Annotated in this window: 39 protein-coding genes and 2 pseudogenes (2 of these 41 running past the window's edge); 20 read left to right on the plus strand and 21 right to left on the minus strand. The window is 74.2% G+C overall.

Annotated elements, in window-relative coordinates; genetic code table 11:
• Positions 1 to 9,509, minus strand: the 5' end (the start) of a protein-coding gene (locus ACGFSC_RS24195; protein WP_359897209.1) for an SDR family NAD(P)-dependent oxidoreductase. The gene continues 13,444 nt to the left of window position 1, outside the view; 9,509 of the gene's 22,953 nt are visible here — the first part of the coding sequence; its start codon is at positions 9,507 to 9,509; the stop codon falls past the left edge of the window.
• Positions 9,510 to 10,365: 856 nt separating this feature from the next.
• Here ACGFSC_RS24195 and ACGFSC_RS24200 point away from each other — a divergent pair.
• The 4 genes and pseudogenes from ACGFSC_RS24200 to ACGFSC_RS24215 form a co-directional block, all read left to right on the plus strand.
• Entirely contained in the window at positions 10,366 to 11,535 is a 1,170-nt protein-coding gene (locus tag ACGFSC_RS24200; protein WP_359897207.1) for a cytochrome P450, read from the plus strand.
• A gap of 280 nt (positions 11,536 to 11,815) precedes the next feature.
• Complete coding sequence (locus tag ACGFSC_RS24205) at positions 11,816 to 12,778, plus strand: hypothetical protein (RefSeq protein WP_359897205.1); 963 nt, start codon at positions 11,816 to 11,818, stop codon at positions 12,776 to 12,778.
• Positions 12,779 to 12,976: 198 nt separating this feature from the next.
• Positions 12,977 to 15,352, plus strand: a pseudogene (locus tag ACGFSC_RS24210) (polysaccharide lyase 8 family protein); the annotation flags it as partial.
• Positions 15,353 to 15,409: 57 nt separating this feature from the next.
• Positions 15,410 to 15,877: pseudogene (locus ACGFSC_RS24215) on the plus strand (DNRLRE domain-containing protein); the annotation flags it as partial.
• A gap of 256 nt (positions 15,878 to 16,133) precedes the next feature.
• Here the strand turns inward: ACGFSC_RS24215 and ACGFSC_RS24220 are convergent.
• From ACGFSC_RS24220 to ACGFSC_RS24235, 4 genes are all read right to left on the minus strand, one after another.
• On the minus strand, positions 16,134 to 16,730 hold the full coding sequence (locus ACGFSC_RS24220; protein ID WP_359897201.1) for a hypothetical protein: 597 nt from the start codon (positions 16,728 to 16,730) through the stop codon (positions 16,134 to 16,136).
• 53 nt (positions 16,731 to 16,783) lie between these two features.
• Complete coding sequence (locus ACGFSC_RS24225; RefSeq protein WP_359897199.1) at positions 16,784 to 17,500, minus strand: flavodoxin family protein; 717 nt, start codon at positions 17,498 to 17,500, stop codon at positions 16,784 to 16,786.
• Positions 17,455 to 18,546 (minus strand): hypothetical protein, encoded by a 1,092-nt coding sequence (locus tag ACGFSC_RS24230; RefSeq protein WP_359897197.1) that lies wholly within the window; start codon positions 18,544 to 18,546, stop codon positions 17,455 to 17,457. The genes ACGFSC_RS24225 and ACGFSC_RS24230 overlap by 46 nt, the downstream gene beginning before the upstream one ends.
• Positions 18,547 to 18,807: 261 nt before the next feature.
• Positions 18,808 to 19,593, minus strand: a complete 786-nt coding sequence (locus tag ACGFSC_RS24235) for a class I SAM-dependent methyltransferase (RefSeq protein ID WP_359897196.1) — start codon at positions 19,591 to 19,593, stop codon at positions 18,808 to 18,810.
• A gap of 198 nt (positions 19,594 to 19,791) precedes the next feature.
• Between ACGFSC_RS24235 and ACGFSC_RS24240 the strand changes: the two genes are divergently transcribed.
• The 3 genes from ACGFSC_RS24240 to ACGFSC_RS24250 all read left to right on the plus strand — a co-directional run bounded on the left by ACGFSC_RS24240 (position 19,792) and on the right by ACGFSC_RS24250 (position 25,689).
• Positions 19,792 to 21,591 carry an RNA ligase family protein gene (locus ACGFSC_RS24240; RefSeq protein WP_359897193.1) on the plus strand — a complete coding sequence of 600 codons (1,800 nt, stop codon included), beginning with the start codon at positions 19,792 to 19,794 and terminating at the stop codon, positions 21,589 to 21,591.
• Complete coding sequence (locus ACGFSC_RS24245; RefSeq protein ID WP_359897192.1) at positions 21,591 to 24,557, plus strand: RNA repair domain-containing protein; 2,967 nt, start codon at positions 21,591 to 21,593, stop codon at positions 24,555 to 24,557. Before ACGFSC_RS24240 ends, ACGFSC_RS24245 begins: the two co-directional genes overlap by 1 nt.
• Positions 24,558 to 24,798: 241 nt before the next feature.
• Positions 24,799 to 25,689 carry a transglutaminase domain-containing protein gene (locus ACGFSC_RS24250; RefSeq protein WP_359897191.1) on the plus strand — a complete coding sequence of 297 codons (891 nt, stop codon included), beginning with the start codon at positions 24,799 to 24,801 and terminating at the stop codon, positions 25,687 to 25,689.
• 43 nt (positions 25,690 to 25,732) lie between these two features.
• Here ACGFSC_RS24250 and ACGFSC_RS24255 read toward each other — a convergent pair whose 3' ends face one another.
• Positions 25,733 to 26,239, minus strand: coding sequence for a winged helix-turn-helix domain-containing protein (locus ACGFSC_RS24255; protein ID WP_359897190.1), 507 nt, complete (start codon positions 26,237 to 26,239; stop codon positions 25,733 to 25,735).
• 58 nt (positions 26,240 to 26,297) lie between these two features.
• On the opposite strand from ACGFSC_RS24255, the gene ACGFSC_RS24260 reads away from it, so the two are divergent.
• From ACGFSC_RS24260 to ACGFSC_RS24270, 3 genes are all read left to right on the plus strand, one after another.
• Positions 26,298 to 27,209, plus strand: coding sequence for a S41 family peptidase (locus tag ACGFSC_RS24260; RefSeq protein WP_359897188.1), 912 nt, complete (start codon positions 26,298 to 26,300; stop codon positions 27,207 to 27,209).
• Positions 27,210 to 27,343: 134 nt separating this feature from the next.
• Complete coding sequence (locus ACGFSC_RS24265; protein ID WP_049652954.1) at positions 27,344 to 27,937, plus strand: helix-turn-helix domain-containing protein; 594 nt, start codon at positions 27,344 to 27,346, stop codon at positions 27,935 to 27,937.
• An 84-nt stretch (positions 27,938 to 28,021) separates the two neighbouring features.
• A complete protein-coding gene (locus ACGFSC_RS24270; RefSeq protein WP_359897187.1) occupies positions 28,022 to 29,338 on the plus strand; it encodes an MFS transporter in 1,317 nt (438 codons plus the stop codon).
• A gap of 49 nt (positions 29,339 to 29,387) precedes the next feature.
• Here ACGFSC_RS24270 and ACGFSC_RS24275 read toward each other — a convergent pair whose 3' ends face one another.
• The 3 genes from ACGFSC_RS24275 to ACGFSC_RS24285 form a co-directional block, all read right to left on the minus strand.
• The gene (locus ACGFSC_RS24275) at positions 29,388 to 30,587 is read right to left on the minus strand and encodes a cytochrome P450 (RefSeq protein WP_359897185.1); all 1,200 of its coding nucleotides are present in this window, start codon (positions 30,585 to 30,587) and stop codon (positions 29,388 to 29,390) included.
• A gap of 102 nt (positions 30,588 to 30,689) precedes the next feature.
• Positions 30,690 to 31,667 (minus strand): pentalenene synthase, encoded by a 978-nt coding sequence (locus ACGFSC_RS24280; protein ID WP_359897184.1) that lies wholly within the window; start codon positions 31,665 to 31,667, stop codon positions 30,690 to 30,692.
• Between the two features lie 57 nt (positions 31,668 to 31,724).
• A complete protein-coding gene (locus ACGFSC_RS24285; RefSeq protein ID WP_359897182.1) occupies positions 31,725 to 33,083 on the minus strand; it encodes a cytochrome P450 in 1,359 nt (452 codons plus the stop codon).
• 273 nt (positions 33,084 to 33,356) lie between these two features.
• Here ACGFSC_RS24285 and ACGFSC_RS24290 point away from each other — a divergent pair, with 273 nt between their 5' ends.
• Positions 33,357 to 34,793, plus strand: a complete 1,437-nt coding sequence (locus ACGFSC_RS24290) for a pyridoxal-dependent decarboxylase (protein ID WP_359897180.1) — start codon at positions 33,357 to 33,359, stop codon at positions 34,791 to 34,793.
• 46 nt (positions 34,794 to 34,839) lie between these two features.
• Here ACGFSC_RS24290 and ACGFSC_RS24295 read toward each other — a convergent pair whose 3' ends face one another.
• Both ACGFSC_RS24295 and ACGFSC_RS24300 read right to left on the minus strand, forming a co-directional pair.
• The gene (locus ACGFSC_RS24295; protein WP_359897177.1) at positions 34,840 to 35,343 is read right to left on the minus strand and encodes a DinB family protein; all 504 of its coding nucleotides are present in this window, start codon (positions 35,341 to 35,343) and stop codon (positions 34,840 to 34,842) included.
• Between the two features lie 66 nt (positions 35,344 to 35,409).
• The gene (locus ACGFSC_RS24300) at positions 35,410 to 35,856 is read right to left on the minus strand and encodes a hypothetical protein (protein ID WP_359897175.1); all 447 of its coding nucleotides are present in this window, start codon (positions 35,854 to 35,856) and stop codon (positions 35,410 to 35,412) included.
• A 303-nt stretch (positions 35,857 to 36,159) separates the two neighbouring features.
• On the opposite strand from ACGFSC_RS24300, the gene ACGFSC_RS24305 reads away from it, so the two are divergent.
• Positions 36,160 to 36,588 (plus strand): PPOX class F420-dependent oxidoreductase, encoded by a 429-nt coding sequence (locus tag ACGFSC_RS24305; RefSeq protein ID WP_359897173.1) that lies wholly within the window; start codon positions 36,160 to 36,162, stop codon positions 36,586 to 36,588.
• Between the two features lie 94 nt (positions 36,589 to 36,682).
• Here the strand turns inward: ACGFSC_RS24305 and ACGFSC_RS24310 are convergent, their stop codons facing one another.
• Entirely contained in the window at positions 36,683 to 37,474 is a 792-nt protein-coding gene (locus ACGFSC_RS24310; RefSeq protein ID WP_359897171.1) for a putative protein N(5)-glutamine methyltransferase, read from the minus strand.
• A 380-nt stretch (positions 37,475 to 37,854) separates the two neighbouring features.
• Between ACGFSC_RS24310 and ACGFSC_RS24315 the strand changes: the two genes are divergently transcribed.
• From ACGFSC_RS24315 to ACGFSC_RS24325, 3 genes are all read left to right on the plus strand, one after another.
• Positions 37,855 to 40,890 (plus strand): hypothetical protein, encoded by a 3,036-nt coding sequence (locus ACGFSC_RS24315; RefSeq protein ID WP_359897169.1) that lies wholly within the window; start codon positions 37,855 to 37,857, stop codon positions 40,888 to 40,890.
• A gap of 216 nt (positions 40,891 to 41,106) precedes the next feature.
• The gene (locus ACGFSC_RS24320; protein WP_359897167.1) at positions 41,107 to 41,595 is read left to right on the plus strand and encodes a GNAT family N-acetyltransferase; all 489 of its coding nucleotides are present in this window, start codon (positions 41,107 to 41,109) and stop codon (positions 41,593 to 41,595) included.
• Positions 41,592 to 42,344: a hypothetical protein gene (locus ACGFSC_RS24325; protein WP_359897166.1), complete on the plus strand. Its 753-nt coding sequence runs from the start codon at positions 41,592 to 41,594 to the stop codon at positions 42,342 to 42,344. The genes ACGFSC_RS24320 and ACGFSC_RS24325 overlap by 4 nt, the downstream gene beginning before the upstream one ends.
• Positions 42,345 to 42,458: 114 nt before the next feature.
• Here the strand turns inward: ACGFSC_RS24325 and ACGFSC_RS24330 are convergent, their stop codons facing one another.
• From ACGFSC_RS24330 to ACGFSC_RS24340, 3 genes are all read right to left on the minus strand, one after another.
• On the minus strand, positions 42,459 to 43,211 hold the full coding sequence (locus ACGFSC_RS24330; RefSeq protein WP_392863902.1) for a TetR family transcriptional regulator: 753 nt from the start codon (positions 43,209 to 43,211) through the stop codon (positions 42,459 to 42,461).
• 126 nt (positions 43,212 to 43,337) lie between these two features.
• The gene (locus ACGFSC_RS24335) at positions 43,338 to 44,207 is read right to left on the minus strand and encodes an AfsR/SARP family transcriptional regulator (RefSeq protein ID WP_359897164.1); all 870 of its coding nucleotides are present in this window, start codon (positions 44,205 to 44,207) and stop codon (positions 43,338 to 43,340) included.
• A gap of 362 nt (positions 44,208 to 44,569) precedes the next feature.
• The gene (locus tag ACGFSC_RS24340; RefSeq protein WP_359897162.1) at positions 44,570 to 45,304 is read right to left on the minus strand and encodes a ScbR family autoregulator-binding transcription factor; all 735 of its coding nucleotides are present in this window, start codon (positions 45,302 to 45,304) and stop codon (positions 44,570 to 44,572) included.
• A gap of 329 nt (positions 45,305 to 45,633) precedes the next feature.
• Between ACGFSC_RS24340 and ACGFSC_RS24345 the strand changes: the two genes are divergently transcribed.
• Complete coding sequence (locus tag ACGFSC_RS24345; RefSeq protein WP_359897160.1) at positions 45,634 to 46,521, plus strand: glycosyltransferase family 2 protein; 888 nt, start codon at positions 45,634 to 45,636, stop codon at positions 46,519 to 46,521.
• A gap of 276 nt (positions 46,522 to 46,797) precedes the next feature.
• Here the strand turns inward: ACGFSC_RS24345 and ACGFSC_RS24350 are convergent, their stop codons facing one another.
• The 4 genes from ACGFSC_RS24350 to ACGFSC_RS24365 form a co-directional block, all read right to left on the minus strand.
• Positions 46,798 to 47,352 carry a hypothetical protein gene (locus tag ACGFSC_RS24350; protein ID WP_359897158.1) on the minus strand — a complete coding sequence of 185 codons (555 nt, stop codon included), beginning with the start codon at positions 47,350 to 47,352 and terminating at the stop codon, positions 46,798 to 46,800.
• 87 nt (positions 47,353 to 47,439) lie between these two features.
• Positions 47,440 to 51,552, minus strand: a complete 4,113-nt coding sequence (locus ACGFSC_RS24355) for an ATP-binding protein (protein WP_359897157.1) — start codon at positions 51,550 to 51,552, stop codon at positions 47,440 to 47,442.
• Positions 51,553 to 51,964: 412 nt separating this feature from the next.
• Positions 51,965 to 53,356, minus strand: a complete 1,392-nt coding sequence (locus tag ACGFSC_RS24360; protein WP_359897156.1) for a M14 family metallopeptidase — start codon at positions 53,354 to 53,356, stop codon at positions 51,965 to 51,967.
• Positions 53,357 to 53,493: 137 nt separating this feature from the next.
• On the minus strand, positions 53,494 to 53,997 hold the full coding sequence (locus ACGFSC_RS24365; protein ID WP_359897154.1) for a CGNR zinc finger domain-containing protein: 504 nt from the start codon (positions 53,995 to 53,997) through the stop codon (positions 53,494 to 53,496).
• Between the two features lie 332 nt (positions 53,998 to 54,329).
• Here ACGFSC_RS24365 and ACGFSC_RS24370 point away from each other — a divergent pair, with 332 nt between their 5' ends.
• Both ACGFSC_RS24370 and ACGFSC_RS24375 read left to right on the plus strand, forming a co-directional pair.
• A complete protein-coding gene (locus tag ACGFSC_RS24370; RefSeq protein ID WP_359897152.1) occupies positions 54,330 to 55,187 on the plus strand; it encodes a DUF4389 domain-containing protein in 858 nt (285 codons plus the stop codon).
• Between the two features lie 109 nt (positions 55,188 to 55,296).
• On the plus strand, positions 55,297 to 55,929 hold the full coding sequence (locus tag ACGFSC_RS24375; protein WP_359897150.1) for a peptidase inhibitor family I36 protein: 633 nt from the start codon (positions 55,297 to 55,299) through the stop codon (positions 55,927 to 55,929).
• Between the two features lie 26 nt (positions 55,930 to 55,955).
• Here the strand turns inward: ACGFSC_RS24375 and ACGFSC_RS24380 are convergent, their stop codons facing one another.
• Positions 55,956 to 56,138: a hypothetical protein gene (locus tag ACGFSC_RS24380; RefSeq protein ID WP_359897148.1), complete on the minus strand. Its 183-nt coding sequence runs from the start codon at positions 56,136 to 56,138 to the stop codon at positions 55,956 to 55,958.
• Between the two features lie 241 nt (positions 56,139 to 56,379).
• Between ACGFSC_RS24380 and ACGFSC_RS24385 the strand changes: the two genes are divergently transcribed.
• Positions 56,380 to 56,739 (plus strand): hypothetical protein, encoded by a 360-nt coding sequence (locus tag ACGFSC_RS24385; RefSeq protein WP_359897146.1) that lies wholly within the window; start codon positions 56,380 to 56,382, stop codon positions 56,737 to 56,739.
• Positions 56,740 to 56,823: 84 nt separating this feature from the next.
• Here ACGFSC_RS24385 and ACGFSC_RS24390 read toward each other — a convergent pair whose 3' ends face one another.
• The gene (locus tag ACGFSC_RS24390) at positions 56,824 to 57,246 is read right to left on the minus strand and encodes a RidA family protein (RefSeq protein WP_359901401.1); all 423 of its coding nucleotides are present in this window, start codon (positions 57,244 to 57,246) and stop codon (positions 56,824 to 56,826) included.
• A 228-nt stretch (positions 57,247 to 57,474) separates the two neighbouring features.
• Here ACGFSC_RS24390 and ACGFSC_RS24395 point away from each other — a divergent pair, with 228 nt between their 5' ends.
• Positions 57,475 to 57,671, plus strand: the start of a protein-coding gene (locus tag ACGFSC_RS24395; protein WP_359901398.1) for a C40 family peptidase. 430 nt of this gene lie beyond the right edge of the window; 197 of the gene's 627 nt are visible here — the first part of the coding sequence; its start codon is at positions 57,475 to 57,477; its stop codon lies off the right edge, out of view.

Consider the following 57,671-nt stretch of genomic DNA (forward strand, 5'->3'; position numbering starts at 1 on the left):
TGCTCGCGGATCGCCTCGACCTGCGCCGAGTGGGCGGCGTAGTCGACGGGGATGGCGCGGGCGCGTATGCCGTCCCTGGCGCAGGCTGCCAGCAGTTCGTCCAGGGCCCCGGGTTCGCCGGACACGACGACGGTCGAGGCGGAGTTGACCACCGCGACGGTGATCCGGTCGTCCCAGGGGCTCAGGTAGCCGGCGGCGTCGTCCGCGGACAGCGCGACCGAGACCATGCCGCCGTGTCCGGCCAGGGCGACCAGGGCCTTGCTGCGCAGGGCGACCACCCTGGCGGCGTCGTCCAACGACAACGCCCCCGCCACGTACGCCGCCGCGATCTCCCCCTGCGAATGCCCCACGACGGCATCAGGCTCCACACCATGGGCACGCCACAACTCCGCCAGCGCCACCATCACCGCGAACAGCGCGGGCTGCACCACATCCACCCGCTCCAGCGAACCACCGCCGGTCAGCACCTCCACCAACGACCAATCCGTGTACGGCGCCAACGCCGCGTCACACGCATCGATCGCCTCCCGGAACACCGGCTCCGAGCCGTACAACTCCCCGCCCATCCCCACCCACTGCGCACCCTGCCCCGGAAACACGAACACCGACCGACCCACCGGGCGGGCGGTCCCGGTGACCAGACCCGGCGCCGTGCCGCCCTCGGCCAGGGCGTCCAGGGCCGCGGCGGTGCCCACCACCACGGCCCGGTGCTCGAACACGGTGCGGGCGGCCAGAGCGCCCCCGACCGCCGCCGGGCTCACCTCGGGATGCGCGGCGGTGAAGGCGCCCAGCCGGCGCGCCTGCTCCCGCAACGCCGCCTCGGACCGGGCCGACAGCGGCCAGAGGACCTGGTCGTCCGCGCGGCCCCGGGGGGAGGGTGCGGCGGAGTCGGCCTCGGCGGGCTGTTCGGGGATGCTCTGCTCGATAATGACGTGGGCGTTGGTGCCGCTGATGCCGAAGGCGGAGACGGCGGCCCGCCGTGGCCGCCCGGTCCCGGGCCAGACGACCGGTTCGGTGAGCAGCCGGACCGCGCCGGAGGCCCAGTCGACGTGCGGGGTGGGCGCGTCCACGTGGAGGGTCCGAGGCAGTTCGCCGTGCCGCATCGCCATGACCATCTTGATCAGGCCGGCCGCGCCGGCCGCCGCCTGGGTGTGGCCGATGTTCGACTTCACCGACCCCAGCCACAACGGCTCGTCCCGGTCCCGGCCGTACGTCGCCAGCAGCGCCTGCGCCTCGATGGGATCGCCGAGCGTCGTCCCCGTACCGTGGGCCTCCACCGCGTCCACCTCGGACGGCTCCAACCCGGCATTGGCGAGGGCCTGACGGATCACCCGCTCCTGGGAGGGGCCGTTCGGCGCGGTCAGGCCGTTGGAGGCGCCGTCCTGGTTGGTGGCAGAGCCCCGGACGACCGCCAGCACCTCGTGGCCGTTGCGGCGGGCGTCGGACAGGCGTTCCAGCAGCAGCAGGCCCGCGCCCTCGGCCCAGCCCGCCCCGTCGGCCGCGGCGGCGAAGGACTTGCTGCGGCCGTCGGGCGCGCTCGCCCCCTGCCGGGACATCTCGGTGAACAGCGTGGGTGCCGCGTTGACGGTGACGCCGCCGGCCAGGGCCAAGGAGCATTCTCCCGAGCGCAGCGCCTGGGCGGCCAGGTGCAGGGCCACCAGGGACGACGAGCAGCCGGTGTCCAGGGACAGTGCCGGGCCGAGCAGGCCCAGCTGGTACGCCAGCCGGCCGGACCCCACGCTCGACGCGGTGCCGGTGACCTGGTAGCCCTCCAAGTCGTCGGGGACCGGCCCGGCGGCGTAGCCGGTGGACCACATGCCGGTGAACACGCCGGTGGGTGTGCCCTCCAGCGCGGTCGGGTCGATACCGGCGTACTCGATGGTCTCCCACGCGGTCTCCAGCAGGATGCGCTGCTGCGGGTCCATGGCGAGCGCCTCGCGGGGCGATATCCCGAAGAACGCCGCGTCGAAGTCTCCGGCGGCGTCGAGGAAGCCGCCCTGGGACGTGCTCGACGTGCGGGGGCGGCTTCCCGTCGGGTCGTACAGGCGGTCGATGTCCCATCCCCGGTCGGCCGGGAAGTCGCCGACCGCGTCCACGCCATCCGCGACCAGCCGCCACAGGTCCTCGGGGGTACCGACGCCTCCGGGGTAGCGGCAGCCCATGCCGATGACCGCGATCGGCTCGTCCGTCGCGGCCGGGGCCGGGGCCCGCGGCGCGTCCTGCTCGCCGGACCCGCCGGACAGGTGGGCGGCCAGCCGCGCCGGGGTGGGGTGGTCGAAGACGAGGGTGGCGGGCAGCTGCGTCCCGAGCGCGGCGGTCAGGCGGTTGCGCAGTTCCACCGCGGTCAGTGAGTCGAAGCCCAGGTCCTTGAACGCCCGCCGGGGGTCGAGCCGCTCGGGGGTGGCGTGTCCCAGCACCCCGGCGACGTGGGTGGTGATCAGCTCCAGCAGGTCGGTGCCGCCGGCGGGGGGCACGGGTCGGGGGGCCTGCGGCCGGCTGTGGGCCTCGGGCAGGTCCCGCAGCAGCCGGCTCGGCCGCGCGTGGGTGTAGGCGCGGGCGAACTGTTCCCAGTCGGCCTCGGTGACGACCGCGAGGGCCTCGTCGTGGTCGAGGACGTCCTGCAGCGCGTCGAGTGCCCGGCCCGGGTCCAGTTCGCCGAGGCCGAGCAGGGCGCGCTGGTGCCGCACGGGCTCCAGGTCCGCCATGCCGCCTTCGGCCCAGATGCCCCACGCGACGGAGGTCGTGGCGCGGCCCTGGGCCCGGTGCTGTGCGGCCAGGGCGTCGAGGAAGGCGTTGCCGGCGGCGTAGGCCGCGCCGTGGCCGTCGCCCCACACGCCCACGGTGGAGGAGAACAGGACGAAGGCGTCGAGGTCGGGCAGGAGTTCCGCCAGGTTCGCCGCCCCGGCGACCTTGGCCGTGACGACCTCGGCGAACTCCGCCGGTGTCGTGTCGGCCAGCCTGGTCGCCCTGATCACGCCGGCGGTGTGGAAGACCGCGCGGATGCCGCCGACGCGCGCGACGAGGTCCCGCAGGGCGTCCCGGTCGGCCACGTCGCACGCCGCCACGGTCACCCGCGCCCCGGCTGCCTCCAGTTCGTCGCGCAGGCCGGCCGCGCCGGGTGCGTCGGGGCCGCGGCGGGAGGCCAGCACGATGTGCTCCGCGCCCTGCCGCGCGAGGCGGCGGGCCAGATGACCGCCGAGCGCGCCGGTGCCGCCGGTGACCAGCACCGTGCCCCGCGGCCGCCAGGGCCGCGCGGCCGGGCCCGATGAGGCCTTGCGGCGCAGCCGCTTGGCGAAGCGCCGGGTGCCGCGGATCGCCACCTGGTCCTCGCCCGTGCCGGCGAGCACGACGAGCAGCGCGTTCACGCTCTCCTCGTCGGGCACGGCGGGAAGGTCGACCAGGCCGCCCCAGCCGTGCGGGAACTCCAGCGCCGCGGACGCGCCGGTGCCCCACGCCAGGGCCTGGGCCGGGCTGGTGACCGGGTCGGTGCCCGAGGTGCTCACGGCGCCGCTGGTCGCGCACCACAGCGGGACGGCCGCCGTCCTCACCGGGTCCGGGCTGCGCACCGGACCCAGGGTGCGGACCAGGTCCAGGGTGCGGACCAGGCCCGCCGGGAGCACCGGGTGGTCGGGGTGCGGCTCCTCGTCCAGCGCCAGCAGCGACAGCACACCGTCCGGCCCGGGCCGGGCGTCCCCGGTGCCGGCCACGTCCCAGGTGTCGGCCGCATCCCAGGTGTCGGCCACCGCGAAGCCCCGTTCGCGCAGGGCCTCGGCCCACGGGTGCCCGGTCGTGGCCAGGACGAGCCAGCGATCCGGGTCCACCGGGGCCGCGGTACCGCTCGTCGGCGTCCATGCCACCTCGTACCGCCAGTCGTCACGGGGCACCGGCGGGGTCGCGGTCACCCAGTAGGGCTCGCGCTGGAAGGCGTACGTGGGCAGGTCCGCCCCGGGTGCGGTGCGGGGCAGCACCGGCTTCCAGTCGACGTCGGCTCCGGCGGCGTAGAGGCGTCCCGCCGCGGCGAGGAACTCGGTGAGGCCGCCGTGGTCACGGCGCAGTGTTCCGGTGGCGGCGACATCCAGCGCGGGCACCAGCACGGGGTGCGGGCTGACCTCCAGGAACAGGTCGTGGCCGTCGGCGGTGAGCCGGGCGGTGGCCAGGTCGAACCGTACGGGTTCGCGGAGGTTGCGGTACCAGTAGCCGGCGTCGAGGGCGGAGGTGTCGACCGGTTCCGCGGTGACGGTGGAGTAGAAGGGGACGTCCGCGGTTCTCGGCTCGATCCCGGCCAGTTCGGTGAGCAGTTGCTCGCGGATCGCCTCGACCTGGACGGAGTGGGCGGCGTAGTCGACGGGCAGGCGGCGGGCGCGGATGCCGTCGGCCTCGCAGGCGGCCAGCAGTTCGTCCAGCACGTCGAGGCCGCCGGACACCACGACCGCCGCGGGTCCGTTCACCACGGCGGTGGTCAGCCGCTCGCCCCAGCGGGCCAGGTAGCCGGCGGCCTGTTCGACGGACAGCGCGAGGGACACCATGCCGCCCCGGCCGGCGATGACGGCCAGCGCCCTGGACCGCAACGCCACGACCTTGGCGGCGTCGCCCAGCGACAGCGCGCCGGCGACGTACGCGGCGGCGATCTCCGCCTGGGAGTGGCCGACCACGGCGTCCGGCCGCACGCCGTAGGACCGCCACAGGTCGGCCAGCGCCACCATGACGGCGAACAGGGCCGGCTGCACCACGTCGACGCGGTCCAGCGAGCCGTGGCGCAGTTCGTCGACCAGCGACCAGTCGGTGTACGGGGCCAGGGCGGCGGCGCAGGCGTCGATGCCGGCGCGGAAGACCTCGGACTGCTCGTACAGGTCACGGCCCATGCCCGCCCACTGCGCCCCCTGTCCGGGGAAGACGAACACGGTCCCGCCGGTACGGGCAGGCAGGCCAGGCACGCCCAGCAGTCCCGGCAGTCCCGGCGGGAGCGCGGCCAGGCCGGACAGCAGGTCGTCCCGGTCGGCGCCGACCACCGCGGCCCGGTGCTCGAACCGGGTGCGGGCGGCCAGTGCGCGGCTGATCGCGGCGGCCGGGACGTCGGGGTGGGCGGTCGCGTACGCGTACAGCCGCTCGGCCTGGGCGCGCAGCGCGGCGTCGGTCTTCGCGGACAGCAGCCAGGCGGTGGGGGCGGCCCGGTCGGCGGCTTCGGGAAGGGGGCCGGGGTCCGGGTCGGAGGACTGCTCGATGCTGCTCTGCTCGACAATGAGGTGGGCGTTGGTGCCGCTGATGCCGAAGGCCGAGATGCCCGCGCGGCGCGGGTGCTCGTGCTCCGGCCACGGCCGGGCCTCGGTCAGCAGCCGGACGCCGCCGGAGGCCCAGTCGACGTGCGGGGAGGGGGCGTCCACGTGCAGGGTCCGAGGCAGTTCGCCGTGCCGCATCGCCATGACCATCTTGATCAGGCCCGCGACGCCGGCGGCGGCCTGGGTGTGGCCGATGTTCGACTTCACCGACCCCAGCCACAACGGCTCCACCCGCCCCTGACCGTACGTCGCCAGCAGCGCCTGCGCCTCGATGGGATCGCCGAGGGCGGTGCCGGTGCCGTGGGCCTCCACCGCGTCCACCTCGGAGGGCTCCAACCCGGCGTTCGCCAACGCCTGACGGATCACCCGCTCCTGCGACGGACCGTTCGGCGCGGTCAACCCGTTGGACGCGCCGTCCTGGTTCACCGCCGAGCCCCGGACGACCGCCAGCACCCGGTGGCCGTTGCGGCGGGCGTCCGACAGACGTTCCAGCAGCACGACACCCGCGCCCTCGGCCCAGCTGGTGCCGTCGGCCGCGGCGGCGAAGGGCTTGCTGCGGCCGTCCGCCGCGAGGCCGTGCTGGCGGGAGAACTCGGTGAAGCCCAGCGGTGTCGCCATGATCGTGACGCCGCCGGCGAGCGCCAGCGAGCACTCGCCCGCGCGCAGGGCCTGGGCGGCCAGGTGGACAGCGACCAGGGAGGACGAGCAGGCGGTGTCCACGGACAGCGCCGGACCGCGCAGCCCGAGGTGGTAGGCGACCCGGCCGGACGTGACGCTGGTCGCGACGCCGGTGAACAGGTAGCCCTCCAGGTCCTCCGGCAGGCCCGGCCCGGTCGCGTAGCCGGACGACCAGACGCCGGTGAACACGCCGGTGTGGCCGCCGCGCAGCGAGGCCGGGTCGATTCCGGCGTGCTCGAACGTCTCCCAGGCCGTCTCCAGCACGAGCCGCTGCTGCGGGTCCATGGCGAGCGCCTCGCGGGGCGAGATGCCGAAGAACGGAGCGTCGAAGCCGGCCACCGCGTCCAGGAACCCGCCCCGGTTGGTGTACGTGGTGCCCGGGCCGCGCAGGTCCGGGTCGTACAGGCCGCCCAGGTCCCAGCCGCGGTCGTCCGGGAAGTCGCCGATCGCGTCCACGCCCTCAGCGACGAGCCGCCACAGGTCGTCCGGCGAGGCCACCCCGCCGGGGAGGCGGCAGCCCATCCCCACGATGACGACCGGGTCGTCGTGGGCGGCCGCGGCAGCGGGGGCGGCTTGGGCGGCGGAGGCCGGCCGGTCGCCGGGGCCGGTGCGCAGCCAGTCGATCAGCTCCGCGGGCGTCGGGTGGTCGAAGACGAGACCGGAGGGCAGTTGCCGGTCCAGGGCGCCGGCCAGGCGGTTGCGCAGTTCGAGCCCGGTGACCGAGTCGAAGCCGAGGTCCTTGAAGGTGAGCGCGGGATCGATGTCCGCGGGGTTCTCGTGGCCCAGCACGAGCGCGATCTGCGCGGTGACCACGGCAGCCGCGTCGACCGTGCTGCCCGACTCGGGGTCGCCGGTGTCCGTGCCGCCCGTGTCCGTGCCGCCCGCCCCGGTGTCGCGGGTCTCCGGGCCGCCGTCCGGCCGGCCGGGCGCGGCGGTCTCCGCGGCGTGCGTCCCCGGGGCGGCCGGGGTCCGTCCGCTCTGCCCGGCTGTCGCTTCGGGCAGCCAGTACGAACGGCGTTGGAAGGCGTACGTGGGCAGGTCGACCGGCGCGGTCCCGGCGACGGCCGGGGACCAGTCGACCGGCACGCCGGCCACGAACAGCCGGGACAGCGCGGTCAGGAAGACGTCCGGCCCGCCCCGGTCACGGCCCAGCGTGCCGGTGGCGACGCCGGGCACGCCGGTCCGCTCGCGGGCCTGTTCCAGGGTCTGTTCGAGGGCGGGCAGCAGCACCGGGTGCGGGCTGACCTCGACCACGACGTCGTGCCCGTCCGCCAGCAGTGCGGCGGTGGCCAGGTCGAAGCGGACCGGCTCGCGCACGTTGCGGTACCAGTAGCCGGCGTCGAGCTCCGTGGTGTCGTCGAGGAGGCCACCGGTGACCGCGGAGTAGTACGGGATGGTGCCCTGCCGCGGCCGCACACCGTCCAGTTCGGTGAGCAGCCGCTCGCGGATCGCCTCGACGTGCGCGGAATGGGAGGCGTAGTCCACCGGGACGACGCGTGCGCGGACACCGTCCGCCGCGCAGGACTCGACCAGTTCGGACAGGGCCTGCGTGTCGCCGGACACCACGACCGAGCCGGTGGCGTTGACCACGGCGACCGTCAGCGCGCCGCCCCAGCGCGACACGTGGTCCTCGGCCCGCTCGGCGGACAGGGCCACGGACACCATGCCGCCCCGGCCGGTCAGCGCCACCAGCGCGCGGCTGCGCAGTGCCACGATCCGGGCCGCGTCGGACAGCGACAGCGCGCCCGCGACGTAGGCCGCGGCGATCTCGCCCTGCGAGTGCCCGACCACCGCGTCGGGCTCGACACCGAAGGAGCGCCACAGTGCCGCCAGGGACACCATCACCGCGAACAGGGCGGGCTGCACGACGTCCACCCGGTCGAGCGGAGCGCCGTCCAGGACATCGGCCAGGGACCAGTCGGTGTACGGGGCCAGGGCCTGGGCGCACTCGTCCATGGCGGCCCGGAAGACGGGGTACGCGGCGTACAGCTCCCGGCCCATGCCGACCCACTGCGCACCCTGGCCGGGGAACACGAAGACGGTACGGCCCGGGGTGCCGGCCCGGCCGGCGGCGGCCTGGACGGAGCCGAGCAGGACCGCGCGGTGCGCGAAGCGGGTTCTGGTGGTGGCCAGCGCGTGCGCGACCTCGGCGCCGGTCAGGTCCGGGTGGCTGCGCACGTGCTCGCGCAGGCGCTCGATCTGCGCTCGCAGCGCCTGCTTGGTCCGCGCCGTGACGATCCACGGCGCCGGCCGGGCCTCGGGGGCGGGCCGCCGGGCCGGCGGCCCGGCCGCATCGGGCGCCTGCTCGACGATCACGTGCGCGTTGGTGCCGCCCATGCCGAACGACGACACGCCGGCGAGCAGGGGCGCGTCCGGCCGCGGCCAGGGGGTCAGAGCGGTCTGGACCCGCAGCGCCAGTGCGTCGAGAGGGATGCCGGGATTGGGGGTTTCGTGGTTCAGGCTCGGCGGCAGTGCGCGGTGGTACACGCTGAGGACGGCCTTGAGCAGACCGACGATGCCCGCGGCGCCTTCCAGGTGGCCGACGTTCGTCTTGGCGGATCCGACCCGCAGGGCGCCGTCGGCGTCGCCGGACCCGGCCGGGTCGCGGTAGGCCGCCGCGAGGGCGGCGGCCTCGACGGGGTCGCCGACAGCGGTGCCGGTGCCGTGCAGCTCCACGTACTGCACATCCGCGGGACGCACGCCGGCGCGGGCCAGTGCCTCGCGGATGACCTGTTCCTGGGCCTGCGCGCTGGGCACGGTCAGGCTCCGTGTGGCGCCGTCGTTGTTGACCGCGCTGCCCCGGACGACACCGTAGACGCGGTCCCCGTCGGCCAGGGCCCGACCCAGCGGTTTCAGGACGAGGAAGGCGCCGCCCTCGCCGCGGACGAAGCCGTTGGCCCGGGCGTCGAAGGTGAAGCAGCGGTCGTCCGGGGACAGGCCGCCGAACTCCGCCGCTCCCTCCTCTCGGGCGGCGGTCAGGTTGAGGTTCACCCCGCCGGCCAGGGCGAGCGCCGACTCGCCGCGGCGCAGGCTCTCGACCGCCAGATGCACCGCGACCAGCGCCGACGACTGGGCCGTGTCGACCGTCATGCTCGGTCCGCGCACACCGAGGAAGTGCGAGACGCGGTTGGCGATGACGCCCCGGCTGGTGCCGGTCAGCGTGTGCGGCGTGATGTGACCGGGGTAGGCCAGCGACGTGTAGTCCTCCCACATCGAGCCGACGAACACCCCCGTCGGACTGCCCGTCAGCGTGCCCGGCACGATCCGGGCGTCCTCCAGGGCCTCCCAGGCGAGTTCGAGCATGAGCCGCTGCTGCGGGTCCATGCCGGCGGCCTCACGGGGGGACACACCGAAGAACGCGGCGTCGAAGCCGTCCACCCGGTCCAGGTAGCCGCCGTGCCGTACGCCCTGCCGGCCCGCGGGCGGCGCGGTGATCGCGTCGGACCCGTCGCACAGCAGTCGCCAGAACGCCTCCGGATCCGGGGCTTTCGGCAGCCTGCCCGCCATTCCGATGACAGCGACACGATCAGCGTCCGAATCCAAGGGGAAACGCATCACATCGACACCTCGTGAGCCGTGGAATGAAGGAAGGCAGGGGGGGTGTTTCCGTAGCAGTCCCGATGGTGCGGCTCCGGCCGCGCCGGCGGCCGGAGCATCGAGCGAGCGGGCAGCCCGGCGGCCCGGTGGTATCCGAACCCGGACTCGACGGCGCTTCGGGCGCCTGGATCAGTGGAGCGGTCCCTCGAAAGCGACAGCGCCGGCGACGCTCTCCGAGGAAGATGCACTGGTGAGCTGAGCGTGGGGGCCGAGGCGATGATCGCCCCGCCGCGCAGACGAGCATGGCAGCAACATCACGCCGTCGCCATAGGCCATGCGGAGGCTGTCTCAAACGAGGCACATCACAACGTCATATGCCTGCACGACCAAGGCGCCGTGGCGAAATCCGTCCCGTGCCCCATGAAACGCGCCGATTCTCAACGACGGCCCGCCGCAGTGTCCGCCGGCGGACCCGCCGGCGAATCTGCCGGTGAACCTGCCGGTTCGGTCACAGTAGTTCGTCCACACCCCGAACCGCCACGACCGGGCCGGGTTCACGGGCACCGTCGACGCCGCCGGTGACAACGCCCTAGAATCCCCTTCGCACTCGCGCAGAAGAACGTCCTCGACCGCCATCCGCCCACGCGGGAAGACCTCCGCACGGCGATCACCACCCGGATCGAGCGAACCGACCACCGGCGCCACCGACGGCTCCGACCGAACCGTTCGACCCCCTCGACGTCGAGACGATCGCGAAGCGCCACCGCCCCCCGGCGGCACACAACCCAGCTGTCACCGATCCGTGCATCGGCCCCGGCCGTTCGCGCCCGGCACCCGGCGCCCGGACCTGGTGACATCCAGTCAGGAGGCAGCGATGCGAGCCACGTTTCCCCTCACCACACCGCACCACCTCGACAACGAGCCCGAAGCCGAGACCCTGCTCGCGAAGGCTCCGGTCGTCCTCGCGTCGATGGGTACGGCGGACGTCTGGCTCGCCCTTTCCTACAAGGCGGTGCGCCAGGTTCTGAGCGACAGCCGGTTCAGCCGGGAGGCGGCCACACTTCCGGGCAACCCGCTGAAACTGTCCGTCGCCGCCGACCCGCTACTGGTCTCCAGCCTGGACGGCGAGCGCCACGCCCGCCTGCGCAAACTGATGTCGCAGGCGTTCAGCCCGCGCATGGTCGATCAGCTCGAACCACGCGTGCAGTCCATCGCGGACTCCCTGCTCGACTCCCTCGATCCAACCGCGGATCTTGTGGCAGGCCTCTGCGCTCCACTGCCGTTGATGGTCATCTGCGAGCTGCTCGGCGTGCCCTACTCCGAGGCGGAGGCCATCCGCAGGTGGACCAGGCGGCTGTTCGTCACGAACATCACTCCGGACGAACTGCGGGCCGCACAGGGCGAGATGCAGGACTGGCTCGCCGATCTGGTGCGTCAGAAGCGGGCGCAGCCGGACAACGGGCTGATCTCGGCGATGGTCGCCGCCAACGACGAGGGCGACCACCTCACCGAACCCGAGCTGCTGGCCAACCTCGAAGGCCTGCTGATCGCCGGCCACGAGACGACCGTCAACCAGCTGGGCAACTCGTTCCTGACCCTGCTGCGCCACCCGGACCAACTCGCGCTGCTGCGGTCGTCACCGGACCTGATCGGACCGGCGGTCGACGAACTACTGCGCTACAGCAGGCTCTTCACCTCGGCCGAGGTCCGCGTCACGACCGAGCCCGTCGATCTGGAGGGCGTCGAACTGGGGGCGGGCGAACCGGTGTTGCCGGTCATCGTCGCGGCCAACCGCGACCCCGGCGTGTACCCGGATCCCGGCCGCTTCGACATCACGCGCGAAGGACCGGCAGCGCACCTCGCCTTCGGGCACGGGCCGCACTTCTGCCTCGGCGCGATACTGGCCCGCCGGGAGATGCGGGTGGCGATCGGCTCCGTGGTGAAACGGTATCCGGGACTGCGCCTCGCCGTTGACGAGTCCGAGCTCGCCTACGTGCCGGAACTGGTCTTCCGCGGCCTGCAGGCGTTGCCGGTCACCTGGTGATCCGCGGACTCTCGTACCGCAGGCGCGGGAACCGGCCGGGGCACGGCAGACCCGACAGCGCTTCCACCACCACCGCACCACCACCACCACCGCACCGCGCCCGCGCCCGTCATCCGCGGCCGGTCAGCGGTGCTCGGGGTTCTCGAAGTCGAAGCGGCGGCCATCGTCTCGGTTGAGCCGGGGCCGGGTGGGTGAGGCCGCGGCGGGCAGCAGTAGGGTGCGGCGCTGACGGATTGATCATGTGTCGGCGGACGGGCACAGCGCGCGTGAGGAACTCGGCGTGAGGTACGGAGATCAGGAGCACCTGCGGCGGGCCCCCTACCGGGAGGGGTCCCACCAACCGCAGCAGCCGGGTGGTGTCCCGCTGTGGCAGCGGTTCCGGGGCGAGGAGTGGCCGACCCTGCGGGAGGTGCTGGCGCCCATGCGGCGGACGGTCGGGGGCTGGGTCCTGGTGCCGCTGATGTTCTGCCTGTGGCCGTTGCTGGTGCTCCTGGGGCTCTACCCGATGGCCAGGACGGCGCGGCGGCAGGCGCGGCGGGTGTTCGCGGTGCCGGGGCCGCCGGGGATCACCGACGAGGCGGTGCTGCGGGTGCAGCGGATCCGGGGGTGGCTGGCGCTCGCGGCGGCGTTCTGGGTCCTCGTGGTGTACGGGTCGGCGGACGACTGGGGCCGGCTCGACGAGCAGTTCGAGGTCCGGCTGGCGGTCACGCCGGTGCTGGTGCTGGTGACCACGCCGGTGGTGGTCGGGGTCCTGTTCCGGCTCGCCGGGCCGGCCGCCCGACCGGCCATGCGGGCGCAGGTGCGGCCTGCGGTGCTGATGGCCCTGAAGTACGTGGGCGCGTGCACGGCGGTTCCGGCTCTGCTGTGGCTGGCCTCGCAGGCGCGGGGGTCGGTCCAGGGCCTGTTCCTCGGGCCGCTGTTCGACCTGCTGGTCATGACGGCGCCGATCTGGGTGCTGATGTTCGTGGCCTTCGCCTCACCGACGGTGGCCCGTACGGCATTCACCATGGACCGGGTGCACGCGACGTTCCCGCCCATCCTCACCGGCATCGTGGTCTGGGAGCTCGCCGGGATCGGGCTGCTGTTCGGCGGCCTGCCGCCCGGCCCGCCGCCCGTCCAGCTGTGCGCCGTGGTCGGCGGACCCGCGACGGTGACGGCGGTGGCCTGGTGGGAGGTGCACCGGCTCCGTACACGCTTCGGGGTCTCCTTGCGCGGGCGGGCGACGGCCGCGAACGGACGGTAGTCCGACCCCGTTCGGGAGGCGTGCCCCTGCCCCAGCCGGCCTCCTCTGCCCGGTAAGCGATCACCGGTCTCCTGCCACGCTCCCTCCCGGTCTCCTCCCCTCCCGTTGACGTCCCTTCGGGAAAGCGCTTACCGTCGTCCCGCCCGGCCCCCACCTCCAGGGAGGACCCCCCTCGTGCCCGCCGCACCGAACCCCGCCCTGCTCTCCCGCCGCCGCCTGCTGCAACTCGCCGCCATCGGTACCACCGCCCTCACGCTCGGCGCCCTCCCCACCCCCGCCACGGCCGCGGCCGACGCCTACGACACCCTCCGCCTCCGCTGGCGCGACCTGCTCACCGGCACCGGCTTCGACCCGGCAACCGCCCCCTACGCCACCACCCTCGCCGCCCTGGGCGACCGGGCCCGCACCCAGCTCCAGGCCATGGCCCCGGCCTCCACCTCCCTCTGGCCGGACCTCCCCCTGGGCACCAACTCGGCGAACGTCACCGCCTCCCACACCCGCCTGCGCACCATGGCCATGGCCTGGGCGCAGCCCGGCACCGGTCTGACCGGTGACCAGACCCTCGCCACCGCGATCACCACCGGCCTGAACCACCTCAACACCACCACCGGCGCCTACACCCCCACGGCCACCGCCTACGGCAACTGGTGGGACTGGCAGATCGGCACCCCGCAGGCCCTCCTCGACATCTGCGTCCTGGTCCACGACCTCCTGACGCCCACCCGGCTCTCCGCCCTGCTCGCCGCCGTGGACCGCCAGGTCCCCGACTCCCAGGTGTCGAGCTACACCGGCACCAGCACGGGCGGCAACCGGGTGGACCTCTGCCGCGTCCTGGCCCTGCGCGGCGTGCTGGGTCGCGCCTCCGCCAAGCTCACCACCGCCACCACCGCGCTCTCCCCGGTCTTCCCGCACGTACTGACCGGCGACGGCCTGTACGCCGACGGCTCCTTCGTGCAGCACACCTGGGTGCCGTACACCGGTTCCTACGGCGAGGTGCTGCTCGGCGGCCTGAGCAGGCTCTTCGCCCTGCTGGCCGGTTCCGCCTGGCAGATCTCCGACCCGTCCCGGCAGAACGTCTTCGACGCCGTCACCGACGCCTACGCGCCCTTCCTCTACAACGGCCTGGTGATGGACTCCGTCAGCGGGCGGGCCGCCAGCCGGGGCCGCCAGAGCGGCGACCAGTTCCAGCTCCAGCAGGACGACCACACCCGGGGCCACACCCTGATCGGCCACATCCTCCGCCTCGCCGACTCCGGTGCCGCCCCGGCCGCCCAGTCCGCCGCCTGGCGCTCCGCCGTGAAGGGCTGGCTCACCCGTGACTACTACCTCCCCTACCTCTCCAACGCCTACCTCGACGTCCCCGAGCTCGCCCGCGCCCAGGCGCTCCTGAACTCCGCCACCGCCGCCTCCCCCGAGCCGCTCGGCGCCCGGGTGTTCGCGATGGACCGCGCCGTGGTCCGCCGCTCCGGCTGGGCCGCCTCGCTCAGCCTCTGCTCCGCCCGCACCACCTTCTACGAGACCGGCAACGGCGAGCACCTGCGCGGCTGGCACACCAACAACGGCATGCTCTCCTGGTGGGGTGCCACCTCCGGCAACGGCCAGTACTCGGACGCCTTCTGGCCCACCGTGGACCCGTACCGCCTCCCCGGCACCACCGTCTCGGCCAAGCCGCTCGCCGACGCCGCCGGCGGCGCCTGGGGCGCACCCCGCCCGGACTCCACCTGGGCCGGCGGCGCCACCGACGGCACCTACGCCGCCGTCGGCCAGGACCTGCGCGGCCTCTCCTCCACCTTGACCGGACGCAAGTCCTGGTTCCTGCTGGACGATTCGGTGGTCTGTCTCGGCGCGGGCATCGGCTGCACCGACGGCACCCCGGTGGAGACCGTCGTCGACAACCGCAACCTCGGCCCCGCAGGCACCCACGCCCTCACCGTGGACGGCGCCGCCCAGCCCACCACCCTCGGCTGGTCCCAGCGCTTCGACGGCGCCCGCGCCGTCGCCGTCGCGGGCTTCGGCGGCTACGTCCTGCCCGCCGGCAACACCCTCCAGGCGAAGCGCGAGGCCCGCACCGGCAGCTGGCACGACATCAACACCAACGGCTCCACCGAGCAGCTCACCCGCCGCTACCTCACCCTCTGGTTCGACCACGGCACCGACCCCACCGACGCCGGGTACGAGTACCAGCTGCTGCCCGGCGCGACCGCCGCGGCCACCGCGGCCCGGGCGGCCGCCCCCACAGTCACCACCCTCGCCAACTCCCGTACGGTCCAGGCGATATCCGACTCCGCCTCGGGTGTGACGGCCGCCAACTTCTTCGCAGCCGGCACGGCCGGGCCGCTCACCGCCTCCGCCCCCTGCTCGGTGCTGGTCCGCGACACCGGCAGCACCCGCACCGTCACCGTCGCCGACCCGTCCCGCCGGGCCGCCACCGTCACGGTCACCCTCGCCGGCACGGGCCGCCCCACCGCGGCCGCCGAAGGCGTCAGCGTGCTCTCCACCGAGGGCACGGTCACCCTCCTGGTGGAACTCGGCGGCACCCAGGGCGCCGGCCGCACCATCACCCTCACCACCGCCTCCGGTGCCCCGGCGACCGCCACCGCGACCCTGCTCGACCCCACTCAGGACAGCTTCGTCCGCGACGGCTCCTACGCCACCACCAACTACGGCACCGCCACCACCCTGACGGTCAAGAACACCGATACCACCGACAGCGGCTTCAGCCGCCGCGCCCTCTTCACGTTCGACACCACCGCCGTCCCCGGCACCGTCCGCCGCGCCGTCCTCTGGGTCCACGGCGCGGTCGCCGACTCCGGCGGCACCCTCGCCACCCTCCAGGCCTTCACCACCGCCCCCACCCCCTGGACCGAACTCGCCGTCACCTGGGCCAACGCCCCCGCCCTGGCCCAACCCCTCGGCACCGGCCGGATCTCCACCACTCCCGACTGGATCCCCCTCGACGTCACCTCCGCCGTCACCCCGGGCAACCCCTCCCTCGCCCTGGCCCTCTTCCAGCCCCTCGCCACCGTCGGCCTCGCCGTCAACCTCGACGCCCGCAGCCACACCGCCTTCCATCCCGTCCTGGAGGTGATCAGCTCCTGACCGGCCACCGCCGCACCGGGAGGTGTCATGAATTCGGTGGCCGCCCCCATCAGGGGAGACACTGAGGAGTTCGCTGCCGGATCACCTGATCGAGCCGGTTCCTGGCGGATCGGTCTCGTCGGGGCCGGGATCGGCCGATGCCTCGGACATGGGTCCGAGGGCGATCCGCGAGAGAGGGCCTGGCGGCAGGCCGGCCCGCAAGTGCGGAGCGGGCGCGGTGCAGGGCGGCCGGTGGTGGCCTGATCGTTCGCCGGTTTCACCGCCGGGCCTCCGGGCTGGTGTGGGCCTCGGCCCGGCCGTCGCCGGGGGTGCCGGTCCGCGGAGTCGGCGCCGGCGCCACCTGCCGTCCGTGCCCCCGGCGCGACCGGCTGCGGGGCCGGTTCCCGGGCCGGTCGGCCGGCCCGGGAAAGCGGTCAGCTCTCGTTGCCCCGTTCGTCCTTGGGCGAGAACCGCAGGCAGGTGGCGGCCGCCGCGCGCCGAGGGCCAGCAGCACGACGGAGATCCACAGGCCGGCCAGGTGGTTGCCGGTGCTCTCCTCGGCCCAGCCCATGTCGTAGGAGCCGACGAAGCCACCGGTGATGCCGGGCAGGAAGTGGACGACGGAGTAGAGCGCCACCTGATGCGTCCAGTTGGCGAAGATCGCGATGGGCATCTGCTTGTCGCGCAGCACCGTCAGCAGGGAACCGCAGCTGGTCCCGGCGGCCTTGGCACCGTCCTGCTCGCGAGTCACCGCCTCGCTGACCAGCGCCGCCTCCTTGGCGGTCGGCCACGGGGCCGTGGCCGGGCCGTCCGGGAGGTACTTGAGGACGACAAAGGCCAGGAAAACGCAGGGAAGGCCCTCGATGACGAACATCCACTGCCGGCCGTGCCAGCCGTGCCAGCCCCCTCACGCGGACGGCCGGCGGCTCAGCGGTGCTCGGGATTCTCGAAGTCGAAGCGGCAGCCGGCGTCCCACTCGGAACGCTGGTTGCCGTGGGCCGGGATGCCGCCGGCATCCTTGAGCATGCGGGCCAGGTGGAGCTGGTTCCAGGTCATGAAGGTGGTGTTGCGGTTGGTGAAGTCGTTCTCCGGGCCACCGGAGCCCTCGTCCAGGTAGGACGGGCCGGGGCCCGCCTCGCCGACCCAGCCGGCGTCGGCCTGGGGCGGGACGGTGTAGCCCAGGTGCTGGAGGCTGTAGAGGACGTTCATCGCGCAGTGCTTGGCGCCGTCCTCGTTGCCGGTGATCAGGCAGCCGCCGACCCGGCCGTAGTAGGCGTACTGGCCCTCGGAGTTGAGGATCGACGAGCAGGCGTAGAGCCGCTCGATCACCTTCTTCATGACGGAGGAGTTGTCGCCCAGCCAGACGGGCCCGGCCAGCGTGAGGATGTCGGCGGCCATCACCTGGGAGTAGATCACCGGCCACTCGTCGGTCTCCCAGCCGTGCTCGGTCATGTCCGGCCAGACGCCCGTGGCGATGTCGATGTCCACCGCCCGCAGGACGTCGACCGCGACGCCCTGGCGTTCCAGGATGCCGGTGCTGACGTCGATCAGGCCCTGGGTGTGGCTGCGTTCGGGGGAGCGCTTGAGGGTGCAGTTGATCACCAGGGCGCGCAGGTCGGTGTACGACGTCGGCGTGTCCGGCACGGGGTCCTCCCTCGGTCCGTCGGGGAGACCGGTCGGGTCGCGGACTCCCGGCACAGCTCACCAGCCCGACGGGGCGGACGCGCGCGCAGTTGGGCCGGTTGCCTGACGACACGCCGACCGGTGCGCCGGGCAGTCGCGGACGAAGCGGGCCTGGCACCCGTGTGCGGCGTCAGTGCCCGGGGTGGCGGCCGCCGTCCGGGAGGCAGAGGTGAACGGTGTGCCGAGGGTCGGTGGGGAACGAGTGGTCGAGCTTCCAGCCCCTGTTCGGCCGCCACCCGCAGGACGGCTGCGGCGCCCGCGCCCCGGTAGTGCCGGGCCCGGACGGCGACCCGGCGCAGGACCCGGCCCGTCCCGTCGAAGCGGTAGTGGTTCCTGCTGCGTTCGCGCGCCAGCTCGGCCCGGAAACGTTTCCGCAGGTGTTTCCGCAGATGGCGCACGTAGGCGTTCGGGCTGCGGCGCAGCTCCAGGAGGCTCACCCTCGGCACGAGCACGAGGGTGAGCAGGGGAACCACCACCCGGCAGCGCATCGGGCCCCACGGTGTTCCGGGCTCGGGCGGTGGTCCGGACGGATCGGGCACACCGGTCGGCACGGGAGGTGGCAGGAGGCGGTAGAAGTGCAGTTGTCCCTGCACCGCCCTGCTCTTCGCCCAGTCCGTCGACCAGTCGTGCCGCCCGGCCAGCTCCTCGACCCGCAGCGGGGTCAGCCCACGGTAGTGGTGGCGTTCGAGACCCGTGACGGCCCGGCGCACGCCGCTTGGCGGCAGCTCGGCCGGTCTCCAGCCGCTGGTCCGCTCGGCGGCGGCGAAACGGTTCCGCAGGAGCTCGTCGGTGAACCGCTCCCACTCCTCGGGCCTGCCGTTCCACTCGACGCGCAGGCGGCGCCAGGAGATCCCGGCTGCCGACAGCCCCGCCAGGGTGTCGGCCAGGTCGGCGGCATCGGGACCGCCGCCGCCGACGGAGCCTCCCCAGAACGCCAGGACCATCCAGCCGATCACGAGCACGAGTCCCAGCGGAAGGTAGAGGAACTGCAGGACGAACTGTGTCACCAGGCCGGCCCGCGACCGGCGCGGCGCCGCCTGCTGGGCGGGGGTCGTCCACGGTCGGACCGGAACGCCGGTCCGCGACGCGCCCGCTCCGTCCGAACCGCTCGACGGCATGGCTGAAGGCATCGGACACCGTCCCCCTCGGTCACGTGCTGCCTGGATCGGCTCTGCCCGCTCCGTGGGGCGCCAACCTCTCTGTGACGCAATCGAGTTCTGGTCACGGCCAGGCGGCCCGCACCCTCGGAGCGCCATCGGAGGCTCGGCTCAGGACCGGGCGGCGCGGCGGATGATGAGCATGTCCTGGGTGTGGCCGATGGCGAAGCCGCCGGCGGGGAGGGCGAAGTGGTCCTGGACGTAGGCGGCCAGGGCCGTGCGGGAGGGGCGGGGGTCGAGGGTGGCCAGGTCGGCGACGTTGATCATGAACTCGGCGACGTCCACGGCCACGGTGAGGTCGGGCGCGCGGTAGTGGAGGTCGAGGGTTTCGAGGGCGTAGCCGTGCTCGGGGTGGAGCTCGCGCAGGCGGTCGGCGAGCGGGCGGAGGTCGTAGCGGGCACCGGTGAAGTGCGCGGCCATCCGCATGCAGGGGCTCTCCGGGTTCTGCAGCACGACCAGGAGGGTGCCGCCGGGGGCCGTCCAGTCCAGGGCGCGGTTGACGGTGCGGAGCCAGTCCGCCTCGGGCACGTAGTAGAGCACGTGGGAGAGGTGGACGAGGTCGGCCCGCTCGGGCGGGTCGGCCCGGTCGAGCGGGTCCGGGAGGACCAGGGCGTCGGGGCAGGCCACGGCGAGCTTCTCGCGCATCGCGGCGCTGGGTTCCACCGCGATCGTGCGGTCGAAGGAGCGGCTCAGGTAGGCGGTGGTGCGGCCGTCGCCCGCGCCGAGGTCGAGCAGGACCCGGCGGTGCGGCAGGGTGGCCACGATCTCGCTCAGCCGGTCGTGGGTGATCGGCTTCTCGTCCGTTCCGGCGAGGAACAGTTCGAACGCCCGGCGGTAGTCGGCGCTCGTCACGTCCAGCACCCGGACCGGGTCCTCGTCCTTCGTCCTCGTCTCCACCGCTCGGCCTCCCCTGTTGACGTTGTGTCGGGTCGCGTCATTGGACCCCGGGGGCGCGGTCCGGTGGTGCAGGGACGTTCCTGCCCGCGTGTCGGCCCAGGTCCTTCGGCACCCGGGGACCGCCGTTTAATCGGTGGCCCGGGCTCGGCGGCGGCTCCTACAGTGTCGGCCGGATCAAGAACGCCCAGGGAGCAGGACATGCGTGTGCACTACCCCCGGACGCCGCATCTGCCCTGGTCACCGGGCGCCGCGGCGGACGACGTACGGACCGGGGACCTGTCCGCGCTGGCCGGCGCCGAGATCGTCGTCACCGAGAAGCTCGACGGCGAGAACACCACGCTCTACCGCGACGGCCTGCACGCCCGCTCGCTGGACTCCGCGCACCACCCCTCCCGCGCCTGGGTGAAGGGCCTCCAGGGCCGGATCGCCCCGCGCATCCCGGAGGGCTGGCGGATCTGCGGCGAGAACCTGTTCGCCCGGCATTCGATCCCGTACACCGACCTGGAGAGCTGGTTCTACGGCTTCTCGGTCTGGACGGGCGGCGAACGCGACGGCAGGAACGACAGCCACGACGACGGCCGGAACGACAGCCGGGACGACGGCCGCGACCACTGCCTGGACTGGGACGACACCGTCCGCTTCCTGCGCCGCCTCGGCGTCCCCGCCCCGCGGGTGCTGTGGCGCGGCCGCTACGACGAACGGGCCCTGCACGCCCTGCGGTTGGACCTCGACCGGCAGGAGGGGTACGTGGTGCGGACGGTCCGGGGCTTCTCCCGGGCCGAGTTCGGCGAGCGGGTCGCCAAGTGGGTCCGCCCGCGGCACGTGCGCACCGACACCCACTGGATGCACGCCGCCGTGGTGGAGAACGGGCTCGGCCCGGGTGCCGCGCTCTGGGCCGTGCGCTCCGGCGCGCTGCCCGAACCGACCGCCCTCGCGGCCGCCCTGGACCTTCCCGAACTCACCTGCCCGCCCGAGGAGTTGGCCGATGTTTCGGCCCGACTGGACGAACTGGGCCGGGGCGGGGACGCCCGGCTGGCCGGTGTTCTCGCCACCGCGCTGCGCACCGCCCGCCGGCAGTCGCTGGCGCCGCGGCTCGCCGGGCCGCTCGGCCTGCCGCTGGCCCGGCGGGTCGCCGACCTGGTCGGGCTGCACCCGGCCCTCCACCAGCCGTACCCGGACGGGGAGCGCCGCGCCGGGCTGGTCCGGCTCTCGGCCGCCGCCGACCTCGGGGTGCTGCACGCCGTCGCCGCGACCGCCGCCCCCGGACGGGCGGAGCGCGAGCAGGTCGCCTGGTCCGCGCTGCACGCCGAGGACGCCGGGCTGCTCGACGGGGCGCCGCTCGCCCGGTTGCGGGCCGGGCTGCGCGAGGCGCTGGCCGGTCTGGACCGCGACGCCGCCGACCGCTGCTGGGCCCAGGCCCGCGAGGCGTACGCCCTCGGCCGGATCGCCACCGCCGAGGAGGCCGTGGCGGCCACCTGGCGCTGGCGCGACGGCCGCTTCCCCCGGCTGGTCCACCTGTGCGGCCCCTCCGGCAGCGGCAAGAGCAGCTTCGCCGCCGGGCTCACCGGCGTGACCGCCCGGATCTCGCTGGACGACCTGCGCGCCGCCCGGGGCTCGCGCGCCGACCAGCGCGACAACGCCGAGGTGCTGCGCGAGGGGCTGGCCCGGCTGGACGCCGCCCTGTGCGCCCCGGGCGACGGCGAGGCGGCCACCGCGGTCTGGGACGCCACCTCGCTCAACCGCCAGCAGCGCTCCCACGTCCACGCCGTCGCCCAGCGCCGCGACGCCCTGATCACCCAGGTGGTCCTGGCGGTCGGCGAGGACGAGCTGGTGCGCCGCAACGCCGTCCGCCCGCACCCGGTGCCCGAAGCGGTGCTCACCGCGCAGCTGCACCGCTTCGGACCGCCCTACCCCGGCCAGGCGCACCGCACCTGGTACGTGGGCCCCGGTGGCATCGTGGAGGACACGGCGGGCACCCTCGACGAGGAGGAGGAGTGATGCGCCCCATCGAACAGGTCTGCCAGCGCATCCGCTGGGACGCCCGCTTCGACCCGGCCCGGTTCACGCTGGGCGTGCGCCAGCGCGACAACCGCACGAAGCGCGTCCCGCTGGAGGCCTTCGCCGCCTCGGGCGAGATCCCCTGGCACCGGGTGCACTGGGTCGAGGCCGACGGCGTACGGGTCTGGGACCGCGCCTCGGGCGTGGACCTGCTCGACTCCACCGAGGCCGGGCACCGCACCGACCCGCCCCTGCTGCCCTCGCCCTTCTTCACCGCGACCGTCCCGCACGCCTGGCATCCGGGCGGCGGCTGGCGGCCCACCGAGGCCGGCCCGGGCACCCGGGTGGCCACCGGCGTCCCGGCGGCCACGGACGTCCCGGCGGCCACCGGCCTGCGCGTGGTCACCTGGAACACCCTGTGGGACCGCTACGACGCCGACCGGATCGCCACCGCCCGCCGCCGCCCCCTGCTGCTCGCCGCCCTGGAGGCCGCCGACGCCGACGTCATCGCCCTCCAGGAGGTCGAGCCCGCCCTGGTCGCCCTGCTGCTGGCCGCCCCCTGGATCCGCGCCGGGTACACCCTGGGCGCCGACCCGCTCGGGCCGGACGTCGACGACCACGGCCTGCTGCTGCTCAGCCGGCTGCCGGTGGCCACGGCCGGGCTGCACGCGCTGGGCCCGCACAAGGCCGTCGCCGCCCTCTCGGTACGGACCGGCGGCACGCCGCTGACCATCGCCGCCGTCCACCTCAGCAGCGACCACTCGCCGGACGGCGCCGCCCGCCGCCAGGCCGAACTCTCCCGACTGGCCGAGGGATTGGCCGGCGTCGAGGGCGAACTGCTGCTGCTCGGGGACTTCAACGACGGCCGCTCCGGCCCGGCCGGCCCCGCCGCCGCGCTCGGCCTGCTGGACGCCTGGACCCAGGTGCACGGACCGGCCGACGACACCCCCACCTTCGACCCGACGGCCAACCCGCTCGCCGCGGTCTCCTCGCTGACCGGCCGCCCGGGCCGCCTGGACCGCGTCCTGCACCGCGCCGACGGCACCCGCGCCACCGCGGCCGTCCTGCTCGGCGACCGTCCGGCCGGGGACGGGCTCCTCCCCTCCGACCACTACGGCGTGGCCGTGGACCTCGCGCTCGACGGCGAGGACCCGGACGACGGCCCGCCGGACGTCCTCGACGCCGCACCCACCGCCCGCACCGCCGTCGCCTGGCTGCCGCCCGAGGAGCTGTGGCCGCCGATCCAGCGCCTGCGCGAGGCCTACGACCCGCAGCTGCGCCGCTGGCCCCCGCACGTCAACCTGCTGTTCGGCTTCGTCCCGGAGTCCGAGTTCGACCGCGCCCTGCCGCTGCTCGGTGCGGCCGCCGCCGAGACGGCACCGTTCACCGCGCGACTGGAGGGCGTGCACACCTTCGGGCACCGCGAGGACGCCACCGTCTGGCTGGACCCGGCCGCCGGCTCCCCCGCGCCCTGGGCGGCACTGCGGCACGCGCTGGAGCGGCGCTTCCCGCGGTGCCGCGGCCGGGCGGAGGGCTTCACCCCGCACCTGACCCTCGGGCGCAGCGACGACCCCCAGCCGGTGGCCGCCGACTGCGCGGCCCGGCTCCCCGGGGCCTCGGCCCAGGTCGGCGAGCTGGTGGTGCTCTCCCGCCGGGGCGCCGAGCCGATGCGGCCGCGCGCGGTGGTCTCGCTGGGGACGGGCGAGGTGCGGCCGGTGCCCGAGCAGCCGATCGCCTCGCCGGCCCCGGAGCCGCCTCAACGCACCTCCACCGCCCGGGCGTTGGCCCGGCGCATCGCGGCGGCCCTGCCCGAGGGCGTGGTGCACACCGTCGGCTCCCGGCGGCTCGGCTGCCAGCTGGACGGGGCCGACCTGGACCTGGTGGCGGCGCTGCCCGGCCCCGCCGATCTGCCCGCCGTCCGCGCCCGGGTGGCGGCCGCGCTGCCGGGGGCCCGCGGGCTGCGCGAGGTACGCGGCGCCCGGGTGCCGGGGCTGCGGCTGACCGCCGACGGCCTGGCGGTGGACCTCGTGGTGGTCTTCACCGGCGCGCTCGACCCGGCCCGAGCCGTCGAGCACCGTAGGGAGTTGGGCGAGGCCGAGGCCGTCGCGCTGAGCGCGGTCACCGACGCCGAGGCGATCCTGACGGCGCTCGGCGACCGGCACGCCCGCTTCGTCGGGCTGGCCCGCCAGGTCAAGGCCTGGGCCCGGGCGCGCGGCCTGGACTCCGCGCCGTTCGGCCAACTCCCCTCGCTCGCCTGGTCGGTGCTGGCCGCCCGGACGGTCCTGGAGGCGACCGGCAGCCCCGAGGAGGAGCTCTTCCGGCGCTTCACCGGGACCTGGGCGGGCTGGGACTGGCGCCGGCCCGTCGCCCTCACCGGCGACCAGGTGCCGGCCTCCACGGGCCCGCTCACTGTCCTCACCCCCTCCGCCCCGGTCCGCAGCTGCACCACCCAGGTCGGCGCCGACACCCGCGATCTGCTCAGCGAGGAGCTCTACCGCGCCTGGGAACTGGCCACCGAGGCCGCCGAGACCGGGGAAGCCACCGACGCCGGGGAAGCCGCCGAGGCAGGGGAAGCCATCGACGCCGAGGAAGCCGCCGATCAGACCGGGGCGGCCGCCGGAAACCCGTGGCCCGCCCTGCTCGCCGCTCCCCCGCTGCACCGCCGGCACGCCGCCTGGGCCGTGATCGGCACCGACGAGGGGTCACTCGGCCTCGTCCGGGGCCGCATCCGCGCCCTGCTGGCCGCCCTGGAGGACGCGGGGGCCACCCGGCTGCACGCCTGGCCCCACCCGTACCGGACGGCCGACGGCCGCGCCCACCTCCCGATCGGCCTCGGCCCCGCGCCGCTCTCCGCCACCCGGCTCGCCCCGCTCGCCAGGGCGTGGTCCCGCACCCTGCCCGGCGTCCGGGTCGAGTACCTCGACGGCGGCGCCGTCCCCACCCCGGTCCGCCGACCGCCCGCCTGACCCACCCGACCCGCCTGACCTGCCAACCGCCCGCCCGACTGAACCGCCCGACCCGCCGAAGCGTCCCGATCGACCCGACCACGCCCTCCCACCGGACGCCCCCCACCCGCGGAACGACTCCGATCTGCCGAACCACCCCTGCCCATCGGGCTCTTCTGGACAATCGCCCCCGAAATTTGCCACGGTGAGCACCAGCGGCCCAGCCATCGATCATGCGGCCGAAGCCCCATGGGAGCTCCCCGTGCCCTCCGCCGACTTCCCCGCGTTCTACCTCGGACAGAGCGTCTTCTCCGACCCCGGCGCCCACCTCCCCCGCTACGCCGATCTCCCCAAGGACCCCCGCCGACTCGCCCGGATCGCCCGGAACCTGATCATCCATCGCCTCGAAGGCTGGCTGTTCCACCATCCCATCCCGGCGAACCGGCTCCACCACGACGCCGAGACCCGCTACCTCGACGACATCCTGCACCTGATCACCGACCGCGACCCGGCCCCGCTCAGCCATCCCCGGGCGCCCGCCGACCGCTTCGTCGGCGTCTGCCGGGACCTGGCGCTGCTGCACTGCTCCTTCCTGCGCCACGTCGGCATCCCCGCCCGGTTGCGCTGCGGCTTCGCCGGCTACCTCGGCCCGGACGGCTTCCACTGCGACCACGTGGCCACCGAGTACTGGGACGACCGGCGGGGCTGGCTGCTCGCCGATCCGCAGCTGGCCGACCCGAAGGTCGCCGCCGCCTGGCGGGTGGACTTCGACCCGATGGACGTCCCGCGCGACCGCTTCCTGGTCGCCGGCCGGGCCTGGCGCACGATCCGCTCCGACCGGGCGGCCGCCGGTTCCTTCGGCGTCCACCCGCCCGAGGAGGGCCCGCTCAACGGCGCGTGGTTCGTCGCGCACTCCACCCGGCTCGACCTCGCGGCCCTGAACAAGGTCGAGACGCTGCTCTGGGACACCTGGGGCACCGACTCCACCAACACGCCCCACGCCCCGTACGACGAGGTGGCCCATCTGACCGTCGGTCCGGTCGACGTCCACGCCGTCCGCCGCCTCTTCGCCGAGCACGACGCCCTGCGCACCCCGAAGACGGTCCTGTCCCTGGCCCCGTTCAACGGCCCCCGCGAGGTCACCCTGCGCTGACCGCCCCCGGCCCCCTCGACCCTCCTGGCGGAGCAGGCCGCCCCTACGCCCCGACCTGCTGGTAGAGCGTCACCAGGAGGCCGTACACCGGCTCGCCCTCCGCGTCCTCCTCCGTCTCGTCGACCAGTCCGGCCAGCGCCTCGACGAGCCGCGCCGCCTTGGCCGGGCTGAGCCGGAGGTGGCGCAGTGCCAGGAGGTGGTCGACGGGCGAGCGGTCCAACTCCTGGGCGACGGCGCCGAACAGCGCGGCCGTACCCTCTGCCTGCGGTTCGGCGACGAAGAAGCGATCGGCGGTCCGCCGGTAGTACTTCTCGGTGCCGCCGCGCACCCGTCGCGTTCCCGCGTCCTGGACCAGCCCCGCCTCGCCCAGCACCCTGAGGTGGTGCGAGACGCTGCCCTTGTTCACCCCGAGCTGCGCGGCGAGCCGGCTGATCGTCGACGGACGGCTGCTCAGGGCGAAGAGCAGGCGTTGGCGCAGGGGGTGGGCGAGCGCGGCGTGCTGCAGCGGCGCGCTGATCCGCTGGACGGTCTCGTCCGGTCGGTGACTCACCTGATCAAGCGTTAAGTACGTTTGACGCTTTGGCAAGTCGCTGGTCTACTGCCTCTCCATGACCTCCACCACATCGCCGTCCGCCCTGGACACCTTCACCGTCGTCGAGTCGATAGCCGACCTGGTCTGCGAGAACTACGTCTTCCCCGACGTCGCCCGGCAACTGGCGGACCTGCTGAGGCGACGGAGCGCCGAGGGCGCCTACCGGACCGAATCCGCCCAGGAGTTGTCCGAAGCGGTCACCGCGGACCTGCGGTCCGTCAACGGCGACCTGCACCTGGGCCTCAAGTACCACGCCGTGCCGGTGCCGCCGGAGCCGGGTGCGGCGGTACTCGCCATGGTGCGCAGGGAGTTCGACACCTTCCTGAACGGCGTTCCCCGCGTGGAACTCCTCGACCACGGCGTCGCGGTCCTGGAGATCGGACCCAAGCTGTTCCCGCTGGACTGGGCGGCACCGCCGCTGACCGCGGCGCTCTCCCTGGTGGCCCCCGCCCGCGCCCTCATCCTGGACCTGCGCCGCAACACCGGTGGCGACCCGAACACGGTCGCCTTCGTCTGCGCCTACCTGCTCGACGGCCGCACCCACCTGAACACCATGTTCTCGCGGAAGGACGAGGTGGGCGCACAGTCCTGGACGCCCCCCTTCGTCCCCGGCACCCGCTTCGGCGGCAGCAAGCCGATCTACGTACTGACGAGCGCGGACACCTTCTCCGGGGGCGAGGAGCTCGCCTACGACCTGCAGCAGCTCGGGCGCGCCGAGGTCGTCGGGGAGGTCACCCGCGGCGGCGCCCACCCGCGCGAGGGCTGGACGGTGCACCCGCACCTGGAGCTGAGCGTGCCCTTCGCCCGCGCGGTCAACCCGGTCTCGGGCACCAACTGGGAGGGCATCGGCGTCCAGCCCGACGTCCCCTGCGACGCCGAGGCGGCGCTCGACCGCGCCCTCTCCCTGGCCGCGGCGCGCCTGGCGTAGCCCTGGGCCAGTCGGTAGCCACGCAGCGAGTCCTGTGGCCGGCAAGCGTGTCCGGCCGCAGGCGTCCTGACGATCCGACATGAAGATCTGAAATTTTTATTGCGCAATTTTTCCTTCAGATCTATCGTCGACGCATGCCCGAGAAGCCCCGGCCCGACCGGATCACCGACCTGTCCCGCCTGAAGGCGTTCACCAACCCGCTGCGGATGCAGCTCTACCGCCTGCTCTTCGCCGCCGGGAGCGCGACCGCCTCGCAGCTCGCCGAGCAGGTCGACCAGGCTCCGTCGCTGGTCAGCTACCACCTGCGCAAGCTCGCCGAGCAGGGCTTCGTCACCGCGGCGAGCGGCCGGAGCAGCGACGGGCGGGAGCGGTGGTGGCAGGTCGCCTCCGAGGAGGGCTGGGGCTTCCGCGCGTCCGACCTCGCCGGCACGCCCGAGGGCGCGGCAGCCGTCAGCACCGTGACCAGGGGCCTGGTCGACTCCCGGGTCGCCCAGTACCGCGCCTACCTCGACCAGACCGCCGCCTGGGGCGGGGAGTGGACCGACGCGGCTTTCAGCTCCGAGTGGCTGCTCGACCTCAAGCCCGCCGAACTCGCTGAGCTGGGCGAGGAGTTGCAAGCCCTCGCCCGACGCTGGCGGGAGCGCGGCAACGCCGCCAAGGCCGCCGGGGACACCGCGGGCCGCGAGCACGTGTCCGTCCACCTGTACGGGTTCCCCTTCCGCCCCTGACGCCGGCACAGGCCGGCCCCGAGCACCGGCGCAGGCCGGTCCCCGGCCGCCGGCGCCGCCGTGTCCCGACCTCCGGAGTCCCCCATGGTCCTCACGGAACCGCCCCTCTCCCGCCGGGCCGCCGCGCCGCCCGCCCACCGCGACGGCAACGTGCTGCGCTGGCTCACCGCCTACACCGCCTCGCTGATCGGCGACAGCGTCTACTTCGCCGCCCTCGGCTGGTCCGCCCAGCGGTCCGCCGGCCCCACCGAGGTCGGCCTGGTCATGGCCGCCGGCGCCGCCCCGCGCGCCTTGCTCATGCTCGGCGGCGGCGTCCTGGCCGACCGGCTCGACCCGCGCCGGGTGGTGCTGGGCAGCGACGCCGTGCGCTGTCTGCTCATCCTCTCGGTGGCCGCCGCCATCGCGCTGACCACGCCCGCGCTCTGGCTGCTGGTCGCGGTGGCGCTCGTCTTCGGCGCCGTGGACGCCCTGTTCGTCCCCGCCGTCGGCGCCCTCCCGCCCCGGATCACCAGCCCCGACCAGCTGGCCCGGGTCACCGGCCTGCGCTCACTTGCGGTGCGCCTCGGCCAGATCGCCGGACCGCCGCTCGGCGGCCTGGCCATGGGCCTGGGCGGACCGGCCGCCGCCTTCGCCGTCGCCGGGCTGCTCTTCGCGCTCTCCCTGCCGCTCCTGCTCTCCGTGCGGATCAGTCCGCTCGAAGCCCCTCCGGGTGACGCCCCGTCCGGCGCCGGCGCCCTGCCCCGGCCCGGCACCGCGCGCGCCGAACTCCTCGACGGGCTGCGCTACATCCGCCGCCACCCGCTGATCGGACCGCTGGTCGCCGTCGGGGCCGTCTGCGAACTCGGCCTCACCGGCACCCTCAACGTCGGCCTGGTCCTCCTCAACGCCGAGCGCGGCTGGGGTCCGTCCGGCTACGGCTGGATCGTCGGCTGCTTCGGCGCCGGGGCCGCCGCGAGTGCCGCGCTGCTCGCCGTCGTCGGGCGGATTCCCCGGGCCGGTCTGACCATGGCCGTCACCCTGCTGGCGGGCAGCACCGGCGCGGCGGCCATGGCGCTGGTGCCGCAGCTGTGGACCGCCGCCGTCCTGGCCACCCTGACCGGCCTGGGCGCGGGCGTCTTCGGCAGCCTGAACGGCACCCTGATCCAGACCACCGCCGACCCCGCCTACCTGGGCCGGATCACCTCCGTCGTGATGCTCACCCTGGTCGGCCTCGCCCCGCTCAGCTACCCGGTGGTCGGCGCCGCCATCGGCGCTTGGGGCACCGCCCCGGTCTTCGTCGGCTGCGGGGCCCTCTCCTGCCTCGGCGCCGCCCTCGCCCTCGCCTCCCCCGCCGTCCGCCGCGCGGAACTCCCCCGCACCGAACTCCCCCGCACCGAACTCCCCCGCGCGGCCTCCCGCTGAGCCCCCAGCACCGGGCGCGGACGCCGGCCCGGCAGACCCGGCAGGCCGGTCACCAGGTGACCGGGAGCGCCTCGACGCCGTAGACCGTCGACCCCTCGCGGAAGCGGAGCTCGGCCTCGGGGACGGCGAGCCGCAGGGTCGGGAAGCGCCGCAGCAGGGCCGGCAGGGCCACCTTCAGTTCCAGCCGGGCCAGTTGCTGGCCGAGGCACTGGTGGGCGCCGAAGCCGAAGGACAGCTGGGCGACCGGACGGCGGCGCAGGTCGAGGTCGTCCGGTCGCTCGGGGACGAGTTCGGGGTCGCGGTTCGCGGTCAGCGGGGAGAGCAGGACGTGCTCGCCCTCGGCGATCCGGTGGCCGTTGACCTCGACGCCGGTCACGGCGGTGCGCAGGAGCGGTGCGGGGATGGCGAGATGGCGCAGCAGTTCCTCCACCGCCGGGCCGGTCGCCCCGGGGTCGTCACGGAGGACGGCGAGCTGCTCCGGGTGGCGGAGCAGCGCCAGCACGCTCAGGGCGAGCTGGGTCGCGGTGGTCTCGTGTCCGCCGACCAGGAGGGTGGTGCCGAAGCCGATGAGCTCCTCGTCGGTGAGCTCCGCGCCGTGCTGCCGCACCACCGCGCCCAGCACGCCGTCCCCGGGGGTGGCCCGGTTGCGGGCCACGATGTCCGCCATGGCCGCGTTCAACTCGGCCGAGGCGGCGATCAGTTGACCGGCGTCGGCGGTTCCGTCCATGATCACCCGGGAGCAGCGCTGAAACATCGCCCTGGTCCCGTACGGGACGTCGAGCAGTTCGCAGATCGCCAGCGAGGGGATGGGCAGGGCGAAGGCCTCGACCAGGTCGACGACCGGGCCCTGCTCCGCCATCGCGTCGAGGTGCTCGGAGACGATCGTCTCTATCGCGGGCCGCAGCCGCTCGACCCGGTGGACGGTGAAGCTGCCGGTGAGCATCCGGCGCAGACGGCTGTGCTCCTCGCCACTGTAGGCGGGCAGGAAGCCCGGGTGGTTGAACAGGGTGCGCGGCAGCGACGGGTCGATGCCGTTGCCCGTCACCAGGCGCTCGTCCGCGAAGGCGGCCCGGACGTCGCCGTACCCGGTGATGACGACGGCGTCGATCTCGCCGCGCACCGGGTGGGTCACGCGCAGCCGCGGCAGGCCGTCCGCCTCGCGCATCCGGCGGAGGTCCGGCGACGGGTCGAACGGGCAGGTCCGGTCCCGTTCGGAGGCGACGAAGGACGCCGAGCGGTGGTCGGGCATGGTGCGGGCTCCTCAGCTGGATCGGTCCGGGGGCGCGGTCGTACGACGGGAGGCGGGAAGCGGGAGGCGGGAGACCGGAGGCGGGAGGCGGGAGGCGGCGGCCTACCCGTGGTACCGGGTGGAGGCGTGGTGCCAGTCGTACGCGCCGCGGATGGTGGTCTGCAGCGCCTCGGTGCAGTAGCGCTGCAGCAGGTCGCGTTCGGCCGGGTCGAGGTGGCCCGTCGCCGTGCTGCCGAGCAGGGCCCGGTGGGCGCCGGTGAACAGCTCCAGGGCTTCGGCGCGGCGGCGCAGCGCCCGGTCGACCGCCTGCGGCCGGGAGAGCCCGTGGTCCCGTTCCAGGCAGAGCACCAGGTTGTTCTGCTCCCCCAGGGCCGCGTCCTTCTCCAGGGAGACGATGTCGTTGTCGCAGATGATGAAGGTCTTCGTCATCTCGCGCATGACGGACAGGTGCGGCAGCGCGTACAGGTGGTCGGGCAGGACGCAGGAGGACAGCCGCTCGGCGAGGTCGATGACCGGTGCCACCCCGATGGTGTGGCGCCGGACCCGCAGGTAGGTGCTCAGCGGCATGGGCGCACCGGACTGCCGGCTGCGCGCCTCGTGGACGTGGTGGTCGAGGTAGGAGGACCAGTGGGCCGCCGAGCGCCGGATCCAGTCCTCGGGCATGCCGTGGCAGCTGCGTCGTCGCATGTCGGCGAAGGCGGCGGCCGGCGGCAGCGGCGAGGCCTGGCCGGTGACGCCCTCCTGGACGAGTCCGACGAGGTGGCGGACCCGCTCGGGCGAGCCGCCCCACTGTTCGTCGAGCGCGTCGTCGAACAGGAAGTACCAGCTCTGCTGGTCGACGCCGATGTCCAGTTCGCTCCCGGTCGCGTTCGGATAGAACATGGCCGCGATCAGCGGGAACTGGCCCTTGAGGTGGTGGGCCCGCTCCGCTTCCGTGGACAGGAAGCCGAAGGAGCGCGGCCAGGCGAGGTGGCGGTCGTGGGCGGCCCGGAAGTCCGGGCTGATCCGGCGGGGGAACGGGAGCTCGTCGAGGGCCGGGGCCTCCGGGTCCGGGGAGAGGATCTCTGCCGTGGTTGTCATGGTGTGGCGCACCTCCGGGGACGGGGCCGGGTCACGGCCGTACGGGACGGGGCCGGTTCAGTCGGCCGGCCAGGGTGAGACGCGCATGGGCAGCGCGTTGGGCCGGATCAGGGCGTGGACCACCGGCCGGACCCGGTGCCCCTCGACCGGGCGCGGCCGCCACCGGGAGACGATCGAGCGCAGGACGACCAGCATCTCGGTCATCGCGAAGTGGTCCCCGATGCACTTCCGGTTGCCGAGGGCGAAGGGGACGTAGGCGCCCGGTGGCAGGTCCTTCTCGGGGCGGTCGAGCCACCGGTCCGGGTGGAACCGCAGCGGGTCCGGGTAGTGGGCCGGGTCCCGGTGCATCGTCAGCGCGCTGTAGATCAGCTCGGCCCCCTGCGGGAGGTCGACCCCGCGGACCCGGACCGGTTCCAGGGCACGCCGCATCAGCAGCCAGCTGGGCTGGTGCAGCCGGAGCACCTCGCGGAGGAACCGCTCGGTGAACGGGAGCGTCGCGGCGCCGGGCAGGGCGCCGGCGGGCAGGGCGTCGCACTCGGCCCTGATCCGCTCGGTGAGCTCCGGGCGCCGTCCGATCTCGTGGAGCGCCCAGGCCAGGGTGGTGGACGTGGTCTCGGCGCCGGCCATGAGCAGGGACAGCAGCTCGTCGCGGGCCTCCACGTCGGTCATTCCCTGCGGGTTTCCCGGGGTGCCGGCGAACATGATCGAGAGCAGGTCGCCGCCGGCGGCCGGGTCCTGGCGGGCCTGCCGGACGGCGGTGTCCGCGAGTTCGCGCAGTGCCGCCGCCGCGGCCAGGTACCTGCGGTGCCCCAGCAGGCGTGAGGACGCGATCGGAGCGGGCAGGACGGTGCCCACGAAGACCCCGCGCATCACCGTGGTCAACTGCTCGGCGACGCGTTCCCCGAGCTCGGCCACGGCCGCGGCGCCGTCCGGACGTTCGGTGCTGAACAGGGTCGACAGGAGCATGACCGTCATCATCCGGCGCAGCACCAGGTCCATGGCGATCACCTGGCCCGGGCGCCAGGACGACACCTGCTCCTCGGCGATGTCGGTCATCGTGCCGACGCTCGCGGCGATGCTGTCCCGGTGGAAGGCCGGCTGGAGCGCGCGCCGTTGGCGGAGGTGGAAATCCCGATCGGAGGTGATGATGCCGTTCCCGATGAATGGCCGCGCGACGTCGAACAGCAGTCCTTTGCCGAACTTCCTGCTCTGCTTCAGGAGAACGTCGTGGACGGCCTCCGGTGAGTTCAGGACGAACACCGGACGATTCCCGAGGAATATCCTGACGATGTCGCCCCGGGCCCTGACCGACTGCAGGAACTCCACCCGCTGGACGGCCAGCTGCGGCAGGTGGCCGAGCAGTGGGAAGCGCCCCGGCGCCACGGGGGCCGCCACGGGAGCGGTGGTGGAACGCACAGCCCCGCACCTCCCTGAAGTCTCGGATCGAAAATCCGCCCGACATTGGAACGTTCACTCGCTCGCGGTGCACGGTGATCATCGTCCGCCGGATCGGGAGAGGTCAAGGGACCGGCCGAAAATGCACTGCCGGAGTGATTTTGAGCCGAACGGCGCGAATTCCCCCACCTCCTCGTGTGTTTCAGGCCACCCGTCCCGGATTGGACCGGGACGCCGTCCGCACCCCGCCGTTAGCCTCGGGCGCACCGCCCAGCCGATCAACGGAGAATCGTCATGCACCCCGAACTCGCCGCCGATCTCGGCCGGTTGCCGGAGCTCCTGGAGGAGACCCGGCAGCGTGCGCTCGCCTTCCTGGAGACCCTCGACGAACGGCCCGCGATCGGACGGGCCGGCGCGGGGCAGGCCTGCGCGCAGCAGGACGGCGCCGAGACCGCCGGCGCGAAGAACGCCGGCGCGCCGCTCGCCGAGGAGGGCGGCGGAGTGCGGGCCGCCCTGGCGGAGTTCGCCGAGCGCTGGGAGCCGCGGCTGTCGGCGAGTGCCGGGCCGCGCTACTTCGGGTTCGTGACGGGCGGGGCGACGCCGGCGGCGCTCGCGGGCGACTGGCTGACCTCGGCCGTGGACCAGAACTCCAACTCCTCGCTGGATCCGGCCGGTCAGCAGCTGGAGCGGGAGACGGTCGGGTGGCTGCGCGAGCTGTTCGGGCTCTCGGCGGCGCACCGCGGCACCTTCGTGAGCGGCGCGACGATGTCGAACACGGTGGGGCTGGCGATCGCCCGCGAGTGGCTGGGCGAGCGGCTCGGCGTGGACGTCGCCGAGGACGGGGTCGGCGCGCTGGGCCCGGTCCGGGTGCTGTCGGGCAGTGCGCACTCCAGCGTCGCCAAGGCGCTGTCGGTGCTGGGCCTGGGCCGGACGGCGCTGCGGACGGTGCCCGTCCTGCCGGGCCGGGAGGCGGTGGACGTGGCCGCGCTGGAGCGGGCGCTGACCGGGGCTCAGGGGCCGTGCGTCGTGGTGGCCAACGCCGGGACGGTCAACACCGTCGACTTCGACGACCTGCGCGCGATCGCCGCGCTGCGCGAGCGGTACGGGTTCTGGCTGCACGTGGACGCCGCGTTCGGCGCCTTCGCCGCGCTGTCGCCGGAGCACGCGGAGCTGGTGGCGGGGCTGGACCTCGCCGACTCGGTCTGCGTCGACCTGCACAAGTGGCTCAACGTGCCCTACGACAGCGCCGTGCAGTTCACCCGCCGCCCGGACCTCCAGGCCCGGGTCTTCCAGAACGCCGCCGCCTACCTCGGTCCTCTGAGCGAGCACCCGGACCTGGTCCACCTCACGCCGGAGAACTCCCACCGGCTGCGCGCCCTCGCCGCCTGGTTCACCCTGAGGGCGTACGGCCGCTCCGGGCACCGGGAGATCGTGGAGCGCTGCATCGCCGGTGCCCGGGCGCTCGGCGCGGAGGTGGCCCGGATCGAGGGCCTGGAACTGCTCGCCCCGGTGCGGCTGAACGTCGTCTGCTTCTCGCTGACGGCCGACCCGACCCCGGAACGGCTGGCCGCACTCGCCGACGGGCTGGCCGGCGAGGCCTTCCTCACCCCCACCCGCTACGCGGGGCGGCCCGCCCTGCGCGCCGCGTTCAGCAACTGGCGCACCACCGAGGCCGACGTCCGGCGGACGGCGCGGGCGCTGGCCCGGGCCGTCCGCGGGCTGACGGCCTGAGCGCGAGCAGCGGACCGCGCCGGGACGGGCCGGGCGGAGTCCGGGGTCAGCTCCGGTCGTGGTCGCCCGTCCCCCCGTCGATCAGCTCGCGCAGGATGTCCATGTGCCCGGTGTGCCGGGCCGTCTCCGTGGTCATGTGGATCAGCACCCAGCGCAGCGAGACGGAGTTCCCCGACCAGGAGGTGCCGAGGTCGTCCAGTGCCAGCTCCCGGATCGCCTCGTCGGCGCCGGCCCGGGCCCGGGCGTAGAAGGCCAGGACGTCCGCCGTCGACTCGTGCGGCTCCACCCGCATGTCGGAGGAGTCGTCGGCGTCGATGTCGAACGGCAGCGGTCCGCTCTCCCGGCCGAACGTCTCCCGGAACCAGCCGAGTTCGGCCCCGCCGAGGTGCTTCACCAGCCCCAGCAGATTGGTCCCGGAGGGCGTCATCGGGCGGCGCAGCTGCTCGTCGTCCAGCCCCTCCAGCTTCCACAGCACCACATCGCGGTGCCGGTCCAGCGCCGCATGGAGGCTTTCCTTCTCCCCACCCGTGAAGGGCACACGATTGCTCATGCCGGGGACGGTACCAGCCGCCACCGACAGGCCGGCCCTGCGGCCACGGCCCCCGGCCGTCCGGGATCACGGGTGCGCGCCGTCCCCGTACACGCCGCCCGCCCGGTCGGTCAGGCCGGCCATGATCTCCGCGTGGGCGAGGTTCATGAAGTGCAGCGGCCGCCAGCGGGAGCGGTGGTCGGGGTGGTCGCGGAACCGGTCGGCCGTCTCGCACAGCCGCTCCCACCAGATCATGGCGTCCTGGCGCATCCGCTGCGTCCAGCCGGGCTCGTCGTTGCGGCCCTCCAGGACCACCTCCTCCCAGGCCACCAGGACGTCCGAGAGGAAGACGCAGTCGGCGGCGGTGATCTCCGCCAGCCGCTCGGCGGCGAACCGGGCACCGGTGCCCTCGGGTTGGGCCCGGACCAGCTCGCGCATGCGGGCGGCCAGGAAGGCCTGCAGCGGGGTGACGTCGTCGGTGTGGAGGTCGTCGGAGAACTCCAGCAGTTCCACCGGCTTGCGTTCGCGTGCCATCGTGCGGTGTCCCCTCGACTCGGACGGTGCGCATCCACTGACGGACCGTCACTGTTTTCGCGACCGACCATAGCGGCTCACGCCGGACATCACGGCCGATTCCCGAACCTTCCGCACCGGCCCGCCGGTCCGTGCCATCATGCGCCGCCTCCCGCCCCACCTGCCCGGCGGGCCCCGCCCAGCACGCCCGGCGCACCGCACCCCAGCCACCCGGCGGACCTCGCCCAACACGCGTGGCGGACCTTGCCCAACACGCGTGGCGGACCTTGCCCTCACACCGGTGTGGAGGTCGATGATGCTGCCATGACCGCCACTGCTTTCGACCCGTACGCCCTGCTCGCGCAGAGCCGCCTCGGCGTCCTCGCCACCATCAAGGCGGACGGCCGCCCGCAGCTCTCCCCCGTCATGCCGTTCTACGACCGGGACGCGAACGCCATCCTGATCTCCACCCGGGACGGGCTGGCCAAGACGGCCAACCTGCGCCGGGACCCGCGGGCCAGTCTGGAGGTGACCGGGCCGGACGGCCGCTCCTGGGTCACCGCCGAGGGCGTGGCCGCCCTGACCGGACCGGGCACCGACCCCGAGGGGCCGGAGGTCGAGGCGCTGGTGGACTACTACCGCCGCGCCGCCGGGGAGCACCCGGACTGGGCGGAGTACCGCCAGGCGATGGTCTCCGACCGCCGGGTGCTCCTCACCATCCCGGTCGACCACGTGTACGGCACCCGCATCTGACCGGCTCCGGCCCGGCCGCCGTCACGGGGGAACGGCGGCCGGGCCGGGCCCCGGCTCAGGGCCGCGGGAGAACTCCCGTCGGCAGCCGGGCGGTTCAGCGCAGTGTCGCGGTGACCACCGTGGCATCCAGGTCCTCCTCCCGGCTCTCCGCCGCCGCCAGCCCGGCCGTCCGGGTCACCGCGAGGGCCGCCGGCGCCTGCCGCTCGCTGGTCTCGAACAGCAGCGACCCGCCGGGCGCCAGCCACCGCGGCGCCTCGGCGACCACCCGCCGCAGCACGTCCAGTCCGTCCGCCCCGCCGTCCAGCGCGGGCCGGGCCTCGTGCAGCCGCGCCTCGGGCGGCAGCAGGCCGAGGTCGCCGGTCGGGACGTAGGGGACGTTGGCGATCAGCACGTCCACCCGGCCGGCCAGTTCCGGGGGCACGGCGGCGAACAGGTCGCCCTCGAAGACCCCCGCCGCGGCGCCGGCCAGGTTGCGGCGGGCGCAGCGGACCGCGCCCGGATCGATGTCGGCCGCGTACAGCTCGACCGGGTGCGCGGTGGCCGCCGCCACCGCGGCGCCCAGCGCGCCGCTGCCGCAGCACAGGTCGAGCACCACCGCGCCCGGGGCGGTCAACGCGGTGGCGGCGGAGACCAGGAACTCGCTGCGGCGGCGCGGGACGAAGACGCCCGGGTCGACGGCGATCCGCAGCCCGGCGAACTCGGCCCAGCCGACGACGTGTTCGAGCGGCCGCCCGTCGGCGCGGGAGCGGACCATGGCGGCCAGGTCGGCGGGCGAGGCGGCGGCGGAGAGCAGGATCCGCGCCTCGTCCTCGGCGAACACGCAACCGGCGGCGCGCAGCCGGGAGACCACGGAGGAACGGAGGGAGGCGGAGGAGAAAACCGGCAAGAGAACCCCTTTGGGGGAGGACGGGAGGACTGACGACTCCGTCAGGGCTCCCGCGAGGGCCGACACTGCGTCGGCGCGCCGGCCGCGCTATGCGCGCGGGGCGCCGACGCGGCCGCGCTCCGGGAGCACCCGCTCGGACATTCCGGTAATGGGTCTCACCTCCCTGAGTCACGGTCATACTCGGCGTCGGCCACCCTACCGCACCGCCGGGCAAGGATGATCGGAATGATTCCGAAGGCCCCTTCCACACCTCCGGCAATCCCCTCGACAGTCCACCCGTCGCCGACACTCCCATGACCCCTCGCTCGTCCGAGCGATTCGATAGGTCCACTGACAGTACTCGGCGATAACGGACCGTAGCGACCGCGCATAGTAACGCCATGACGAGACAATCCTGCGGACCGTCACGGCTTCGCGCCCGAACGGCCCGCCTCATCAGCGCCGCGGCCACCCTCGGTCTGCTCGGCGCCGGCCTCACCGCCCCGCTCGCCCAGGCCGTCGCCCCCGCCCACCACCGTGCCGCGCCGCTGCCGGAGCGGGTCCGGGCCGTCGGCACGCCCCTGCTCCAGGAGACCTTCACCGGCGCCACCGCCGACTCGCGCTTCATCGCCGTCGGCTCCGCCTGCCTCACCGGCGCGGCCCCCGCGACGCCCGGGCCGGGCGACCACCCGCTCGGCGGCTGCCCCACCGCCGAGACCGGCCCGGTGCCGCCGCTGAACTCCGCACCGCTCGGCTACCTGCGGATCACCGACGCCGGCAACGACCAGAGCGGCGCGGTGCTCTTCGACCAGGCCCTGCCGGCCGGCAACGGCCTGGACGTGACCTTCGACCAGTGGCAGTACGGCAGCACCACGCCGAACACCCCGGCCGACGGCATCTCCTTCTTCCTCGTGAACGGGGACGTCTCGCTCACCCACCCGGGCGCCTTCGGCGGCAGCCTCGGCTACGCGCAGAAGCTGCCCGACGACAACCCGAACCTCACCTTCCTTCCCGGCGTCGACCGCGGCTACCTGGGCGTCGGTCTCGACGTGCTCGGCAACTACTTCGGCGACTGGGAGCAGCGCGGCAACGGCTGCGCCCAGCGCTCCCCCGCCGGTACGAGCTTCCGCATCCCCGCGCCCGGCGCCAACATGGTCACCGTCCGCGGCCCCGGCGACGGCACCACCGGCTACTGCTTCCTGACCGCGACGACCAGCAACTTCACCACCAACGGCCCCTGGCCCTCCACCCTGCCCGGTACGCTCCAGGGCCCGCTCACCACCCTGCCGCCCGGAGTCACCCCGGACCAGGCGCAGACCCTGCTGGAGCCCTCGCGCCGCCGGGTCAACGTGCACCTGACCCCGGCGCCCTCCCCGGTGCTCACGGTCTCCGTCGACTTCAACGACGGCACCGGCTCGCACCAGGTGCTGCAGACCCCCGCACCCCAGCCGGTGCCCTCGACCTACAAGTTCGGCTTCGCCGGGTCCACCGGCCTGTTCACCGACGTGCACCTGATCCGCAACGTCGTGATCAACACCGACCAGCCGCTGCCCGAACTGAACCTGGTCAAGCAGGCGCACGAGCCGCTGCCCGGGCTGATCACGGTGGGCACCCCCATCCCGTACGACTTCGTGGTCACCAACTCCGGGAACGTGCCGATCACCAACCTGGCCGTCAACGACCCGAAGGTCGGACCGGTCAACTGCCCGGTGAGCACCCTGGCCCCCCGTGACACCGTGACCTGTACGGCGACGTACCTGGTCACCGCCGCCGACGCCGCCCAGGGCCACGTCGCCAACACGGCCCAGGCCACCGGGACCACCGACGGGGGACCGGTCACCTCGCCACCGGCCTCGGAGAACGTGCCGGTGGTCGCGCCACCGGGGATCACCCTCGTCAAGCACGTCGACGCCGCCGAGCCCTTCCACGTCGGCGACACCGTCCCGTACACCTACGTGGTCACCAACACCGGCGGGAGCCAGGTGACCAACCTCGCGCTGACGGACGACAAGGTCACGGGGATCACCTGCGACTCCACCACCCTGGCTCCGGCCGGCAGCCCCGGGGACAGCACCCAGTGCCACGGCAGCTACGTCGTGACGGCCACCGACGCGCAGGCCGGGCAGGTCACCAACCACGCCCACGCCACCGGGACGTCGAACAGCCAGCCGGTCACCTCACCGGAGGCCGATGCCACCGTCACGGTGGTCGGCCCGTCCTCGATCGGTCTGACCAAGCAGGCGGACACCGCCGGCCCCGTCCACGTCGGGGACACCGTGCACTACACCTACACGGTCACCAACACCGGGACGACCACGCTGAACAACCTCGTCGTCGTCGACGACCACGCCCCGCAGGTGACCTGCGACCGGACGACCCTGAACGCCGGAGCGAGCACACCCTGCCACGGCACCTACACCGTGACCGAGGCCGACCTGCAACTCGGCCACGTCACCAACACCGCCCAGGCGGAGGCCACCGGCCCGCAGGGGCAGACGGTGGTGAGTCCCATCGCCCAGGTCACGCTGCAGGTCGTCGGCGTCGCCAGGCTCGACCTGCGGAAGCAGGCCGACAGCGCCGGACCGTTCCACGTCGGCGACACCGTGCCGTACACCTACACGGTCACCAACACCGGGAACACCACGCTGAACAACCTGACCGTCAGCGACGACCACGTCCAGGCGGTGACCTGCGACCGGACCGGCCTGGACGCCGGCGAGAGCACCACCTGCCACGGCAGCTACACCGTGACGGCGGCCGACGCCCAGGCCGGGCACGTCACCAACACCGCCCACGCCAACGGCACCGACCCGCAGGGACAGAACGTCCAGAGCCCGCCGGCCCGGGCCACCGTCCAGGTGGTCACCGCCGGAGAGTCCTCACTGTCCATCACCAAGCGGTCCGACGCCGACGGGACCGTACACCCGGGTGACACCATCACCTACCTGTACGCGGTGACCAACACCGGGTCGACCACGCTCACCGACGTCACCGTCAGCGACGACCGCGTCCAGGGGGTGATCTGCGAGCAGACCACCCTCGCCCCGTGGGAGAGCACCCTGTGCCACGGCACCTACACCGTGACCGAGGAGGACGCACGGGCGGGCAGCATCACCAACACCGCCCACGCCACCGGCCGCGACCCGGAGGGAGGGACCGTGCAGAGCCCGCCGGCCGAGCTCTGCATCGCCGTCGCCCCCTGCCCGCCGAAGGGCCACGAGCACAAGGGCGGCGGGAGCCACGGCTGCCCGAGCCGCCCGGGCCACCACCCGGCGCCGCCGCAGAGTGACGGCGGATCCGGCGGGCTGCCCGACACCGGCGCTCCAGCGGCCTCCGTCATGAGCGCGGGCCTGGGCGGAGCCGGGCTGCTGAGCCTCGGCGGCCTGCTGTTCCTCCGGGCCCGCCACCGCACGGCCCCCCACCGCTCAGCGGTGTGACGGACGCCTGCGATCCGCCGTACGACGGCGGTCGGGCCGCCCCCGGTGCCTTCGGGTACCGGGGGCGGCCCGCTGTCCGGGCGGGCCACTGCCCGGCCGGCCGGTCCCCGAACCCTTCCGGCCGGCGCCGCGGCCGCTCCGAAACCCCTTGGACGGCACGGGGACCGGCTTGCTGAAATGGGAGACGGCCACTGAGGGAGTCGAAGGGACGCGGCGATGACCGGGATCAGGCTGCACCTGACGGTGCGCGGCCTCACCGACGCGGACCTGCCGTCCTGCGGCTGGGCCGGCTCCCCCAAGCACGTGCGCGAGCTCGTCCACCAGATCCGCCGCGCCGAGGCGGGCGAGATCGACTACCTGGCGGTGTGCACACCGGTCGGGCTCCCGGTGGCGGTCGGCGGCATCGACTACACCGTCGAGCCCGGTGCCGGCACGCTCTGGCAGCTCGGCGTCCACCCGGCCCTGCGGTCCTGCGGGATCGGCACGCTGCTGATCCGCTCCGCCGAGCAGCGGATCGGCGCCCGGGGCCTGACCCGCGCCGAACTCGGCGTCGAGGAGAGCAACCCGCGCGCCCGCGCCCTCTACGAACGCCTGGGCTACCGGGCCCACGGCCGAAAGCTCGACTCCTGGGACGTGGAGGCCGAGGACGGCTCGCTCCAGCGGTACGGGACGATGTGCACGCTGATGCGCAAGGACCTGGCGTGACGCCGGACTTCGCGGCGTTCGTCGCCGATGCGACGGCCGACCCGGCCGTCGTCGGGCTCGTCCTCAAGGGCTCCCGGGCCCACGACGGCATGACCACCCGTCACTCCGACCACGACCTCTACGTCATCCTCGCCGACGACGCGGCGAGCGAGCTGGCCGCGCTCGACGGCTACCGCTCCGCGCGGCTCGACCTGGTCGTCACCACCCTCGAACGGTTCCGCCGGCCCGCCGACTGGGAGCGGTACGCCATCGCCCGTTCCCGGGTGCTGGTCGACCGCCGCGACGGGGAGATCGTGCGGATCGTCGCCGCGATGGGGCGGCTCGGCGCCGAGGAGGCCTTCCGGTCCGGCGCCGCCCTGCTGGACGCCTACGCCAACTCGCTCTACCGCTCGGTCAAGAACCACCGCGACGGCAACCCGCTCGCCGGCCACCTCGACGCGGCCGCCGGTGTCGGGTTCCTGCTCGACCTGCTCTTCGCCCTGGACCGCCGACCGCGCCCCTACAACAAGTACCTGGCCTGGGAGCTGGACCGCTTCCCGCTGCCCGGCTGGGACAGCGCCGCACTGCTGGACACCGTCGCCCGGATCACCGCAACCGGCGAAGTGGCGCCGCAGCAGCGGCTCTTCGCCCGGGTCGAGGCGGCGGCCCGGGCCGCCGGCCACGCGGCGGTGCTGGACGCCTGGGGCGAGGACCTGTTCCTGATGCGGCCCCACCCGGACGCCCCGACCCACCGGCCCGTCCGGCCCTGACCGACAGTTCGATCGGGCGAAACGGCCCGGAACGTCCCCTCGGACGGGCCGGTCTCGAACGGCCCGCTCTCAGGCGGGCCGGTCTCGGGCGGGCCGGTCTCGGGCGGACCGGTCTCAGGCGGGCCGCGGGGCCGACGGCCTGGTGCGGTAGCCGCCGGCCGTGCCCGGACGCACCAGACAGGGCAGCAGCCAGTCCCAGAGGGCGCCGACCCTGCGGGCACGCTCCTCGGCGGGGCAACCGTCCGCGAACACCACCTCCAGACCGCAGGCGGCGGTCACCACCAGGGTCTCCGGGCCGAGGCCGCCCGAGCGGTCGCGCAGCTCGCCCGCGCGGCGGGCACCGGCCAGCAGGTCACGCACCACCCCGGCCCAGACGCTGTGGAAGCCGCGGATGTCGGCGAAGGCCGGCTGCCTGGAATCGGCCGGGGCGGGCCCCGCCGGGGTGAGCCCTGCCGTGGCGGGCCCGGCCGTCGTGAGCGCAGCCGTGGCGGGCGCGGCCGTGGTGGGCGCGCTCTGCCAGCCGGCGTCCTCGCGGCCGAGGCGGAAGGCCGCCCGGATCACCGGGTCCACCCCGAGGGCGTCGACCAGCCAGTACCCCGCGTCGATCAATCCCTGGAGCGGGGAGGAAGCCGCACGCAGCTCCGCGCAGGCCGACCGCAGCGAGCGCTCGGCCTGTCCGGACACCGCTCTGGCCAGCTCCTCCTTGGAGGCGAAGTGGAAGTACAGCGCCCCCTTCGTCACCCCGGCGGCCGCGGCGATCTCGCCGAGGGTGGCACCGGCGTAGCCGCGGCGGTCGAACAGCACCGCCCCCGCCTCCACCAGCCGCCCGCGCGTCCGTTCCGACCTCTCCTGGACCACCCGTCCCACAACCCCTCACAACGACAAGCAGGTTCCGACCGGACCGCGACCGCCCCAGGACGGGCGCCGCGGCCTCCGACGGCCGTCCGCGGCCGGTTCCACCGATGCGGCACCGGCTGCGGACGGCCGTCGGGTTCACCCGACCCGGCTGAACCGGGCCGCCGCCCCCGGTCCGGCGGCCACGCCCGCACCGGCGGGCTCGCGCTCCGCCGCACGATCCGCCGCGCGTTCGGGGCCGGCGAGCAGGATGGAGCGCTGGAGCCGCCGCAGTCCGACCGAGGGCTCCATGCCCAACTCCCTTACCAGGGTGTTCCGCAGGCGCTGGTACGCCTCCAGCGCCTCGCCCCGGCGGCCGGAGCGGTGCAGCGCGATCATGTACTGGCCGTGCAGGCTCTCGTGGGTGCGGTAGCGGTCCACGAGCACGGTGAGTTCGGCCAGCAGCACCCGGTGCCGGCCGAGCCGCAGGTCGGCCTCGATCCGCTGGTCCAGCGCGCAGAGCCTGGTCTCCTCCAACCGCCGGGCCTCGACGGCGAGTTGGCCGCCGACGGGGACATCGGCGAAGGCCGATCCGCGCCACAGCCCGAGGGCCTCGCCGAGCAGCCGGGCCGCCGCCGGGTAGTCCTCGCCGTCCATCGCCCGGTAGCCCGTTCCGGCCAGCCGCTCGAACTCCCGCAGGTCCGTCAGCCCTGCGCCGCTGTTCAGCATGTAGCCGCCCGGCGAGGTCACCAGGACGTCCTTGGCGCAGGCCACCCCCCTCGCCGCACCGGCTGCGGCGAGCGCCCGGTCGATGAGGTCGCGCAGTTGGAGCACGTACGTCTGCACGGTGGTGCGCGCGCTGCGCGGCGGACGGCCGGACCACAGCTCGTCGGCCAGCACCCCGGCCGGCACCACCTGGTCCGCCCGCAGCGCCAGCAGGCCCAACACTTGCCGCGGCTTCGGCGCCGACGGCACCACCGACATCCCGCACACCCGGACGTCCAGCGTCCCGAGCACCCGAATTTCCACGATGACCACCCCAATCACACGGAACGCCGCAGCCCCCTTCGCCACGGCCGGCACCCGGGTCGACACCCTGGGTCAGCTGTCACCAAGTCAAAAACAGGACGCGCGGTTTGTCAATACAAAACCGAACGTGCTGTTTGTTTTGCTGGCGCCGCTCCGCTCCGTCACCGCTGGCACGGCTTCCGCGACGCTGCGCGCCCCGGTCCGTCCGGCTGCGGGCCCGGCTCCAGGCTCGCCCGCGGGCCCAAGTCCGGGCCCGGGCCCGGGCAAACCAAAGGCGGCGCCGGACCCCCATGGTCCCGTCGCCGCCGGTTTCGCCTTGCCCCGCCCGGATCCCCGCAGGCAGGAGCTCCGGTGAACAGCCGTCAGCCCACGCCGACCTCCGTCTGCGCCTCGACCCGCGCCGAACCCGCCGCACCGCCGTCCGGTACACCGTCCGGGCCTCCGCCCTCCGCGGCCGCACGGGCCGCCGCGGCCTCCGCCACCACCTGGGCCCCGCGGTTCGGCCCCATCCGCAGCGAACCGAGCACGCCCGGAACGGCGATGCTCGGCATCAGGTGCTGGTACAGCGCGGACACCCGCAGCTCCAGGTCCGCCCGGCCGCAGAGCTTCTGGGACTGGATCTGCACCCCGGTCCACGCGGCCACGAGCAGCCAGGCGGTGTCCGCCGGAACGACGTGCGGGAGCAGCTCGCCGCGCTCGCCGGCCGCGACCAGCAGCGCCTCGAAGCGGTTGATCCAGCCGGGGATGGCGCCGCCGCCGAGGTCGTCGAAGAGGTCCTGCCCGAGCGACAGCCGGGCACCCGCGCTGAGCAGCGGGTCACGCGGCATCAGGTACGCCACCACCATCCCGGTGTCCACGAACTCCTGAAGCTTGCAGCTCCGTTCCGGAACTCCGTCCTGGACGAACTGCTCCTCCACCACGCCCTGCGCCAGATCCCGCTTCGAGGCGAAATGGAAATACACCGCACCGCGCGTCACACCGGCCCGGGAGACCACCTCGCCGATGGTCGCACCCTCGTACCCGAACTCGTCGAAGACCGAGGCAGCCGCCTCCAGGATCAGCCGACGTGTCCGGAGCGCCCGTTCCTGCCGTACCACCGAAACCACCCCGCCCTGAGCTCCCGGAAAACAAAACCAAACACCCCGTATCTTAGCTTCGCCTCACCCACGACCGACAAGACGATGTCGATGAATCCCGCCAACCACTCCCTCTCTCCACGACCCGTCAGACCCCACCGTCCCGTTGGCGGCCAGAGACCCCGACCGCCCCGAGGGTTCGACGTCCGGCACCCCGCCTCCTCCCCCTGGAAACCGAACGAACGGTTTCTTCCCGGCGTTCGTCTCCGTACATCCGTACAGACGTGACCTCCGAGACGGGCCGGTCGTTGCACCGGGTCTGCGGGAATCCTCGACGGAAGCGGGTGCACATGGGCCTCGGCCTGGGCGTGGTGGTGCTGACGATGGGCGACCGGCCCAGGGAACTGGGCGCGCTCCTCGACTCGGTGGCCGCCCAGGAGGGCGAGGCCGCCCGGGTCGTGGTGATCGGGCAGGGCGCCAGGCTGCCACCGCTCCCGCCCTGGGCGGACGCGGTGGAACCGCCGAAGAACCTCGGCATCCCCGGCGGCCGCAGCCTCGGCGTCCGGCGACTGCGCGAACTCGGCGGCGTGGACGTGGTGGTGAACCTGGACGACGACGGCCTGCTGCCGCGCACCGACACCTTCCGGCTGGTCCGGGAGGCCTTCGAGCGGGAACAGCGCCTCGGCGTGGTCGGCTTCCGGGTCGCGGACGCGACGGGGCACACCCGGCGCCGCCACGCCCTCCGCCCGGGCCGCTCCGGCGTGCTGCGGTCCGGCGTGCTGCGGTCCGGCGAGGTCCCCACCTTCCTGGGCGGCGGCCACGCGATCCGGATGAGCGCCATCGACCGGGTCGGCGGTTTCCCGGCGCGGTTCTTCTACGCCCACGAGGAGACGGACTTCGCCTGGCGCGTCCTCGACGCGGGCTGGTCGATCCGCTACCGGGCCGACCTGCTGCTCCAGCACCCGCGCACCGACCCGGCCAGGCCCGCCGCCCACAACCGGCCGACCGCCCGCAACCGGGTGCGGCCGGCCGAACGACGGCTGCCCGCCGCCCTGCTGCCGCCCTACCCGGCCTCCTGGTCACTGCACACCCTCACCCGCCGACCACCCGCGGCCGGGCTGCGCGCCTGGTGGTCCGGCTTCCTGGAGGGCGTGCGCACCCCGTCCCCACCCCGACTCCCGATGCGCTGGGCCACGGTGTGGCGGATGACCCGGCTGGGCCACCCCCCGGTGTTCTGACAGCCGGAGACCGTCCGGCGGGTCCCGGCGCTCAGCTGCCACGGTCCCGGCCGCACCTGAGCACCAGTGACGAAACGTGAGAAGTCGAACCGGCCGACTTCTCGCGCAACACCCTCGGGACACCCGGTCGCCGCAGGCTCAGCCGCCCGCTCCTCGGCCACAGCGCCACCGCTCCACCAACCGTGTCCTCAGACATGACATGTGATCTCGACCGAGGGCCATGCGAATCAGACGGCCTGGCAGGAGTGTCGCCTGCCGCCGTCTGATCTGGCTTGGCTACCAGTGCCGATCGCGCCATTCCGCCTCGGGGATGCGGCCCTCCGAGACGTCACCGCAGCGCTCCGCCCAGGAGGGGGCGACGAGCACCGGCCGGCTCAGTACGACATCCCCGGCGCGCTGGGCGCGAAGGACGACTCCCAACTCCTCCGAACCGGGATCCCCGTACTGGCCGCATCGCAGGTCGTACCCATGGGTGGCCGTGTACTTGACGAAGTCTGCTTCGAGCTCGGACGGCAAGCGGCCGACCAACGACATCTCGTCCAGCGTGACCTGCGGACCGCGCAACGCGTTGACGACCACGCAGACCAGGCGTTCGGCGTCGTAGTAGACCGTGAGGGCCGAATTGTTCGAGGAGTGCGGGAGGTAGAAGTCGTCGCTCAGCACGTGGCCGTAGTGGCGTGTGCTCTCCGCGGAAGGCTCAAGAAAGCCATCGAGTGCCTCCACCACGTCCTCGTACATCATGCCGAACCGCAGCGGGCCGACACCCACGAGCGGATCCAGCCTCCACTGAATCCGGTCGCACTCCGCGACGACCGTCTTGGCGGTAAGCACTCTCCACGCTCCCATCATCGGACCGTCGCTCACAGTACTGGAGCTCTCGATCGTGCAACGTCCTCGGAACGCCCGGTGCCCGCGGGCTCAGCCGTCGACTCCGCTGTCGGCGGGGTCGTCCAGGGGCCAGGTGTCGCGGTCGCGGACGTGGTCGTAGGCGGGGAGTTCGCCGGCCAGGACGTCGAAGTGGAGCAGCGGGGCCCACAGGGCGCGGTCGCCGACCACGTACAGGCGCCGCTTGGCGCGGCTGGCCGCGACGTTCAGGAGGTGCGGGGAGCCGGCGGCCCAGGCGCGGGCGCCGGGGCGGCCCGCGCCGAGCAGCAGGATGACGACGTCGGCCTCCTTGCCCTGGGCCTTGTGGACGGTGGCGCAGCGCTCGTCGAGGAGTTCGGCGGTCCATCCGGGGAGCCCGCGGCAGGTCTCGCGGGCTTCGGCGACGAGGGCGCGGAAGGGCGCGATGATCCGCAGGCGTTCGACGGTGACGCCGTGGCGGTCGAGCCGTCCCAGGAGGAAGGCGAGGGCGCGGCGGTCGCGGTCGCCCCAGGGGGCGTCGGCCGGGCGGTCGGGGTCCGGGGTGTCGAGCCAGCGGCTGGGGAGGAGGCCGTCGTGGTCGGGGTCGGGGAAGGGCTGGGGGTGGGTGCCGTGGACCATGAGGCCGCCGTACGCGACCTCGTTGCTGACGGTGAACATGGGCTCCTCGCAGCGGCGGTGGACGCGCAGCGGTGAGCCCACCCAGACCGTTTCGTCCTCCGCGCCGGTAGGGGCGGGCAGGTAGGTGCCGTAGCGGTTGACCCGGTCGGCGACGGCCTGCGCGGAGGTCGCGGAGGGCAGCCATTCCTCGTCGACGCCGTAGGCCAGCAGGAGCCTGCGCTGCAGGGCGGTCGGCATGGTGACGACGGGTTCCAGCTGGAGCGGGTCGCCGACGAGGACGGCGCGGCGGGCGCGCCAGAGGGCGCCGACGGCGGCCTGCGGGGTGGCCTGACCGGCCTCGTCGACGAGGATCCAGCCGATGGAGCCGCGGCCGAGGCGGGCGAACATGCTGCCGATCGAGGAGAAGGTGGTGGAGACGACCGGGACGAGGAGGAAGAGGGTCTGCCAGGCCTGCAGGACCTGCTCGTCGGGGACGGGTCCGCCACCGCCCGCCATGAGTTCCACCAGGACCTGGAGGTTGCCGCGGATCCGCTTGGCCGTGTTGGCGACCAGGGCGCGGTGCAGGTCGAGGGCGCGCAGGAACAGGTCGCTGCGGGCGGTGCTCCAGGCCTCGTCGGCCCACGGGACGCCGAGTTCCTGCGCGTGGTCGCCGAGTTGCGGCCAGTCGAGGGGCAGCGAGGGGAGAGCGGCGGCGGCCGCGCGCAGGGCCCGGTGGGCGGCGTCGAGTTCGGCGCCGGCGGCCTCCAGGTCACGCCGGGCGGACCGGGCCTCGTACCGGGTCTGCTCGACCTCCGCCCGGGCCGCCGACTCCGCGGCCCGGGCGGCGTCCTGGTGGACGCGGGCGCGGACGGCGCCGGTCTCGGCCTCGGTGACGGCGGCGGTGGTGCGGGCGGTCAGGTCGGCCGCGAGGCCTTCCGCACGGGTGCAGCGGGCGACGTGGTCGTGGGCGTCCTCCAGCGCGGTGCGCTGCTGGACGAGCTGGGCGAGGAGGTCGCTCCGGCTGCGTTCGCGGTGCTCCTCGGCGGCCTGGCGTTCGGCACCGCTCTGCAGCAGGCGGCGCAGTCCGCCGCGCAGACCCGGCTGCGCGGCGGGGGGCTCGTCGTGGAGTGCCGTCAGGACGCCGACCTGCCGGCGGTGCTGGTCGGCGCGTTCGCGGGCGGCGGCCAGGGTGGCCCGGGCGTCGGCGAGGGCCTCGCGGGCCCGCGGGACGCGCTCGGCCGCGGCCCGGTGCGCGGCTTCGGCGGCGTGGGTGGCGGTGCGGGCCGTCCCGACGGCTGTCGCCGCGGCGGCGTGGCGGGCCTCGGCGGCCGCCGCGCGGTCGTCGGCGCGGGTGACGGCGGCGCGCAGGGCGTCGAGGCGGGGGTGGACCCGGTCCGCCCGGGAGTCCGCGAGGACGGCGGCGAGGCGGACGCGTTCGGCGCGCAGGCGCTCGACCTCGGCCTGGGCGGCCTGGAACGCGGCGACGGCCTCGGGCCACGAGGGGACGGGCTGGGCGGGGACGGGCTGGGCGGGGGCCTGGACTTCTGCAGTGGGATGGGGAGTTGGGGCGGTGATGGCCGGGGCCGTGACCGCCGCCGGGCGACGGTCACGCGGGGTCCGGGCGGGCCTGGGCACACTGGGCGGCACCCAGTCGCCGAGGACGGCGTTCATGCCGCGCAGCGGCGGGAGCCCGGCGTCGGCGCGGGCGGCGGACTCGTCCTCCGGCAGGCGGCCCCACCAGAAGCGCTCGGTGAACCTCGTCCGATTGGTCTTGTTGCCGAGGACGGCGGCGACCAGCCCCCAGGCGGGCGCGCCGCCGAGCAGGGCGGAGGCGAGGTCGGAGAAGTGGTCGGGGCCGTCGTGCCAGTGCGCGTCGAGGGCGTCGGCGCCGGGCAGTTCGGCGGTGATGTTCTCCACCGCGCCGTTGTTGGAGGAGGTGACCACGATCTCGCGGCCGGCGAGCCGCGGGTCGAGGGCGGAGACGAAACGCGGGTGGACACCATGACGGTCCTTGCCCCGCCAGGCACGGCCGACGAACGCCTCCTCGGGCCTCCGGTAACCGGCCATCACGGCGGCGCGTTCGACCACGAGGGCGGCGACCAGGTCGCGGAGCATGGTGGTCTTGCCGGTGCCGGGCGGGCCGTTGACGGAGAACAGGCCACCGGTGTCGGTGCTCGCGGTGGCGGCCTCCGTGCTTCCGGCGCCGGCCCCGGCGCTGCCCCCGTCTGCGGCGCTGCCCCCTGCCCCGGCGCGGTCCGCGAGCATGCGGTTGACCGCGAACTGCTGGCTGAGCGCCAGCGGGTACCGCGACTTGGCGGGCCAGCGTCCGGCGGGGACGAGAGCCGGGTCGACGCCGGCCAGGACGGCGAGCCGGTCCTCCCGCAGATCGGTGCGGGCGTCGACCGGGATGTCCCGGCGACCGGTCAGGTAGGCCTCCAGGGCGGGGCCGAGGCCTGCCGCCCGCAGGCCCCCGTCCCCGAGCGCGGCACGGACCCGGGCGAGGTCGGGCGGCAGGAGACTGTTGAGGAACGGCTGCGCGGCGGCGGGCTTGGTCTTCGGGTCGCGCGGGCGGTGCACCAGCCGGCTCCGGACCCGGATCACCCGCGGGTCCAAGTGCTCCTCGACACCGCAGAGATGGGCGATCTGGGCGGTCAGGGCGACGAGGTCGGCGAGCGCGACCGGGCGAGGGCCGGTGTCCTCCGCCGCCTCCGCCGCCTCCGTCTCCGCCGCGTCCGCCGTCTCCTCGGCGGGCGGCTGCGGCGCGGCGGACGGGGAACCCCCACCCGCGCCCTGCTGGTCCGGACGACGGGTCGCCGCCCACTCTGCGACGCGCCGCACCAGCGGATCCGTCGCCCCCTGCACCGCGGCCCCGGCGACCTCACCGAACAGCGCACCGACCGCCGAGACCGCCGCGCCGCCCAGGATCTCCGCGATCAGCTGCTGCCAGCTGCGAACGGCCTCCTCCCCCACCCCCACGGGCAGGTCCGCCAGGAGCCCGGGCCCCGGCGCGTACGGAATCGGCGTGGCGGTCAGCCGCCCCACCGCGACCTCGAACGCCTCACCCAACTCCTCGAAGCCGTCCAGCCACCCGGCCGCCGACGGCCCCGGGTCGAACAGCCGGCCCGTCGCCCAACCGCACGCGGAAACCACCGAAGTGTCCTCGACCGGCCGCCCGTGCTCGTCCAGGACGAGGGCGAACATCGCACTCTTCCCCGACAGCACCAACTCCTCGTCCGGCACCCCCGGATCCGGGTCGGTCCCCTTCGGCAGAACGGCGATCATCGCCTGCCGCAACAGCTCCAGGTCGTACACCCCGCCGTACACCTCGTGCCGCCAGACCATCCCCCGCGGCGCCCGCCGGGCCGCCGTCTCCGGATGCTCCGGCGCCCACGGCAGCAACAGCGCCGGCCGGCCCGCCGCCGGCGTCACGTCGACGGTGATCGCGTCCGACGCCCGGGGACGGCCGGCCCGGCGCTTCCGCGGCACCTCCGGTATCGGCGGCGGGCTGAACAGCTCGACCGCCCGCCAGCACTCCAGCAGGTCCCCCGCACGCCCGTCCCTGTCCCGCACCCCGTAGCCCCCTGCGTCGAACCCGCGGCACGAAGCCGCTTCGTGTGCCGATCAACCGGCCGCAGAATCTACCGGACTGCGGGCGGGTAGGCCGAGGGCCCATGTCCCCTCACGGGGCCTCTGACTCATGGCACGATGTCCTCGGCACTTTGACGCCTCGGCGAAGAAACGGCAAGGTCGCCACATCGCCGCAGCTCACAAAGGGTCCTCCCCGCACACGCGGGGGTCAGCCGGGGAACGCCGTCCGGGGGCCGCATCGCCGTGGTTTCGTCGCAATTGCGGGGCGGACCTGGTGGCGTCGGTCCCACTCGCCGCCGGACGGCCCCGGACCACGGACGCCGGCTGCGGGATGATCCCGCAGCCGGCGCCGGGCCGTGACGTGCGTGGCGCGACCCGTACCGATGACGCCAGGTCAGGCCGAGATGCCGCAGTACTGCTGCTGTTTGCCGATCGCGCGGTAGACGCAGTCGGCCGTCTCCACCAGGCGCAGGACCGCTTCGCGGTTGCGGCTGGTCTCGCGGCCGATCACCTCGTCGGGCGGGTAGAAGCCGCCGCCGCTGCCGCTCTCGCCGGGGTACATCTCGAAGGTGTAGGCGAAGATCCGGTGGGCGCCCCACAGCCAGTCGTCGATCGCCCCGTCGGTGATGTAGAGGTCGCTCGACTGTTCGGGCGTGTAGCCGTTGGTGGCGGCCATGCCGCGGCCGAGGGTGGCGAAGGTGTTGTACTCGTCGGCGGTCATGCCGGTGGCGGTTTCGGCGGTGGTCCAGCCGAACGGCCAGAGGACCAGTTCGCTGTAGGTGTGGAAGTCGATGGCGGCGGTGATCTGCTGCTTGCCGTCGACGACCCGGCTGCGGACGAAGTCGGCGACGACCTTGGTCTCCTTGGCGGACTCCGGTGCGCTGCCCCGGTACGTCTCGTTGGAGGTGGAGCCGGAGGAGCCGCCGCAGCAGCCCCACTTGTAGTTCCAGTTGCGGTTGAGGTCGGTGCCGACGCTGTTGCTGCCGCTGTTGGGCTGGCGGTCCTTGCGCCAGCTGCGGTAGCGGCCGGTGGCGATGTCGTACTCGCCGCCGTCCGGGTTGAGGTCGGGGACCACCCAGATCTCGCGGCTGTTGACGGCGTTGGCGATGCGGCTGTCGGTGGCGTACTTGTCGCCGAACTCGTGCAGCAGGTAGAGCGCCATCTCGACGGTGAGGTGTTCGCGGGCGTGCTGGTGGGCGGTGAACAGCACTTCGGGTTCGTTCTCGTCGGTGCCGACGTTGTCGCTGATCTTCACCGCGACGATCGGGCGGCCCTCGTAGGAGGTGCCGATGACGCGCTTGCTCATGATGTCGGGGTGGGCGGCGACCACCGCGTCGATGTCGGCGGTGGCCTCGGCGTAGTTGTGGTAGCCGGAGTCGGCCTGCGGGAAGTCGTACACCGGGCCGGCCAGGCCTTCGTCGCCGGGTTCGGCGCCGTAGCGGGGGCCGGGCAGTGCGACGGGCGACCAGCCGAGCGCCCGCAGCCGGGCGGCTTCGGCGGGGGTGGCGGTGACCACCACCGCTTCGGGCAGGACGGCGTCGACGGAGACGCCGGTGGCGGCGACGGCGGTGCGTTCGGCGACGGTGCGGGGACCGTCGAGTCGATACTGCCGTGCGGTGTCGCTGCCGATGCCGGTGTCGATTCCGGTGTCGATGCCGAAACCGGTGACGGGCGCGGGCGTCGGCGGGCGGTCGGGGGCGGCCTGGGCGGTGAGCGGGGTGGCGAGGGCGAGGGCCAGCAGCACGGCGGTGGCCGCGGCGGGCTTCCCTCGGCGGGGCAGTCGCATGACTGTCCTCCTGTGGGGTCCGTGGGGGCGGAACTGTGGAGGAGGTTCGGCGCGCGCCAGCTTGATGGTCCGCCAGTGTCATGGGTTCGTCAAGGCGTTGGAAAGTCCGGACCCGGCCGCGGATCGGCCCGCACGACTCAGGAGGCCGGACGGGTCCCACAGGTCGCCAGGCTGCACCAGCGACGCCGGCCGCTCGCGTCCGGGAAGAGCCAGCCGCAGCCGGTGCTGGGGCAGCGGCGGACGGTGAACCGGCGCGGGTCGGCGAGCAGTTCGCCGGCCGCGCGGGCGGCGGCGTACAGCGGCAGCCGCAGGCCGGCCGACGGCGGCAGTCGCCAGTGCGCCAGGCCGTCCTCGCCCCGGATGAGGACCGCCGACCGCCCGGCCTCCTGCACCACGGCCGCCACCGCCCCGAGGGCGGCGCCGTCCTGCGGGTCGGTCAGGCACGCGTGGAGGGCCGACCGGAACGCGCGGGCGTCGGCGAGCACGCCGGCGGCCTCCGCGGGCCGCTCCGCCGCCCGGCGGAGCAGGGCCTCGACGACCGGCCCGCCGGCGAGGTCGTGGTGGCCGGCCCAGACCGCGAGCGTGGGGTAGCCGCGCGCCCGCGGCCCGATCCTGCTCGGCGTCGGCGCCGGCGCCGGCAACCTGCCCCGCGACCTCTACACCGTCGACGGCGTCTACACCATCGACATCAGCGCGACCGGCTACCGGACGCTGACCTTCGAGCACGGCTCGGCCGAACCGCTCTGCGCGAAGATCGCCTGACCGCGCGCCACGCGCACGGCGCCACCGGCGGGCGGCAGCCCCCACCTTGCCCCTCGGGCCGCGCCACGCCGCGCCACGCCGGGCCGCACCGGCCGACTGGCCCGTCCGGCGCAGCGTGACGCGCGGGACGGGCGGGTTGCTGCGATCTTCGGAGGGCACCCGGCCACGCCCGACCGCCGGGTCCCGTCGTCCCGAGACCGTGGAGGCCCGGATGTGGCAGGCTCCCCCCGCCCCCGTCAGCCGCGAGTGGCTCCCGGTGCTGGACATGCCGGCGCCCGGTCCGCAGAACCGCTGGACGGTGCTGCTGCGCGCGCTGCTGCTGATCCCCCAGCTCGTGGTGGTGTGGGTGCTGTCGGTGGTGGCGTTCCTGGTCACCGTCGTCGGCTGGTTCGGTGCGCTGGTGCTCGGCCGGCTGCCCGGTTTCGTGGCGGACTACCTCACGGTGTTCATCCCGTACGACACCCGCGTCACCGCGTACATGATGCTCACCGGGGACCGCTATCCGCCGTTCCGGTTCGAGGTCCCCGACTATCCGGTGCAGGTCGGGCTGCGGCCGGGTGAGCTGAACCGGCTCGCCGTGCTGTTCCGCATCGTCCTCGTCATCCCGGCCGCGATCGTGCAGGGCCTGGCGTACGCGGGCTGGTGGACGGTGTCGTTCGTCCTCTGGCTGGTGGTGCTGCTCCTCGGCCGGATGCCGCAGCCGCTGTACGAGGCGACGACCGCGATCCTGCGCTACCGGATGCGTTTCATCTCCTACCTGGTGATGGTCTCGTCCGCCTACCCCAAGCGCCTGTTCGGCGACGAGCCGGGCAGTGAGCCGGCCGGGCCGGCCTCGGCCACCCGCCCGCTGGTCCTGGGCGGCGGTGGGCGCGGCCTGCTCGTCCTCTTCCTGATCCTCGGCCTGGCCTCCTCGGCGACGGGCTCGGTCACCGCCTCGGTGAACTCGGACGACGACAACGACGACGAGGGCTCCCACCCGGCCCAGCACGTCGTCGCACCCCTGGTGCCGGGCCCCGCCGACCGGGCCCGCGACTCCGGTCGGATCGGCGAGGACGCCCGCGAGTCGTAGGTTCGCCCGATCAGGGGGCGCGTACGCACCGGCGCGCCGTTGCCGCGTACGCGCCGTCTGATCGAGAGAGCAAGGTTACCGGCGGTATGTGCACGGCTACGTTTGGCATATGACGCACTCTCGACTCCGCCGACTCCTCGTCCGCACAGCCGGGGCCCTCGTGCTCCTGGCCGCGCCCCTCGGGGCGCAGGCCGCCGCCGCGCACAGCCCGGCCGGGGACCGGAGAGCCATCATCACCGCACTCGGAGACGGCGACCGCGACGCACTCCAGCGGTCGGTGGACGCCCAGCTCGCCGCGGGCAAGGGCGGCAAGCAGACCGCCGCCAACGAGATCACCTACCCGGACGGCGCGGTGATGGTGCTCCCGCTGCCCGGGCAGGGGCAGGCACCGCCGTGGAGCGGCGACCACCACCGCCGCACCGTCCGGAGCCCGGACTGGAAGAACTGCCCCACCCCGGCCACCGAGCCGTCCTACTACTGCTTCTACGCCGACCGGAACTGGGGCGGCCGCCGGCTCCAGTTCAACCTCTTCCACGAGGACGCCGCCGTGTACTTCACCGACTACGGGTTCCGCGACCAGGCGAGCAGCTGGGTGAACACGGCGCGCGGGCTGGAGGTGATCGTGGACAACGACCCGGGCGACGGCCAGTGGCAGATGCTCTGGAAGGAGCCGGCGGTGTCGCTGTCCGCGTCGGTCGCGTACGACAACATGGCCGACCGGTTCTGGGCGGTCAGGCAGTAGCCACCGGCCGCACCACCGGCCACTGGCTACCGGCCGGCGGCCGAGGCCGGGGGTGAGACCGCGCCGGTGGGGACCGGCTCCGGCGTGACCGTGATGTAGGTCGGCGCCGGCGCGGTCTGCCGGGAGTCCGCCGCGTACCAGCCGGCGCCGAACGCGACGATGCCCAGCAGAAGGCCCCCGAGGACCAGCGTGAGGATGTGCTGCTTCATGGCCCAAGGGTAGGGGTGGAGCAGCCAACTTCCTTGCAGCCACGGCTCGCTGAGCCCGCCAGCCGTCAACCGGGATTGACGCCCCGACGGGCCCTGCGCACACCCCAGCACGTCGAACCCGGCGTCACCCGCACGAGCGCATTGCGCCGCCCCGCGGAATCGATCTGCTTCGTGTGCGGCAGAAACCCTCCGCGGCGGAACCTCCGTCGACGCCCGCACCCCCCACACCAGGAGACCCATCATGCGACTGGCCCTGTCCCTCCGCGCCGTCCTCGCCGTCCTCGCGCTGGTCGGCGGGACGGTGGTGGTGATCGCGACCCCGGCCACCGCGGCGACCTGCCCGCACAGCGACTCGCCCAAGATCGACGGTGCGGAGGCCACCTGGACCCTGAAGTGCAAGAAGGTCGAGGGAGTCGAGTCGCTGTACGTCGACGGGTGGGTGGAGGACACCCGGGCCGACGGGATGTGCGCGACGGTCACGATCGCCGCCGACAGCAAGAGCTACCCGGAGGAGGTGCAGGCCTGCGGCTCCGGGACGCGCGAGCAGATCCACAAGTACTACACCGGCCGGAGCGCCACGGTGAAGCTCAGCGTGCGCTGATGACCGGTTGACCGGCCGGGGGCGGGGCCGACGGCCTGACCTGGCGCGACCCGGCCCGGCCGGGCCGGGTCGCGCCAGGTCAGGTCAGGACGCGTCGGGCCCGGAGGGCAGCACGGCCACGGCCTCCACCTCCACCAGCTGTTCGTCGTACCCGAGCACCGTGACGCCGAGCAGGGTGCTCGGGGTGTCGTGCTCCCCCATGTAGGCGCGGTAGACGTTCCACACCTTCACCAGGTCGGCCTGGTCGCCGGAGGCCACGTACACGGTCGTCCGGGCGATGTCGGTGAGGGCCGCGCCGCTGTCCTCCAGCACGGCTATCAGGTTCCGCATCACCTGGTGGGCCTGGCCCTCGAAGTCGCCCACGGCGACCGTCCGGCCCTCCTCGTCCAGCGGGCAGGCCCCGGCCAGCCAGAGCGAGCGGGCCGGGGCGTCGACCTCCGCCGCGTAGGCGTAGTCCACTGCCCTGGTCAGCCGCGTGGAGCGGATCAGCTTGACGGCTCTGCTCATGTGGTCCTCCGACGGTCCCGACCGAACGTTCGCGCCCATCGTTGGCGTCTCCTGAACGACCGTCAAACCATTTACCGGCGAACCCCCCTCCGTTTCGGGGCTCTTGCGTCGGCGATTCACCGTTGCGGGTGATGGCGGACCGGCCCGCCGCAGCGGAATCCTGGTGGGTGCCCGCCCGGGCACCACGCCCCGGGCGCCCAGCCACCTCCAGCACCGGGAGGCACCGCCATGGAGCCCCAACCGTCCGACCGTGACCAGACCTCCGGCGTCCGTCGGCGCCGCATGCTCGGCCTCGCGCTCGGGGCGGGTCTCGTCCCGGCGCTCGGCCCGGCCGCCCAGGCCGCGTCCGACGCCCCGCCCGGGACGGCCCGGTCGCTGCCCGCGGCCGCGCTGGGCCGCCGGGTCGCCGACGTGGCCGCGAGCCA

It is taken from the genome of Kitasatospora sp. NPDC048715, assembly GCF_043198905.1.
GTDB lineage: Bacteria > Actinomycetota > Actinomycetes > Streptomycetales > Streptomycetaceae > Kitasatospora > Kitasatospora lactacystinica.

Excerpts from the sequence above, each read along its gene's own strand:
- ACGFSC_RS24275 (WP_359897185.1), bottom strand. The coding sequence starts at position 30,587 with ATGCCCGACCACCGCTCGGCGTCCTTCGTCGCCTCCGAACGGGACCGG.
- ACGFSC_RS24320 (WP_359897167.1), top strand. The coding sequence starts at position 41,107 with ATGACCGGGATCAGGCTGCACCTGACGGTGCGCGGCCTCACCGACGCG.
- ACGFSC_RS24270 (WP_359897187.1), top strand. The coding sequence starts at position 28,022 with ATGGTCCTCACGGAACCGCCCCTCTCCCGCCGGGCCGCCGCGCCGCCC.
- ACGFSC_RS24360 (WP_359897156.1), bottom strand. The coding sequence starts at position 53,356 with ATGCGACTGCCCCGCCGAGGGAAGCCCGCCGCGGCCACCGCCGTGCTG.
- ACGFSC_RS24290 (WP_359897180.1), top strand. The coding sequence starts at position 33,357 with ATGCACCCCGAACTCGCCGCCGATCTCGGCCGGTTGCCGGAGCTCCTG.
- ACGFSC_RS24380 (WP_359897148.1), bottom strand. The coding sequence starts at position 56,138 with ATGAAGCAGCACATCCTCACGCTGGTCCTCGGGGGCCTTCTGCTGGGC.
- ACGFSC_RS24375 (WP_359897150.1), top strand. The coding sequence starts at position 55,297 with ATGACGCACTCTCGACTCCGCCGACTCCTCGTCCGCACAGCCGGGGCC.
- ACGFSC_RS24265 (WP_049652954.1), top strand. The coding sequence starts at position 27,344 with ATGCCCGAGAAGCCCCGGCCCGACCGGATCACCGACCTGTCCCGCCTG.
- ACGFSC_RS24315 (WP_359897169.1), top strand. The coding sequence starts at position 37,855 with ATGACGAGACAATCCTGCGGACCGTCACGGCTTCGCGCCCGAACGGCC.
- ACGFSC_RS24300 (WP_359897175.1), bottom strand. The coding sequence starts at position 35,856 with ATGGCACGCGAACGCAAGCCGGTGGAACTGCTGGAGTTCTCCGACGAC.
- ACGFSC_RS24260 (WP_359897188.1), top strand. The coding sequence starts at position 26,298 with ATGACCTCCACCACATCGCCGTCCGCCCTGGACACCTTCACCGTCGTC.
- ACGFSC_RS24240 (WP_359897193.1), top strand. The coding sequence starts at position 19,792 with ATGCGTGTGCACTACCCCCGGACGCCGCATCTGCCCTGGTCACCGGGC.
- ACGFSC_RS24385 (WP_359897146.1), top strand. The coding sequence starts at position 56,380 with ATGCGACTGGCCCTGTCCCTCCGCGCCGTCCTCGCCGTCCTCGCGCTG.
- ACGFSC_RS24295 (WP_359897177.1), bottom strand. The coding sequence starts at position 35,343 with ATGAGCAATCGTGTGCCCTTCACGGGTGGGGAGAAGGAAAGCCTCCAT.
- ACGFSC_RS24280 (WP_359897184.1), bottom strand. The coding sequence starts at position 31,667 with ATGACAACCACGGCAGAGATCCTCTCCCCGGACCCGGAGGCCCCGGCC.
- ACGFSC_RS24245 (WP_359897192.1), top strand. The coding sequence starts at position 21,591 with ATGCGCCCCATCGAACAGGTCTGCCAGCGCATCCGCTGGGACGCCCGC.
- ACGFSC_RS24305 (WP_359897173.1), top strand. The coding sequence starts at position 36,160 with ATGACCGCCACTGCTTTCGACCCGTACGCCCTGCTCGCGCAGAGCCGC.
- ACGFSC_RS24200 (WP_359897207.1), top strand. The coding sequence starts at position 10,366 with ATGCGAGCCACGTTTCCCCTCACCACACCGCACCACCTCGACAACGAG.
- ACGFSC_RS24345 (WP_359897160.1), top strand. The coding sequence starts at position 45,634 with ATGGGCCTCGGCCTGGGCGTGGTGGTGCTGACGATGGGCGACCGGCCC.
- ACGFSC_RS24390 (WP_359901401.1), bottom strand. The coding sequence starts at position 57,246 with ATGAGCAGAGCCGTCAAGCTGATCCGCTCCACGCGGCTGACCAGGGCA.
- ACGFSC_RS24370 (WP_359897152.1), top strand. The coding sequence starts at position 54,330 with ATGTGGCAGGCTCCCCCCGCCCCCGTCAGCCGCGAGTGGCTCCCGGTG.
- ACGFSC_RS24220 (WP_359897201.1), bottom strand. The coding sequence starts at position 16,730 with ATGTTCGTCATCGAGGGCCTTCCCTGCGTTTTCCTGGCCTTTGTCGTC.